Raw genomic sequence first — 57,671 nt, 5'->3', positions numbered from 1 at the left:
CAAACTGTGTATTGGCAGGAATAACATCAGTGATCTTTGTATTTGTGAGAATGACGTTCCCGGTATTGCGTACGTGAATGGTATAAGTGATCAGTTCTCCCGCTTTTACAGCGCCTCCTGTACCGGTGCCGGTGTAGCTGGCGCTTTTCCATTGTACAGAAGATTTTACGTCGTTATCAGCAATATTTACGGTAGCCTGGTTGGTTCCTGTAGGTGATGTTGGTCCGCCACCAAATGAAATTCCCGTAATATTCAGGACCACTGTTTCGGTACCTTCTACGATATTATCGTCAATTACAGCAATAGGTATTTTTATATTACTGGTACCCGGCGAAATAATGGCTTGTGTAGGTGATACCGGGCTTATTCTATAGTCTGTATTAATTATTGCTGTACCACTTATAGTATATCTTATTACGATACCCGTAGTTGAAGTAAATCCGTCAGGCCAGCCGACAGTGATACTTCCGTCATTTGTACCCCCTCCCGGTTCTGCACCATCCTTTGTAGCGACAACGCCTATTGGAATATTGACGTCATCATCTTCGATCGTCACAATAGCGCTTTTCTGCAAGGGATCGAATGAGAAGCGGATGTTTGTCACGGCCGACAGCATATTATCCTGTATTGTCAGCTCTACGTTTTCATTGACCTCTACCAGTTTATCATCGTTTACTTTCAATGGTAACTGTATACTGTTGGTGTTGGCGGGTAATATTATCGTCCCTGTCAGGTTGCTGTTATCGTAGTCGAATGTTGTACCTGCTCCCCCGCTTGCTGTTGTACCACCGGTAATAAGATACTTAACAGGAATATCTTCGTTAAATGTGAGGTTACCCGGCAATTTTATGAGATAAGCGCCATCGCTGGCATTGCCGTTGCCTAATTCCTTACCATTGTTCACTTTGGTAATACTGATCCTGTTATCGTTATCTACTAAGGTAGTTACAAGTCCTCTCTGTGGGGTAAGGTAACTGAGACCGCCCTGGTCGAGTGCTGATATCAGGGTAAATTCAATATTCTCATCACCTTCTATCAGAATATCGTCTATGGGTGTGATGATCACCTGTGCTTCATTCGTTCCGGCTGCAATGGTTGCTGTGCCGGATAATGTCTGGTAATCCACTCCGTTCACTGCAGGGTTGGCTGCCGTGGCATTGATCGTATATGTTATTGTAATATCGCTGGGGGCTGTGGCGCCGTTTTCCAGTCTGAAGGTTACAATACCATTCCCTCCTCCTTCTGTTGCGCGTGCCAGCTCCAGGATGATCACGCCATCCGCCATTCTGCTGCCCTCGGCCCGGCGGTTTATAGCTAAAAGGAGAGTACATAAGAACAGGAGTACAAACAGGTCAAACCACTTTCCGAGGGAGGGATTGTGGTGTGCAGGCGTAGGTAAAGACTTTTTGTGGTTCATAGGATAACTGTAATTAATGCTTACAATACATCGATGATATTTTCTACAACGTGAAAAACACAGGTTCAGAATGATATTCAGAAGCACCCTGAAGCGTCCCTTGCAAAGAGAGCTTCAGAGTGCTTAGTGAATAATTATGTTCCGGAAACTATCTTACCAGTATCATTTTACGGGTATATACTTTTCCATTGGCCCTGATCACGCAGATATGCATACCTGCGGGAAGATCGACGGCGTTGAGTGTTACTTTGTATGATCGTCCGGCAGAGGCCTGTTCATTGAACAGTATCCTTTCCCGGCTTCCATTCGTGCCTGCATAAAGCTCTACTGTCACTTTTCCACTTACCGGCGCTTTAAATGTGATGGTTGCCCTGTCTGTGAACGGATTTGGATATGCGTTATATTCCATTACCGTGGTTTCTTCTGCCGGCATACTTGCGCCTAGCGTAGGTGCTGTAGCTGACAGTGTAACCTGAGCTGAACTTTCGCAGCCATTGCCTCTGTCAGTGACAGTCAGTTGAATGGTTCCTGTTCCGCCGGGGTTACCGGACTGGTACATCAGTGTTGAAGATTGTTCTCCGTCGAGGATCATCCAGCTGTTATCAGATGAGTTTAATGTCCACCTGTAAGTGGCATTGTTTACTATCTGTGCGCTGATAAAATCTGCCGTGAATGGTTCTACAATTGTTGATGGAACGTTGATCACAGCTTCCGGAGGAGTTATATTTTTCTTTACTTCTGTTTGTGTGCGGACAACGCAGCCGTTATTCGGATCTGTAACTGACAGTGTATATATACCTGGTTTGTCAACAAAAACGGTAGGTGAGTTCTCGCTGAAGCCCGGCCCGGTCCAGATATAGCTTGCGTTTGCAGCATTAGAGCTTCCCGCCAGGGTCACTATTGTAGTTGCGCATGTGAGCGGACCATCGCTGGTAATCTGAACATTGGCTGGTGCTGTGATATCCTGTAAAACGGTTGTTGAGGTATTGACACTACAACCATTTGCAGTATTGGTCACTTTTAACTGGTAGGTACCTTTTTTGTCAGTATTGATCTGAGCGGTATTAGTTTTGGTACCGTCAGGATATGTCCATTCATATGCAACTGTTGACGTAGTAGAGCTGCCTTTCAACGTTACCATTGTCCTGTTACAATTCAGAGGACCGTTGTTCTCTACCTGTACATTAGCTGGTGATGTCACATTCTGTGTTACTGTCACGCTGTCTTTCTTAATACAACCATTCGGAGCAGTAGCTGTCACATAGTATTTACCGTAGGTAGTTACATTGATCGGGTTCTGACCTGCAGGTCTTCCTGTCCAGGTGAATGTTGTACCTGCTGTTGCTGAAGAGGCTTTCAGATCGAAGTTGGTTGTATTACAGGTTAATACCGGTGGTGTGGCTATGCTGAGATCAGGTGTAGTTATATCCTGGGTAACAGTCACGCTATCCTTTTTAATACAACCGTTTGCTGAAGTAGCTGTTACATAGTATTTGCCAGGAGCGCTTATGCTTATGGTGTTCTGTCCTTCTGTCCTACCCGTCCAGGTAATTGTCGTACTTCCTGTTGTTGTTGATGCTGTCAGATCAACGCTGGTGGTATTACAGGTTAATACTGCTGGTGTAGCTATGCTCAGGTTAGGTGTTGTAATGTCCTGAGATACTGTTACGCTATCCTTCTTAATACAACCGTTCGCTGAAGTAGCGGTCACATAGTATTTACCAGGTGTAGTTACGCTGATCGGGTTCTGACCTGTGGTTCTGCCTGTCCAGGCGAAGGTGGTGCCAGCAGTTGTTGAAGATGCTGTCAGGTTCACGCTGGTGGTTGCGCAGGTAAGAGTTGCAGGTGTAGCTATGCTCAGGTTAGGTGTTGTGATATCCTGAGATACTGTTACGCTATCCTGTTTGATACAACCGTTCCCTGAAGTAGCGGTTACATAGTATTTACCAGCCGCTGTTACAGTGATCGGGTTCTGACCTGCGGTTCTGCCAGTCCAGGTAAAGGTGGTGCCAGCAGTTGTTGAAGATGCTGTCAGGTTCACGCTGGTAGTTGCGCAGGTAAGTACCGCTGGTGTAGCTATGCTCAGGTTAGGCGCTGTAATATTCTGGGTTACAGTTACACTGTCGCCCTTAGTACAACCATTCGCTGAAGTAGCTGTCACATAATATTTACCCGGTGTAGTGACACTGATCGGGTTCTGACCGGCTGTCCTGCCTGTCCATGTAAACGTAGTGCCAGCAGTTGTTGAAGATGCTGTCAGGTTCACGCTGGTGGCGGCGCAAGTTAATACCGCAGGTATTGATATGCTCAGGTTAGGCGCTGTAATATTCTGGGTTACAGTTACACTGTCGCCCTTAGTACAACCATTCGCTGAAGTAGCTGTCACATAATATTTACCCGGTGTAGTGACACTGATCGGGTTCTGACCGGCTGTCCTGCCTGTCCATGTAAACGTAGTGCCAGCAGTTGTTGAAGATGCTGTCAGGTTCACGCTGGTGGCGGCGCAAGTTAATACCGCAGGTATTGATATGCTCAGGTTAGGTGTGGTAATATCCTGAGATACTGTTACGCTATCCTGTTTGATACAACCGTTCGCTGAAGTAGCTGTCACATAGTATTTACCAGGTGTAGTTACGCTGATCGGGTTCTGACCTGTGGTTCTGCCTGTCCAGGTGAAGGTGGTGCCAGCTGTTGTTGATGATGCTGTCAGGTTCACGCTGGTGGTTGCACAGGTAAGAGTTGCAGGTGTAGCTATGCTCAGGTTAGGTGTGGTAATATCCTGAGATACTGTTACGCTATCCTGTTTGATACAGCCGTTCGCTGAAGTAGCGGTTACGTAGTATTTACCAGGCGCTGTTACACTGATCGGGTTCTGACCTGCGGTTCTACCAGTCCAGGTGAAGGTGGTGCCAGCTGTTGTTGAAGACGCTGTCAGGTTCACGCTGGTAGTAGCACAGGTAAGTACCGCTGGTGTAGCTATGCTTAAGTTAGGAACGTCGACACTCTGAGTTACAGTTACACTGTCTACTTTGATACAACCGTTAGCAGAAGTAGCTGTTACATAGTATTTACCAGGTGCAGTTACACTGATCGGATTCTGACCGGCTGTCCTGCCTGTCCATGTAAACGTAGTGCCAGCAGTTGTTGAAGATGCTGTCAGGTTCACGCTGGTGGTAGCACAGGTAAGTACCGCTGGTGTTGCTATAGTTAAGTTAGGAACATTGATGTTTTGAGTTACAGTTACACTGTCTACTTTGATACAACCGTTAGCTGAAGTAGCGGTTACGTAGTATTTACCCGGTGTTGTTACATTAATCGGGTTCTGCCCAGCTGTCCTGCCTGTCCAGGTGAAGGTGGTGCCAGCTGTTGTTGAAGATGCTGTCAGGTTCACGCTGGTAGTTGCACAAGTTAACACCGCTGGTGTAGATATAGTTAAGTTCGGGATGTCGACGCTCTGAGTTACAGTTACGCTGTCAACCTTAATACAACCGTTGGCTGATGTAGCAGTTACATAGTATTTACCAGGTGCGCTTACACTGATCGGGTTCTGACCTGCTGTCCTGCCTGTCCAGGTGAAGGTTGTGCCGGCAGTTGTTGATGATGCTGTCAGGTTCACGCTGGTAGTTGCGCAGGTAAGTACCGCTGGTGTAGCTATGCTTAAGTTAGGAACGTCGACACTCTGAGTTACAGTTACACTGTCTACTTTGATACAACCGTTAGCTGAAGTAGCTGTCACATAATATTTACCCGGTGTAGTGACACTGATCGGGTTCTGCCCTGCAGTTCTGCCCGTCCAGGTGAAGGTGGTGCCAGCTGTTGTTGAAGACGCTGTCAGGTTCACGCTGGTAGTAGCACAGGTAAGTACCGCTGGTGTAGCTATGCTTAAGTTAGGAACGTCGACACTCTGAGTTACAGTTACACTGTCTACTTTGATACAACCGTTAGCTGAAGTAGCTGTTACATAGTATTTGCCAGGCGCTGTTACATTAATCGGGTTCTGGCCTGCTGTTCTACCAGTCCAGGCGAAGGTAGTGCCAGCAGTTGTTGAAGACGCTGTCAGGTTTACGCTGGTGGTAGCACAGGTAAGTACCGCTGGTGTAGCTATGTTTAAGTTAGGAACGTCGACACTCTGAGTTACAGTTACACTGTCTACTTTGATACAACCGTTAGCAGAAGTAGCTGTTACATAGTATTTACCAGGTGCAGTTACACTGATCGGATTCTGACCTGCAGTTCTACCAGTCCAGGTGAAGGTGGTGCCAGCAGTTGTTGAAGACGCTGTCAGGTTCACGCTGGTAGTTGCGCAGGTAAGAGTTGCAGGTGTAGCTATGCTCAGGTTAGGCGCTGTAATATTCTGGGTTACAGTTACACTGTCGACCTTAGTACAACCATTCGCTGAAGTAGCTGTCACATAATATTTACCCGGTGTAGTGACACTGATCGGATTCTGACCTGCAGTTCTGCCGGTCCAGGTGAAGGTGGTGCCAGCTGTTGTTGAAGATGCTGTCAGGTTCACGCTGGTAGTTGCGCAGGTAAGAGTTGCAGGTGTAGCTATGCTCAGGTTAGGTATTGTAATATCCTGAGATACTGTTACGCTATCCTGTTTGATACAGCCGTTAGCTGAGGTAGCAGTTACGTAGTATTTACCCGGTGTGGTGACACTGATCGGGTTCTGACCTGCAGTTCTGCCAGTCCAGGTGAAAGTAGTGCCAGCTGTTGTTGAAGAAGCTGTCAGGTTCACGCTGGTGGTAGCACAGGTAAGTACCGCTGGTGTAGCTATAGTTAAGTCAGGAACATTGATGTTTTGAGTTACAGTTACACTGTCTACTTTGATACAACCGTTAGCTGAAGTAGCTGTTACATAGTATTTGCCAGGCGCTGTTACATTAATCGGGTTCTGGCCTGCTGTTCTACCAGTCCAGGCGAAGGTAGTGCCAGCAGTTGTTGAAGACGCTGTCAGGTTTACGCTGGTGGTAGCACAGGTAAGTACCGCTGGTGTAGCTATGCTTAAGTTAGGAACGTCGACACTCTGAGTTACAGTTACACTGTCTACTTTGATACAACCGTTAGCAGAAGTAGCTGTTACATAGTATTTACCAGGTGCAGTTACACTGATCGGGTTCTGACCTGCAGTTCTACCAGTCCAGGTGAAGGTGGTGCCAGCAGTTGTTGAAGACGCTGTCAGGTTCACGCTGGTAGTAGCACAGGTAAGTACCGCTGGTGTTGCTATAGTTAAGTTAGGAACATTGACACTCTGAGTTACAGTTACACTGTCTACTTTGATACAACCGTTAGCTGAAGTAGCTGTTACATAGTATTTACCAGGCGCTGTTACACTGATCGGATTCTGGCCTGCTGTTCTACCAGTCCAGGTGAAGGTGGTGCCAGCAGTTGTTGAAGACGCTGTCAGGTTCACGCTGGTGGCATTACAAGTTAATACCGCTGGTATTGATATGCTCAGGTTAGGTATGGCAATATCCTGAGATACTGTTACACTATCAACTTTAATACAACCATTGGTAGAAGTAGCTGTTACATAGTATTTACCAGGCGCTGTTACACTGATCGGGTTTTGGCCTGCTGTTCTACCGGTCCAGGTGAAGGTAGTGCCAGCGGTTGTTGAGGATGCTGTCAGGTTCACGCTGATGGCGGCGCAAGTAAGAGTTGAAGGTGTTGCTATAGTTAAGTTAGGAACATTGATGTTTTGAGTTACAGTTACACTGTCTACTTTGATACAACCGTTAGCTGAAGTAGCTGTTACATAATATTTGCCAGGCGCTGTTACATTAATCGGGTTCTGGCCTGCTGTTCTACCAGTCCAGGTGAAGGTAGTGCCAGCGGTTGTTGAGGATGCTGTCAGGTTCACGCTGGTGGCATTACAAGTTAATACCGCTGGTATTGATATGCTCAGGTTAGGTATGGCAATATCCTGAGATACTGTTACACTATCAACTTTAATACAACCATTGGTAGAAGTAGCTGTTACATAGTATTTACCAGGCGCTGTTACACTGATCGGGTTTTGGCCTGCTGTTCTACCGGTCCAGGTGAAGGTAGTGCCAGCGGTTGTTGAGGATGCTGTCAGGTTCACGCTGGTGGCGGCGCAAGTAAGAGTTAAAGGTGTAGCTATACTCAGGTTAGGAATTGTTACGTTCTGCGTAACTATTACACTATCTGTCTTCTGACAGCCGTTAGCTGAAGTGGCAGTTACATAGTATTTACCAGGGGCGTTCACACTTACCGGGTTCAGACCGTCTGGTCTGCTGGTCCAGGTGAAGCTGGTGCCCGGAGTTGTTGAAGAAGCTGTCAGTTCTACACTGGTAGTGGTACAGGTCAATGTTGCGGGTGCAGCTACAGTTAAATTTGGAGCTACGACATCCTGTGTAACTGTCACACTATCTCTTTTTGTACAACCGTTAGCCGAAGTAGCTGTCACATAATATTTGCCTGGCGCCGTTACACTGATCTGGTTCTGGCCTGCTGTTCTGCCGGTCCAGGTGATGGTTGTATTAGCTGTAGTTGTAGATGCTGTAAGGTTTACACTTGTTGTATTACAATTCAATACTGCAGGTGCAGCTACCGTTAGGTTAGGTACTGCAATATCCTGCTGAACAGTTACACGGCCTTCACTGACGCAACCATTCTTAGGATTTCTTACGGTTAAAATATACAGGCCTGGAATGCTCACTGAAGGGCTCTGCAAAACAGAAGTGAAATTATTTGTTCCCTCCCAGCTATAAGTAACACCATCAACCGCGGAAACTCCGGTAATAACAACTGACGGAGCCGCACAGGTTATGGGACCGCTTGCACTTACAGATACACCCGGGGCAGCCTTATCTTCGATGACAGTTACAGTAGCATTGGCAATACATCCTGAAGGAGCGGTAACTGTCAGGGTATAAGTACCAGGAGTTGTAGTTGCCGGATTCTGAAGGTTAGAGGAGAAATCCGAAGGACCTGTCCAGCTATACTCAACTCCAACGGCATTGGCATTACCCAACAATTGTACAGACGGTGTTTTACATCTTATTGTATCACTAACTGATGCAGTTGCGATAAGTGAATTATTACTGACATTATCTGCTCCTGTAAGCTTTACATTATCGAAGTAATATCTCTCTGTAGTATTGGAGTTACGGGCTCTGACAACCACCTGCAGGGTGTTACCATTAATGGCGGTAGAACTGAAAGAGATGAGTGCGGTACCGCTTATGCTTTCGCCGATCCCGGCAACATCATCATATATCAGCACCTCAGGTCCTCCATTTAATTTATAATAAACATTGATATAATCGTCAGATTCAAACTGGTCGTTACCAGGCGTTTCACTCCTGAGATCAGCAGATATTACTACATCTTTCTTCCCGGAAATATCAATCACTCCTGATGCCCATCTGGCCTCAACAGGTGTACTGTATGAAACTTTGAACTCATTATTCTGAACAGAGGCTGTACCTGACCCGTTACTTTCCAAGGTCCAGCTGGTAGCTCCATTATCAACGGTAGTACCATTAGCGAGGGTAAAGTCTTCCAGCCAGAATGCGGTTGGCGTTGAACCTGAGCCTCCGGTGGACTGGTTTACCGTTATGCTGTCTAGTTTGCTACAGCCATTTGCAGCAGTAGCTGTTACGTAGTATTTACCCGGTGCTGTTACGCTGATAGGGTTCTGGCCTGCAGGCTTACCGGTCCAGGTGAATGCAACATTAGCTGTATTTGAAGCGGCTGTGAGGGTTACACCTGTTGTGTTACAACTTAAGCTACCGGATGCAGTTATGCTCACATCGGGCGCTGTTATATCCTGGATAACGGTTACAGTAGCATTGGCGGTACAGCCCGTGTTATTAGTAACTGTCAGTATATAAGCGCCGCCAGCTGTTACAAGAGGGTTCTGAGCGCCGGAAGAGAAGCCGTTAGGGCCTGTCCACTTATAAGTGACTCCGCTTGTATTGGAGCTGCCTGACAGCTGTACAGATGTGATGCTGCAGCTTAATGTACCGTTAACAGATGCTGTTGCTGTCATATTACCACTTGTATTAGCGGCGCCTGTCAGTTTCACATCATCGAAATAATATCTTTCCGTAGGGTCAGAGTTGCGGGCCCTGATCACTACCTGGAGAGTGCTGCCATTAATTGCGTTTGAATTAAAGGTGGTGCTTGCTGTACCGTTAGTGGTAGTACCTATACCCGCCATGTCTTCAAACACCAGTACTTCGGCACCTCCGTTTAATTTATAATAAACCCTTATATAGTCGTCTGGTTCGAAGGCGTCGTTAGTGCTGGCTGTCTGACTTTTAAGAAATGCGGATATCACAACATCCTTCTTCCCGGAAATATCAATTACCCCTGAAGCCCATCTGGCTTCGCCAGCTCCGCTGTAAGAGACTTTAAATTCGTTGCTTTGAACGGAAGCTGTTCCTGAGCCGGTGCTGGTCAGCGACCAGCTGGTAGCGCCATTATCGGCTGTAGTACCATTGGCCAGGGTGAAATCTTCCAGCCAGAAAGTGGCTGGCGCTACTGATACAGTGGTTACCTGTGCAGTAGCGGAAGCGGTACAACCGTTAGCGGGATTTCTAACTGTAACGGTGTAGGTACCTACAGTGTTGACTGACGGATCCTTAACGGTGCTGGTAAAGCCACCGGGGCCTGTCCAGCTGTATTCTGCATCAGGTACAGAAGAGCTGGCATTCAGCGTAGCGGCAGATGAGCAACCAATTGTACCACCTGTTGCTGTGAGATCGGGGATTGCCTTGTCTTCTGTTACTGTTACGGGAACAGATACAGTACAACCGCCGCTGCTGGTAGCAGTAACAATGTACTGGCCACCGGCAGTAACTACAGGGTTCTGCAGGGTTGAAGTAAAACCGTTAGGCCCTGTCCATGAATAGGAGGTAACAGAAGTGCTGGGTGTTACTATGATCTGTGTTCCGCTGGCGCAGGTGACTGGTCCGCCGACAGCTGTTGTCAATGTCAGGGCAGAATCAACAGCTGTTACTTTCATATTATCGAAGTAATAGAATTCGTCAGTGCCGGTCACTTTTATTCTGACAACTATCTGCAGACTAACACCGCTTAAACCGGAAACAGATACGCCGGTGAGAGAAGAGCTATGATTATTAATGGTCCCTTTCTTCTCTGCAAACAGCACCTCTGGCCCGCCATTCAGTTTATAATAGAAGCGGATATAGTCGCCAATGCTACTGTCATCATTATTCATTACGGCATCGCCGGTTACAGAGCTTCTTGCTCCTGCAGAGATACTCACATTCGTTTTACCTGCAATTGAGATAACACCTGATGTCCATACGGCAGGTGTGGTGGTACCGGTGCCACTTGCTCTGAATATGTTGCTGTTCACTGAGAACAGTGCACCTGAAGGGTACTGGACTGACCAGGCAGTAGTGCCATTATCAACCGTAGTACCATTGGCCAGGGTAAAGTCTTCCAGCCAGGTATTTGCTACCGTGCCGGTTCCAGAGGTAACACTTACTGATGCAGAATTGGTACAACCGTTGGCAGGATCTTTTACGGTAACAATATAAGTACCTATAGTATTGACGGAAGGATTTTTGGAGGTGCTGCTAAAGTTGTCAGGCCCTGTCCAGCTATATTGCGCATTTGCAACTGAGGAGCTGGCATTTAAAACAACACTTGTGGCGCAACCCAGTACGCCGCCTGTTGCCTGAAGGTCGGGAACTGCCTTATTTTCTGTTACTGTTACAGGAACGGATACAGTACAGCCTCCGCTGGTAGTGGCGGTAACAACATACTGGCCGGCGGCGGTAACTACAGGGTTCTGCAAGGTTGAAGTAAATCCGTTGGGGCCGGTCCATGAATAAGATGCCACTGCAGCACTTGGTGTGACGGTGATCTGTGCACCGCTGGTACAGGTAACTGGTCCGCTGACAGCCGTAGCCAATGTTAAGGAAGGATCTACCGCTGTTACTTTAATATTATCTACATAATAAAATTCGTCTGAGCCCGTTACCTTCACTTTAATGATTATCTGCAGGGTGTTGCCACTTAAACCGGCAACAGAAACACCGGTCAGAGAGGTGCTATGATTATTGATAGTTCCTTTCTTTTCTGCAAACAATACTTCTGATCCACCGTTCAGTTTATAATAGAAGCGGATATAGTCTCCGTAGGTACCATCTTCACCATTCATCACGGCATCGCCTGTTATGGCGCTTCTTATTCCGGCAGATATATTCACATTTGTTTTACCTGAAATGGATATAGTGCCGGAGGTCCATACGGCGGGTGTAGTGGTACCGGTGCCACTTGCCCTGAAGATATTGTTGTTTACAGAGAAGAGCGAACCTGAAGGATACTGGACAGACCAGGCTGTTGTACCATTATCTGTAGTTGTTCCGTTTGCCAGGGAGAAGTCTTCTACCCAGGTATCCGTTGGTGCAGCAGTTCCGGATGTGACACTTACGGATGTTGAGTTAGTGCAACCATTAGCAGGGTTGGTGATTGTAACGGCATATGTTCCTGCTGTACTGACAACGGGGTTCTTATCACTACTGGTGAAGTTACCAGGTCCTGTCCAGCTGTAGCTTACATTAGGTACTGATGAACTGGCGCTTAATGTAACACTGCTGCCGCAAGCCAACGTTCCGCCGGTTGCAGATAAATCAGGTTTTGTTTTATTTTCTGTTACTGTAACGGTAGCAGAACCTGATCCGGATGAATTGGTGGCAACCACGGTGTAGGTACCAGCAGTACTCACAACAGGGTTCTGCGCATTAGAAGTGAAGTTGCCAGGACCTGTCCAGCTATAAGATACATTTGTTGCTGTAGAGCTGGCAGATAAAGTGGTTGAACCGTTTGTACAGGTGAGTGTACCTCCGTTGGCAGCTGTGGCTGTTACCGGTATAGTTCCGGCGCAGGGGCCTTTTTCTTTAAATACCCTATATTCTTCTATATAGTATTTAGATGTTTGAGAGCCGCCGTTATTGTAATTGTAGATCTTTACAATGATCTGTATATTATTACCATTCAGCAGCGGAGATGTAAAGTCGATGGTACCGAAGTTACCGGTACGTTGAGTGAGCAATGTTTCGGCTCCTCCATTTACTTTGTAATAGATCTTTACATACTCGGAAGTATTCATATCTCCTTCAGAGGAGATCTTGACAGCGAATTGCCAGTCAGTATATCCTGAAGTGGAGAATACTCTTGAATACCAGATACCTTCGCCGCCCAGTTCCTGTGCATGGAGCCGGTTTGATTTAACTGCGAAGTAGCCGGTACTGGCAATCTTCGATGCGTCGAGATACCAGCCGGTAGAAGAAGCATCTGCAGTGGTGCCGTCTGCAAATGGGAATCTTGCTGTAATAATTGGACATTCTGGCGTTGCCAAAACTTTGCTACCCGAAAGTAAGAGCAAAGCGATGACCAGCCGCATGACATGCGCGCACCCCTTGGTAAGTGATGTTTTCAATGGTTAGGAGTTATTTTATTTCATTGTACAGATATAGGATTGCCGTTTGCTCCGGCCACAGTCTCTCAGATAAATAATTGCAATGTTATATAATAAAAATTACACAAATGTCGTTTGCGTGTCGGGATGACATCATTTTATTGTACCGCTTAAGATCCTACCGCAAACGATTGCGATGTGTATTTGTAAGACAAACTATTGACTACTAATTCCAGTATTTAAAATTTGATGATGAGTAAGAGAGCGGTATTTTGTAAAAGAATTTGATTTATATCAAAAAAATAAACTACTCAGAAAAATGAGTAGTTATTAGTTTGTTTTAATTCTTCACCAGGCTTCTTCAGTTTTTTATCATATAAGTATATGATATCCTTTACAATTACTTTAAGTAATAAAAAAAGCTGCGGGCAATAAACCCGCAGCCTTGCTAATAAGCAGATAGATCTGTTACCTGTTTAACGTACTGTCAATCCATTTTATAAGGAGATCTTTCTGTTGAGCTGTTAATCGTGCATCCCTGTGTATTATCGTATATGATCCAAGCGGCATTTCATCTTCTTCTACTTCCTCTCTTATTCTTTTTAGTTTATTCTGTTGTCTTTTGGGAGAATAGCTGGCATACTCATTAAAATTCAGTTCTTCCTTACCCTCATCCACATGATGGGCCATCCACCAACCTACAGGCTGAATATTTGTATACCAGGGATATTGTGTGTTATTGCTGTGACAATCATAGCAGGCGACCTTCAATAGCTTCTGTACATCGGCTGGCATTGGATATACCTTCGTTATATCATTTGCAGGTTCTTCCCTGTTGTTTTCGTTCCTGGACGGGCGGATGAACTGCATCAGGACAACGATGGCCAGAAGAGAGAGTAAAATGATCCTGGATCTGCGCATGCGGAATATTATTTGATCAGTTCTTTGGTTATGCCACAAGTTGGCATTTTGCCACCGAAATACGGATTCTTTATCTCTTTCGTTTCACTTAACCAGTAGGCACCTTTATTATTGTCATACATGGGGCAGTGATCGTAATATAAGGGTTGACCGCCGCCGAATGCTTTTACCAGGGCATATATATCTTCACTCATCTGGGCAAAGTGTTCACGCTGGTGTTCAATATTACCTTCATTTTTACTGATATGTTCTGCATGTTCTTTGAGGTCTTCTTCATTTTCTGCATACACTTTCTTTTCATCTGCTGTCATGGCTGACTTATCAACCGTTGTCATTGCTTCTGCCATTGCTTTACCTGCACTGGCAACTTCTGCGGAATTATCTCCGGCCAGGCCATTCTTAATATGCAGATAGTGATCGATGACCGGTTTCAGGGAAGCAGTTACTTTCGCGTCGGCAGTTGCGAACCGGGGCTTTACTTCGGCTACAGCTTCTTCTTCTTTCGCAGTTTCTCCTGCGGTGGCAGCAGTATCCTGTGCATGTCCATCATGAGACTGGTTGCTGTTGTTACAAGCTGCAAAAATAACGGAGGTAAGCACTACAGCGCTAATGAAGATCTTTTTCATTTTCTTTTTTTTGAGTGATTAAAGTATGTTTTACTGAATGGTTTCCTTTACTTCTCCACAGGTCATCATCTGTTCTCCGAAATAAGGATTCTGTATAGCTTTATCGCTGCTCAACCAGAAGGCGCCTTTGTCGTTCATTGCCATGGGGCAAAAATCAACATATACCGCACCGCTGCTCAGCCCTGACTTCTTTACAAGGGAAATAAAGTCGTTGCTCAATGTAGCGTAAGCGGTTCTCTGTGCATCAATATCTGCTGTAGCAGTGATCTTCCCGGCAGCAGCGCCAAGGCTTTCAGCTCCTGATATTTCTTTTGCGCCTGTTTCAATGGCATTTCCTGCAAGGCGAGCTTCTTTTACATCTCCTTTTACCAATGCGCTGGTCAGGTGTACGTAATGCTGGTATATGGCGTTCAGTTTATCATCTTTCAGCTTTATGCCTGGAGCGGGAGCCGTGGCTACCTGATCCTGTTCTGTAGAGTCAGTTGTACTATTGTTGTTAACTGTATTGCCGCAGGCTGACAAAATGAGGGCCGCCATTGCGGGCATAATGAATTGTTTCATTTACTATAGGTTTAATATTGTATTTAATGCTGCATTCCTGCCATAGGATCAGCGCCTTTTTTAAGTATGTATTCAGAGTATAGCAGGTAAGCGCCTGTCACTACTACTTTATCTCCTGCTTCCAGTCCTTCTGTTATCTCTACTGAGTCGAAATTCTCCATGCCGGTGCTGACCATGCGGGGCTCAAATTTTCCACGTCCTGTTTCAACCCATACATGTGCGCCCTTGCCGTCCCTGATCACTGCATCTACCGGTAAGCTAAGCACATCTCCTTTGCTGCTTACAGGTAAGAGTATGTTTGCCTGTAGTCCCGGTTGCCAGCGGTTATTGGGATTGGGAATACTACCACGCAGCTGCATGAGCTGACTACCGCTTTGTAAAGAGGGATTAATGAACTGTATGTTCATTGTCTGCGGCTCATTTTCCCATCCTGCCACTATCACCTTTACAGATTGCCCTATGTGGATGGCGGCTGCTTCTGCAGGGTATACATCTGCTTCTACCCAGAGCTGGTCATATCCTTCCAGTCGGATTACGGCGCCGCCCTCTGCTACATACTGTCCTTCAGTGGCTGTCAGTTCTGATACTATTCCGCTGACGGTGGCGGGGTAAGTGACATAGGGACTGACCTTCTGTGATTGCAGCAGCTGGGCTATCTGTGCATTGCTCTGGTCGTATAATATCAGCTTCTGACGGGCTGCTTTTTCTATATCGAGGAAGCGGGCATCGTCGGGGAACTGTTTTACCTGTGCGGCTGCCAGCAGGTATTCCTGTTGCAGGGAGGCCAATTGTTCTGAGTATATTTTGTACAGGGGTTGGCCTTTATTTACTTTCACACCTGTTTCTTTTACGTAGAGCACTTCTATTCTACCCGGCACCCTGCTGGAGATAACTGCTGTTTTCTCAGGATCGGTTGCCAGTCTGCCGTTCAGGCGCTTGAAATTTGACAAAGCCCCTGTTCCTACCGTCATGGTAGTAATATTAGCCAGCGCTATCTGGCTTTCTCCCAGGGTCAGTGCTGCTTCTTTATTGGTTTTATCGAACGGCACCAGGTCCATACCACATATGGGGCAGGTTCCTGGTTTGTCCTGTACGATCTGCGGATGCATGGGACAGGTGTATGTTTGTTTCTTTTCTGAAGCTATTTCTTTCTTGCCTGCATCTTTACAGGCTGCCAGCAATAATGCCGGCGCCAGTGAAACAAACGCTACTGTCTTTAAAAAACTTTTCCTTTCCATTAATTATTGGTTTTAATGAAACTCTCGCTATCTACCAGGTAATATGCATTAGAAGCTACCTTCCAGTTGCTGATATTGGTATTTACCTGTATCATATCTCCTGTTTCCACGCCGGTGTTGACTTCAGCGGAAACATATACATCTTTCTCTTTTCTGAATACAACTGATTTGTTTCCCAGTTTCCAGACAGCTTTCTTAGGCAGCCACCAGCCTTCTGTATACACTACCGGTACGCTGGCTGTGAGCAGTTGTCCTACCTGAAAGCTGTTATCTGCCAGGTAGACCCTGGCCAGGGTGAAGTTTACACCATTGCGGAATACTGGCTCTATCAGGCCTATACTGCCGGATTGCATGGCATTGTCATTTCCTGTGGGGAAGAACAGCAGTTTCTGTCCCTGTCTGATCCTGGCTGCCAGCTGGGATGGGAAGGCAAATTCGGCTACCAGTGCCTGTGCCTGGTAAATGGTGAAGAGAGATTGTCCGGCGTTTACGTACTGCCCTTCTCTCAGTAATACAGGAGTAGATTCCGGCGCTGCGGGAGCTGGAGTAGCAGGCGTTGCGGATGTACCACCGCTCATTCCCCCCATTCCATCGCCGCCGCTGGCAGCAGCAGAGGGCGCTGAGGTAACGGGAGCCGCCGCTGACTTTTCCAGGATATAGCCGTCACTGTTACTGTAGACAGGGATACGATAGAGGATATTACCCGTCTTTAGTACCTGTTCTATCTGCGCCGGCTGCATACCCAGTAATTGTAACCTTTGTTTAGCACCTGCCAGCAGTTCGTTGCTGTTATGCGCTACATATAACAGTTCCCTTTGTGCTGCCGCCAGATCAGGAGAATAGACTTCCATGATGAGCTGTCCTTTCCTGACAGGCTGGTAATTATATTTGATCAGCAAGCGTTCAATACGTCCGCTTATCCGGCTGGAGATACTGGTCTGGTTACGGGTGTCGTAAGTAATAACCCCGTTCACTTCGGATGCGTAAATGCGGGTACCTGTTTCTGCCTCAATAGCAGGAATGGTAGCTATTACCTGTGCATTTACGGGCTTTGTGAGACGGGCAATACTGCTATCCATTACCAGTTCCTTATTGGCTTCTTTCAATACCAGGTCCATACCGCATATGGGGCATTGTCCCGGTTTGTTTCGCATTATCTGCGGGTGCATGGGGCAGGTGTACAGCTGTTCTGCCTGATGTTCTTTCTGGGCCGTTTTTTCCTTACAGGATGTTAACCCAGCCAGGACAACGGACAGGCCCAAGAATATGCTAACGATATAACTGTTTCTCATAATCCGCTATCATTTCATAGAGTTTTAATTTTTCATCCAGTACGTTTGACTGCATCATGGTAAGCGCTTCCCAGGAGTCTATCACATTGGAAAGCGCTAGTTTGTTTTCCTGGTAGTTCAGGAAATTAGCATCCAGCGTTTGCCGTAAGGCAGGAATGATCTTTTCTTCCATTGCTTCAATCCGTTTCTGCATGGATTGTATTTCGTATTGCATACCATACAGCATGCCCTGTGTTTCCTGGAGCATGGCGGCTCTTTCTTTTTCCATGGCCTGCATGTTGTACTGCATGGCTTTGATGCCGGACTTGTACATTTTTGAGGACCATGGTGCAATTGGCACACTTACCATTCCCATTACGCTGAAAGCTTTGGGCATCATTTCACCCAGGGGGCTCATATGCTCAAACCGGATCCTGAAATCGGGTTTCTTTTCGCTTTTCATACTTTCAATATTCAGCTGCATGGACCGGATGCCTGCATCCATTTTCGCCACATCTTTCCTTGCAACAGCGAGAGAAGCGGTATCGTAGGATGATGCCATCTGAAAGCCCGGCTTGTAGGTGGTATCTATCTCAAATTGCTGGTTGCCGGGGGCATTCATCAGGCTGTTGAGCCAGGAGCGGGCTTTAGCTATGGTGCCCTCCTGCATCCGGATCATGTTGCGGTTATCTTCTATCTTTGCGTTTGCCTTATATACGCTGCTCAGCTGCGACTGATTGTAAGGGTAACGCACTTCCTCTATCTTCTTCATTGTAACCATGATCTTCTCATTTTCCTGCAACACGGATATACGCTGCCTGGCAATCAGCCAGCTGTAGTACAATCGTCTTGCCTGGGTTTTCAGATCGTTCAGGGTAATATCCCTGGTAGCCATTTCCACATCTCCCTGTGAGCCGATATACTTTTTCTTTGCGTTCAGTTTTGCGGGGTTGGGAATATCCTGTTCTACCTGGAACATAAGGCTACCCTTGTCCCTGTCTTCCATAACCTTCTGTCCGGGGTAGGGCGTCATAAAAGTCCCTACGCCTACCATAGGCGCCATCCAGGCAGTGGAAGCGTCTGCGCTGTATTTATAGCTTTCTGCTTTCAGGCTGTAGGACTGTAACAGGATGTTGTTCCTGTCCACCCGTTGGAGGATACTATCCAACGGCAGTACAGGCATCTGTTGGGCCAGGAGCTGTACAGGCGCCCACAGCATGATGAGTAATATATATTTAGTGATGTACTTCATGGATCTCCAGTTTTCCGTACTTACGTAGTTCATATTCTTTTGTCAATAAAAAGATCAGCGGTGTTACCAGCAAAATATGCGTAGAGGAGGTGAGTACGCCGCCTATCATTGGCAATACTATTGGCTTCATCACGTCTGTACCTACACCGCTGGCCCAAAGCACAGGCACTAACCCGAAAAGGGATACGCAGACGGTCATCAGTTTAGGTCTTAAACGTTTGGCGGCTCCATGTATCACGGCCTTGCGCAAATCTTCTTTTGTAATGGTAGCTGAGGAATTACCTTTTTCTTTTACCAGTTGCTGCATGGCGTCGTTCAGGTAGATCACCATCACGATCCCTGTTTCCACTGCAATGCCGAACAGGGCTATAAAGCCTACGGCTACGGCGACAGAGAGGTTCACTCCCCAGAAGTAGATCATGTATGCGCCGCCAATCAGTGCAAAGGGCACGGTGATAAGGCTGAGGAAGGCTTCCCTGATGGAATTGAAGGCGAAATAGAGGGAGAAGAAAATGATGATGAGCACCACCGGAGCTATCCATGTGAGGGTTTGTTGTCCGCGGATAAGATTTTCATACTGACCGCTCCATTCCAGGTAGTAGCCTTGCGGCAGGATATCTTTCGCCTTGCTCATTTTACTGATGGCTTCACTTACGGTGCCTCCGAGATCTCTGCCGCGTACATTGAACAACACTGCTCCGCGCAGCATAGCATTTTCAGAAGTGATCATGGGCGGGCCATCAACAAACTTCACGTCAGCCACAGAAGATAGGGGGATCTCTCCGAAAGAGGCTGACATAACAGGGATACGCCTGATCTGTTCTACGCTGTTGCGGTAATCCTGTGCCAGTCTTACGCTGATGGAGAAGCGTTGTCTTCCTTCTATGGTATTGCCTATAGGTGCGCCGCCCAATGCTGTTTCTACGGTCTGGTTGACATCGTCTACATTCAGTCCGTACCGTGCCAGGTCCTGCCGGCGGACTTCGATATCGAGGTATTTGCCGCCGGTAACGGGTTCCACATAAAGGTCGGCTATGCCGGGAGTGCCTTCCAGTGCTTTCTTTACACGTTCTGATACGGTAGCTATTGTGTCCAGGTCCTGGCCGTATACTTTCACACCAACGTCTGTACGAACGCCAGTAGCCAGCATGTTGATGCGGTTAATGATGGGTTGTGTCCATCCGTTCACTACACCGGGTATCTGCAGTTTTGCATCCAGTTCGTTGATGATGTCTTTTTTTGTCTTACCGTTTCTCCACTGTGCTTTGGGCTTTAACATGATAATGGTCTCTATCATACTGATAGGAGAATTATCTGTAGCGGTACTAGCCCTGCCGGCTTTACCCAGCACTTTATCAACTTCAGGGACAGATCTAATGATCTTATCCTGTACCTGCAGGATGCGTTTTGCTTCTGCGTTGGAGACATCCGGCAATGTTACCGGCATGAACAGTATGCTCTGTTCATCCAGGGGCGGCATAAATTCACTACCCAGGCTTTTCAGCAGAGGGATGGTGATGACCAGGGCTATTACATTAACAGCGATGGTTGTTTTACGCCATTTCAAAACGCCTTTAATTATAGGTTCATATATTTTTTCCAATACCCTGTTTACCGGGTTATCGTTATCCGGTCTGAACTTCCCTTTCATAAAGAAGGAGATGAGCACGGGCGCCAGGGTGATGACAAGGAAGGCATCCACGATCATGATGAATGTCTTGGTATACGCCAGGGGATGGAACAGCTTTCCTTCCTGTCCTGTCAGCATAAACACCGGCAGGAAGGAGGTGATGATAATGATAGTAGCAAAGAACACCCCACGGGATACCTGTTTGCTGGATTGTTCTATCACTTTCAGCCGTTCTTCCTCTGTGATCCAATCGGGTTGTTTCCTGAATATATTTTTCAACCAGTTCATAGTTTAGCTCCTTTTTGCTGTTCCTGCCATTGGGCGTACCTTTCGGCAAGATGTTTATATGCGTTTTCGCTCATGATGATACCGTTGTCTACGATCACACCTATGGCCAGTGCTATACCTGTAAGCGACATAATATTGGAAGAGATACCGAAGGCATTCAGCAGGATAAAGCTGGCCGCCAATGTAACCGGTATCTGGATGATGATGCTGAGCGCACTGCGCCAGTGAAAGAGGAAGATGATCACGACTACAGATACTACTATCATTTCCTCTATCAGTGTTCGTTTGATGGAATCAACGGATTCTTTGATCAGCTCTCCCCTGTCATATACAATATCGAATTTCACGCCTTTCGGAAAGCCTTTCGCGACCTCTTTCATTTTCGCTTTCACTTTATCGATCACTGCTGCTGCATTCTCTCCGTAGCGCATTACTACTATACCACCTACACGTTCTCCTTCACCGTCCTGGTCGAATATGCCCAGCCGGGTCTCTCCTGTCATCTGAACGGAGGCTACGTCTGCCACGCGGACGGGGATGCTGTTCTGTGTTTTTACGGGAATACTTTCTATTTCTGCTACAGACTTTAAATAACCGGATGTTTTGATGATATAGCCGATGTCGCTCATTTCAAACTTCCTGCCGCCGGATTCATTGTTATTGGCGCGTACGGCGTTGATCACTTCGGCAACGGAAAGCCGGTAATAGAGCAGTTTATTGGGATCGACGGTGACCTGGTATTGTTTCTGAAATCCGCCGAAGGAGGCTATCTCGCTTACTCCTTCTACATTCTGCAGGGCGAATTTCACGTACCAGTCCTGTAAGGCGCGTTGTTCTCCGAGGTCCATTTCCGGGGCATCGAGTGTGTACCAGAGTATATGTCCAACACCTGTTCCGTCGGGTCCCAGCTGAGGCGTAACGCCTGATGGCAGGGTCCTGGATACGGTGCTTAATCTTTCCAATACTCTTTCTCTTGCCCAGTAGATATCTACATTATCGTTGAAGATGATATAGATGAAGCTCATACCGAACATGGAAGTGCCGCGTACGTACTTGATCTTTGGCAGTCCCTGCAGGTTGGTGACCAGCGGGTAAGTAATCTGGTCTTCTATCAGTTGCGGGCCACGGCCCATCCATTCTGTAAATACTATCACCTGGTTCTCTGACAGGTCCGGAATAGCGTCGATAGGATTTTTCCTTACAGAGAAAAAGCCCCAGGCAAACAATGCTATTGCCATCACCAGTACAATGAACCGGTTACGCAATGACCATTCTATAATACGATGTACCATATCTTTTCTTTTCTGTGCGTAGGGTAACCTGGCCGCCTATAGCGGCCAGGCTATTAATTAATGATGCGTGTGAGCCGGAGCTGTTGCTGCTGCGCCTTTACGGTCGTACTGGCAGCAACCGGGCAGCTGATCGTATGCTGAATCTGCTGCATTGTTCTTCTCAGTATCGTGGCCTGCGGCTGCAATTTTCTGCTGAATAGCGGTGCCGGAGGTCTTTGCAGGATCGTAAGACACGGTCATTACCTTTGTTTTTACGTTCCAGTCTGCTTTAGTGACACCATCAACAGAAGCGGCTTTATCTATCCTCTTTTTACACATGTTACAGTTGCCGTATACCTTGAAGGTCTCGGTCTTTGCAGTTTGTGCGAATACTTTGGATACACCGAAAGAAGAGATCAGTACGATCAGAAGAGATAAGATCTTTTTCATGTTTATAGCAGTTTAATTGGTCTAATAGTGAGATGGGTATGAGAACAGGTCAGCATCAATGCATGGCATTGGCTTAGTTCTTAGCCGTAAATAATAGTGAAAATGGCCGGGCGTACCAGTTTATGGAGCAATTAATTATATACGCCGGGGAAATGGGGTAAAATCAGATGCGGAAGGTACAGTTCAGTATATGGGTATGCACTTTGCTACTTCGAGGCGGTGCATTACTGACAGGATATTCTTCAACCAGGGTTACAGGATGTATCTCTGTGAAGGTAAAGTAAGAAACGGGAGTAGTAATAGCGGGCAGTTGCATGAAATGAACGGTGTTCTCAGCAGCTTTCTGGTCTTTTTCCAGCTTTACTGTTTTATGTTCATCCTTACAACATTTTTTGCAGGCTTTTACTTTGCTCATGTCACCACACTTAGGACATTTCTCGGCATCATCATGCCACAGGTTCACGTTTACCAGCTTACCCATGCAATAGTGCATGTGGAAGGTAGCGCCGGTGGACGATCCCATGTAAAGAATAGCTAATATTAGTGTGATGATCTTTTTCATTCCGGAACAAAAATAGCGGTAATTCCTGAATTATTAGTTATATAATTCCGGGTGACTTTTATATTTAATTGGTTAGCAAGATAAGTTAATGTTTGATTATCAATAAAATAAGCATATCACTATTACTTTTCTGCCGGAAAGTCCTTCATCTGCCTGGCGAATCCTTTCGATAATTTCCCGCTGTTATTGGTTGCCCATATTGCCATGGCATAAAGAACAGGTCTCATTTCTTTCCCGGACTTTGAGAGCTCATAGGTTACATAAGGAGGTACTACGGGTTTTGATCTTCTTATCAGCAATCCGTCATTTTCCAGTTGTTTTAAATGCTGGATCAGCACTTTTTCGGTGATAGCCGGTATTGATTTCTTCAGTTCACTGTAACGTTTTGTTCCTGATAACAGGTTGAACAGGATAATAGGTTTCCAGTATCCGCCAATCTTTTCCATTACAAATGTTACCGGGCAATTCACAAAGGCCTGGGTCTTATTTTCCTGGATAGTGGACGCTTCTTTTACAACTGTCATGATATGCATACTTTAGGGTAAGTACTTCTACAAAAGTAAGATTGATTTTAGTTTTGTGTTACAAATTTAAATACACAAATATGAAGATCACAGTAACAGGTTCTTTAGGAAACATCAGCAGGGCGCTTATACCACAATTAACAGCCAATGGTCATGAAGTAAAAGTTATCAGCTCTGATCCTGGTAAGGCTGTTGAGATTGAAAAGTTGAAGGCGATCCCTTTGATTGGTTCTGTAGAAGATATTGACTTTGTAGAAAGCGCATTCAGTGAAAGCGATGCTGTTTACCTTATGATACCACCAAATTTCAGTACGCCGGATTATAAGGCGTTCACCATCAATGTGGGTAAAAACTATGCAGCAGTCGTAAAGCAAACAGGTATTGAGCGGGTAGTCAACTTAAGCAGTTCCGGTTCTGCGCTGGCAGGAAAGGCGCCGCTGACACATTACCAGAATATGGAGGTATGGCTGGATGAGCTGGCAGGTTTGCATGTAACGCATCTGAGGCCGGGAGGATTTTACTCTAACTTTTACGGAGCTATAGGGATGATAAAGCATCAGGGCATTATCGGGAACAATTTCGGGGATGATGTTGAGATGATAATGTCTCACCCTGCTGATATAGCAGATGCTGCTTTTGAGGCGTTCAATAGTCCGCTGAAAGGGAAGCAGATACGCTATATAGTGAGCGATCGTAAAAGTGGAAAAGAAGTGGCTGAAATATTGGGTGCTGCTGTTGGCAAGCCGGAATTAAAATGGATACAGTTTCCGGATGAGCAGTTATTGAATGCGTTGATCCAGAATGGTTTTTCCCAGGATGCGGCACAACATTATATTGTGGATATGGGAATTGCTATCAGGGAAGGTATACTGGGTAATCATTATAAACAGAATACGCATGATGTGTATGGGAAGAGAGGGTTTGCGGAATTTGCAACAGAGTTTGCACAGGTGTATCAATTCAGCAATTAAATGATAAGAGCCACCAGTTTCTTGTCTGGCTGGTGGCTTCAACTTATTTTACTTTCAGTAGTTTGGCATTGATTGCAACGATAATAGTGCTCAGGCTCATCAGCACGGCTCCCATTGCGGGGCTCAGTGTAAACCCGGGATAAAGTATTCCTGCAGCGAGGGGGATGGCGACAACGTTATAGCCTACAGCCCAGATTAAATTCTGGATCATTTTACGGTAAGTGGCTTTCCCGAAGGCGATCATCTGAACAACATCTTTGGGGTCGCTGTTTACCAGTATAATGTCAGCTGTTTCTGCGGCAACATCGGTACCGGAGCCAACTGCAATTCCAACATCTGCTGTGGCTAATGCGGGAGCGTCATTTACACCGTCGCCCGTCATGGCTACCACTTCACCTTTATCCTGGAACTCTTTCACTTTGTTTTGTTTCTCATGAGGCAATACATTGGCCAGGTAGCCGTCCATATTGAGCTTCTTCGCTACTGCTGCCGCTACCTGTTCGTTATCTCCTGTGAGCAGGAATGATCTTATACCCATCGCTTTCAGATCTGCAATGGCTTCGGCTGCAGTATCCCGGATACTATCTGCCAAAGTGATGATACCAACGGGAACATTATCCACCAGCAAAAAATTCACGGTATCTGTTGACTGGTCTACTTCAGCTGGAATGGCAGGCATTGTTTTGTTTTCCTGTCTGAAATAGTTTGGCCCTGCAGCTATTACCTGTTTCCCGTTCACTACTCCTGTAACACCGATTCCCTGCATATACCGGAAATCGGTGGAAGTCCACAGAGGCAGGGACTTCTCCTTCAGCTTTCTCATAACGCCGTGTGCGATATGGTGTTCAGAGTTCTGCTGAACAGCTGCTGCATATTGTAAGATCTCGCTGGCAGTATACTGATCTGCCAGTGGAATAACTTTCTGTACCTCATGGGACCCTTTGGTAAGCGTACCTGTTTTATCGAAGATAATGGTAGTGAGTTTGCGTGCATTCTCAAAGGCTGTTCGGTTGCGGATAAGCAGTCCATGTACTGCAGATAAGGTAGTAGATATTGCTACTACGAGGGGGATGGCGACTCCCAGCGCATGAGGACAGGATGTGACCATTACTGTCACCATTCTTTCCAGGGCGAAAGACAATTCCTTGCCGGCTGTCAGCCAGACAATAAAGGTGATGATACCGACGCTGATGGAGACAATGGTCAGCCATTTAGCTACTTTATTTGCCAGGTTCTGCGTATTGGATTTGGCGCCCTGTGCGGACTGCACCATCGTTATCACTTTATTCAGGTAGCTGTCATTACCTGCGCCTGTTACCCGTACCTTCAGTGCACCGTCCCCGTTCACAGCGCCAGCAATCACTTTTGTATCTTTTCCCTTCTTTACAGGCACACTTTCCCCGGTCAGCATGCTTTCGTTAACATTGGAGCTGCCTTCCAGGACAAGGCCATCAGCAGGGATCTTCTCCCCCGGCCTGATAAGGACCACATCGTTGTTTTTCAGCTCCTGTAAGGGGATATCAGATACCTGTCCGTTCCTTTCCACATGCACTACTGCCGGCAGCAAGGCTACCAGCGATTCCAGCGCGCGGGAAGCTGCCATCTGGGATTTCATTTCCAGCCAGTGGCCCAGTAACATAATATCTATCAAAGTTGCCAGTTCCCAGAAGAAATCCATTCCCTGCAAACCAAACACCACCGCCACACTATAAATATATGCGGTGGTGATAGCTACGGCTACCAGCGTCATCATACCCGGATCTTTCCACTTCAACTCCCGTATTAATCCTACCAGGAAGGGCCAGCCACCGTAGAAGAAGATGAAGCTGCTCGTCAAAAGAAGGGCGTATTGATGGCCGGGAAAGGTAAATTCGAATCCTATCCATTGCTGGATCATATGCGACAATAAGAGTACAGGTATGGTAACTGCCAGGCAGATCCAGAAGCGCTGTAAAAAACCTTCTGTGTGATGACCGGCATGTTCATCATGCCCGCCTGTGCTGTCATGTTCTTTGTGGTGGTGACCACTTCCGTTCATTGCAGCATGGTTATGCCCGGCCGGCATATTTTCAGCTGTATGATGGGCGCTGTGTCCGTGATGTTCATGGTTATGCGGGTCTTTCATTCTTTACTTTTTTTAGGGTACCAGGATATCTTCTCTTTCCGTTATAACAGAAGCATTATCTTAGGATAATGCTTCTGCTTCATAGCCGGCCTTTTTAACGGCCTGCCGTATTTCCTCTTTACTTGCCTTATCTGTTGCAACTGTCAATAACTTGTCAGGGCTTTGCAGGTCTACTTCCCAGTTATCTTTCCCTGCTACTTCATTTAATACCGGTGTAACGGTAGCTATACAACCTGAGCATTTGATATTTGTTTTAAACTGTACTGTTTCCATTGCTAATTTTTTTAAGCGTTAAATGATGATATAAAATTACAGCGAAAGCAAGTTGTGGTTGTTATACAATTGTCTGTAACTTTTATATAATTATCCATCAATTTCCACGGTTACGTCGCTTGTCAGAGGGTAGCTCTGGCAGAGCAGGATCAGCCCGGCGTCCAGGTCGGTTTTCCTCAAGGCATAATTGGCGACCATGTTTACTTTTCCGGAGGTTAACCTTGCTGTGCATACGCCACAGGTACCTGTTTTACAGGAATAAGGAAGGGGTATTTTTTCTTCCAGGGCAGCGGCGAGGATAGATTTTCCGGGATGTACGTCCAGCAGGTTGGATTGTTCATAGAAATGCAGCAATACTTCCTGCATGTTGGCGGGGAGTGAAACAGGCTCTGCCCCTGGTTCGGGAGCAAACCATTCCATGTTAATATTTTCTTCCGGTACCTGTTGGGCTGTAAGCATTTCCCTGTGCATGTTCATCAGTGCGGATGGTCCGCAGATGAAATAATGTGCGACTGCGGGATTATCTCCGATTGCCGATTGAATGAGCTTCCTGGCGACCAGTTTGTTTATTCTGCCTTTGACAGTTGATACCGGCAGATCGTTTCCCGGTTGTGAAATGGCATAATGGATACGGACTCTTTCATGGTGTTTGGCTGCCCAATCTTCCATCTGCTGCCTGTAGATGATCTCTTCTTTTGTACGGCTGGAATAAATGAGTGTAACTACCGTGTTCTCTGATTGACTGATCAGTGAGCGGGCGATAGAAAACAGGGGTACAATTCCACTCCCTCCTGCCAGCAATACAACATCCTGTGCGGTGTAAACGTGCGGTTCAGGCGTAAATGAGCCGAAGGGCCCTGCTATCTGCCATTTATCAACCTGTTCTGCCTGGTCAACAATATAGGTGCTCATGAGTCCTCCTTCCACCTTTTTAACGGTGACGGAAGGGTTTGTATCATTGGGCAGAGAGCTTAGAGAATAAGAGCGTGTAACGGGCTCTCCATCTAACAGTAAAGTGATATTGATAAATTGGCCTGGTTTGTATATAAAGGGCTGGTTGCCGGTATCGAATTTAACAGTAACAACGTGATCTGTTTCGCGGACAATGGCCGCTGTACTCCATATCTGTGCATTCATGATTGTGCAAAGCTATACCGGGAGTACAGAAGGAATGTTACATTATTACCTGTAAAATGTATATAATTTTAAGCTGAGGGCTCTTCTTCCCGGGCAAGGGCGATCTTGGATTTCCGGATATTTCTGAAGTAAGAGGAATTTAATCCTGTAGTTGACTTAAACTGCCGGGATAAATGGGCAGCGCTGCTGAATCCAAGCTTATCAGCTATATCTGCAAGTGATTGGTCTGTGTAGACCAGTAATTCCTTTGCCTTTTCTACCCGGTATTCTATAATGTACTTTTCAAGAGTTACATGTTCCGATTCTGAGAAAGTATTGCTGATCGTATTATAATCTCTGTCGAGAGCGTCGGCTACTACATCAGAGAAACGGAATCCTTCAGGGAAATCGTAATTTCCGGAATAGACCTGTCCTACTAATATCCTGACATCCCGTACAAGTTTTGTCTTTTTGTCCTCCAGCAGGGTGAACCCCAGTGGTTTCAGCTTTTCACTGAGCGCTGCCGTATCCGGCGCTGATAAAGCAGATACAGTGGTCACTTCTCCCAGGCTTATATTCACAATGGGAATATTGAGCTGGTGAAAGGCCTCTTTGACAGTGAGGATACATCTGTCACAAACCATTCCTTTTATAGCAACTTTATAGTTGTTCAGCATAGTTTCCAAAGTTCTACTAAGTTGCGGGAAATATTATTATATAATTCCGTTTAAAGTTTATATAATTATAAACAGCAGGCTTTCCGGGGAAAGCCTACTGTTCTTATCCTATTTTCATGTCAGTTCCCTGCTGGTTTCAGTATCGCAGCATCTACTACCGGGTTTACTTCCACCTTATTAATGGAATAGGTAGCTGCAGGTGTAACTATGGTTTTAGCAATTGTAAATCCTTCCGGGAGTTTTTCAAAGCCGCTATAGTCTGACTGCATCTCTGTTTCTGATCCCTGTGTTGTTTTCATGCATACTGTACGTACAATGTACCAGGTAGAGGGATCGAAATAGAATGTCTTCGAGTAACCGGTTTTAAAGGTGAGTTTTACTGCGGGGTATTGCCTGCCATCAATGGTAGCTGCTTCTGCCGTGGCAGCCGTGGCACCTTTTGCTTTGTAATCAAGGAAGTTATCAATGGGCTCCAGTTCATCTTCCCATTGCTGCAGTTCTGTGCTGGTCATGGCAACCGGTTCGCTCTGGCCCATAAACGGCATATAGTTCCAGCCGCTGTCTGTTCTTGCAATAAAGTAGCCATCAGTACCCATTACAGATATTACCTGTTTAAACCCTCTGCCCTGTACAATTGTTTTGGTATAGGGAATATCAAAACCCTGGGCATTCAGTGTTCCTTCAATCTTCAGTGCCGTTACTTTTTTAAGAGTCTCTGTTCCGCCGATAGCATCCAGGTGTTTACTAATAATGTCTTCTACCTGTGCGTTGGCTGTTGCTGCGAATAATGTAGTTGCAGTTAACATTGAAAAGAATATTCTTTGCATAGTCTGGTTTATTTTCTGTTAGATAATTGCTGAATTTTTTCCTGTGGCAATAATACAGGGTGCACCTTCTCTCCTGTCAGTTCTTTGGGTAGCTGAAAGACTGCTGTTTGTCTGATATCATCGCTGGCTGCCCCTACCTTAACTGTATAACTACCTTCTTCTGCCATCCAGGCCTGACGACTTGTGTCGAAAGAGCTGATGTCTTTCAGGTGTAGCGTAAACCTGATTGTCTCAGACCTGCCGGGTTGAAGCAGTGCTGTTTTTGCAAATGCCTTGAGTTCGATAGCCGGTTTATCTATTTTCTTTGCCGGTGCTGCCAGGTACAACTGCACCACTTCTCTTCCGGTAGTTGTCCCGGTATTCGTTATTGTAAGCGTGACCTGCAGACTATCTTTGAATCCTGATGAACTGAGCGATAGCTTTTCATACCGGAAGGACGTATAGGAAAGTCCATGGCCAAATGCGTAAGCGGGCTTTACGCCGAAGGTGTGATAGTAACGATATCCTACGTAAATGTCTTCTTCGTAAATCACTTTCCTGGGATTATCTGCCGGCATACCAGGAAAGTTCCGGGAAGCGGGGCTATCTTCATACTTCAACGGGAAGGTAGTGGCCAGCTTGCCGGATGGGGTAGTTTTACCGCTGAGCACATCAGCAATCGCATTACCTGCTTCCTGTCCCGGCTGCCATGCAAGCAATATAGCATCTGCCATGTCACGCCAGTCTGCAGTGCCAATAACTCCTCCAATGTTAAGAATGACGATCACCGGCTTGCCTTTTGCATGAAAGGCAGCTGATATGTTCTTTAGTAAAGTAGTTTCCTGTTCGTCCAGATAAAAATCTCCTTCCTTTTTCCTGTCAGCGCCCTCTCCGGCATTCCGGCCAATTGTTATGATAGCAGCCTGGTTGTTATCAGCACTGGTCGTGATCTGTTCCAGCGACAGTCCCGGTTCTGCCAGCATCTTAACGGGGCCAAGTATAAGCCTGGGTTTAGGTTTGCCTGCCTTTTGCCTGTCGATCCATTCCAGGTACATTTTCTTCAAACCTTCATCTACAGTATATCCTGCCTGTAACAAGCCTTGTGGAAGAGAAACGGTATAGGCTGCGTTAGTGGCGCCACTGCCTGTGCCCCCAATGATGGGATCATAGGAGGCGTTCCCGAATAAAGCTACCTGCTTTACTTTTAGGGGCAATATTTTCCTTTCATTTTTTAGCAGTACCATACTTTCTGCAGCAGCTGCCCTTTCCAGGGCAGCGTGCGCAGCAAGATCAGGTTTATTGGAATAGGAATAGGACATAAAAGAAGGCAGTTGCCGGATAACGGTGAGGATACGGCGTACATTCCGGTCCAATATTCCGATGTCTAATGTTCCACTGTTAACGGCGTCTATGATCTTCTGTACCTGCTGAGGGGTACCCGGCATCAGCAGGTCGTTGCCCGCTTTCATTTGCGCGACCGGGTCTTTACCACCGAACCAATCTGTCATAACGATCCCGGTGAACTTCCATTCATCTCTCAGGATGGTGGTGAGCAGTTCAAGATTTTCTGAAGTATAATGTCCGTTCAGTTTGTTATAGGAACTCATGATGGTTAATGGACCCGATTGTTTTACGGCTATTTCAAAGCCTTTCAGGTATATTTCCCGGAGCGCTCTTTCACTCATTACTACATCTACGTTATTCCGGTTAGTTTCCTGATTGTTAGCTGCAAAATGTTTTACGGAAACGCCGGTCCCATTTAATTGCAGGCCCCTGATCATGGCGGCTGCCATATTGCCTGATATCAGCGGATCTTCTGAGTAATATTCGAAATTCCTGCCGCATAGGGGGTCCCGTTGGATATTCATTCCGGGAGCCAGGATAATATCGATACCGTATTCTTTCACTTCGTTTCCGAATGCTATTCCAACTTTCCTGAGTAAAGCCGTATCCCATGAAGAGGCCAGCAAGGTGCTTACGGGCCATGCTGTAGCATACCAGGACCGGGTACTATCTTTTCTGCGAAAAGGTTCCATCCTTATACCTCCCGGCCCATCTGCCATTACGGTGCCGGGAATGCCCAGCCTGGCAATGGAAAATGTATTACCTGCAGCTCCGGGGACCCGGCCGTCAGCATCTCCTATCACGGGGCCATTTCCACCAAAGCGCATACCTGTTCCTGTTACCAACCGGGCTTTCTCTTCCAGGCTCATACCGGCAACTATCTCTTCTATGCCTACGCCGTCTTTTAAACCGGGCGCTGTTCGTTGCTGTGCTGATGCCGTTATGCCCGTCAACAGGGTTAATACCAGGTATAATACCTTCTTATTTATGGTCATTGTAATTCCTTTATTGTTACGGGCCCCTTAAGTCCGGAAGCCATTATTGTTTTTTCTTTTCCGGTGAATTGTGCATAATGGGGGTTCTTCTTCACCGCTTCTCCTATGAATCCGTTTCGGCGGGTTGTGGTGACACGAACGATGATCTTATTATCTCCGGGTTTCACCAGGTCGGTAATATCCAGCCGGTAAGGAGCAAAAAGACGTTTGCCTGCATTTTTCCCGTTAATGGTAACATTGGCAGTGTACCATACTGTTCCGAGGTCTACCATGTAATGCCGGCCTTTTGTTATCTGGTCCAGGCGGAATGTAGCCGTATAAATACCTTCATCTGAGCAATACTTCAATTGTTCATTATCCCGCCAGTCTATCAGCGGGCTGTTTTCCAGCTTTACGTTGCCTGCCTGCAGAGCCCAGCGGTCTATGGTCAGGATATCTTTTGTATCATTACGTTTCGCTGCAATGCTTCCGGGTACTACCCTATTTTTTGAGGCATACAGGAATACAGAACCATAGGGCGGCAGTGTATAACTTACCGTAGTGCCGGTAGCGTTAGTAATTGTTCCATCTTCTGCGTTTAGCCAGTAAGCGCCGGTAAAGTCTTTATCTACGTTCAGGCGGATGGTTTGCCACTGGTCTGTTTTGTTCCAGAGAAATCTGAGCAGGCTACCGTCTGCCATCCGGCGGGCGATCTGCCTGGAGAAACGAGTAGTGTCTGCAAACTTTATTTTCTGTAAAATAGCAGCCGCCGGTATTCCGTTGCTGATATCCATGCTGTTCTTCTGTATGGATGCTTCTTTAATCAGTTGTGCTGTCAGCCGGTCATTTTTTTCATAGTCAAGGAAGGAAGGTTGTTTCTGTGGCAGCGGACCTGTTATCCAAAGCGGAAGGCCTTGTTTGCTCATGGTATTGATATGTCTGGCTGAGGCCATCTGTATATAAGGCAGATCTGTCAGCAGTAAGGCCTGGTATTCATTGCCAGCAATCCGCAGCCTGTTTTCTGAGAAAGTGGCTTGTTGCAGCGCATCGTCGTTCACAAACTCCCAGGAAATACCTTTGGCTTCCAGTTCGTTCACTGTTTTCCATAATTGTTTGTACCAGGTATTGATGGGGGTAGGTGGAGCCGTAAATATTCCGAATCCTTTCATGTCAGGCTCTATTCCTTCAATGTACCCACGATTCAATATTTCTTCAGGGTTGATTGCGATCTGGTCTTCGGTGAAGTCAATGAACGGAACGTAGATCAGCACATCTGTTTCAGGTTTACCTGCGCGCAGGGCGTACTGGCAACGGGCGAGGTATTCATTTACTGTTTTTATGTCGTTGAAGAAGGGGTCTGATTCGTTCATGCCTGTTGAAAAATTGATAAAGGGCAGATAGGGAGACGACCAGGTATTCCATCCTTCTTTTCCATATTCCCCGTTATTGTACCTGTAAGGTGTGCCATGATAAATGAGCTGGTTAATACCGCAGGCGAATGATTTATCTGCCCAGATCTTAATTTTCTGCGGAGTGGTCATTTCTGCCCTGAGGATGGACACAAATGATTCCTGGGTGATAACCGGCCGGTTGTACAGGTGTGCGCCTGAGCTCACCAGTTTCAGATATCCTTCTGAACCTTCTGCGTAAAGCTGTTCTGCTTCAGGTATATCGGCAGCGCCGGCGCAACCTATAAGATCGTTCGGAAAACCGTAGGCCTGGGTGCGGTGCAGGAGTCCGCGGGCTTCCATCCAGCGGTTGCTGGTGCGGATAAAATTATTGCTGAACACTTTATTCACTGTACGGTCATAATCATATATGAGCCGCCATTCCTCCTGTCCGTGGAATACGAAGGGTGGTTTTGCGCCGGGGTATGCGGAAGCGAGATAAGTGGGATGATCATATCCCTTCTGGAAGGCGGCTGAGAGCCAGGGGGCGATATCGTATCCATTCAGCTGTCTGAACACATCGAGGAAATCCGGTGAAATTATACGGTCGGTATGGAATTCGTAGCTGTCGTTGAATATGGCACGCAGTGGTTTGCCGTAGTACGCAGGCAGGCCTGTACGGGCGCCCAGCAGATAATTGTAGGCTTTATTAACTACGGCTGTGTCAAGGTGATCTATTACGTAATTCACTTTGGAGGATGCTATCAGTGAAGGTTTTTCGCCTGTGGGAATAACCCAGGATGTAACGATGCGCCATTCTCCGCCGGCAGGCGCCTGCCAGTGAAGGCTTACTCCGTTCACTTTATTTGTAAGATCTACCAGGGTTGTGGGATCGAGCTCAGTTTGTTTACCGGATCGTTTTACGACCCTGGCTGCGATTACACTGTATATCTTTGCCCATTTATCTTCCACGGGGTTCTTCTGCATGGCCATGGCCATCATGCCTTGTGGTTTCATGGCATTGTTGCCTGGTCTGGGTAATCTACCATCAAACAGTTGTCCGCCTGTAAGGCCGGTGTCGGACACTGATAATGTTTTCATGCTTTCTGCCGGGTCAAAGAAGGCGCCTCCGAGGGGCCATCCGCTGCCGCCGTTCATATCGACCGTTATGCCGCTTTTCTGTGCCTGTTGCATAATGGCTTTCATGTGTTGATAAAATGAGGGCGTATCCCAGCTGTAAATGCGTTCTGCCTGTTCTTTCGGAGCCTTTATGTTCAGTCCCTGTGTTAACGGCTGTACTTCGACGCCGGCAAAGCCATGGTCTGCCAGCATTCTTACTTCACGTTGCAGTTCTTCGCTGGTAATGTCGTTGCCGGGCAGCCACCAGCGGGTAAACGGGCCAAATGTACGGGGGGCAGTACGGAACGTAGCAGGGTTAAAGTCATAATAGGGGAACCAGTTTGTATAAGGATTATTCTCTCCCGGAACGGTGTCGTGGTCAATCCCGTTGAATGCCGTTATAGCAGACAGGGCAACCACTGCTGCCATGGCTGAAAGAGCTCCGTAGTACTTTCTTTTCATAGTAGTTACTTTATATGTCATCAGAACCTGAATGTAGCTGTTAAATAATAGGACCTGGCCGGAATACTGATAGTCGAATAAGGAGTGTTATTCTTTACTGCTGTCTCATACATCTCTTTGGTGAAGCCTTGCCTGTCTATGGCAGTCAGTAAAGTACCCGGGCGCGACCAGCTCATTACCCCGTACTTGTTCAGGATATTATTGACGTTAAAGCTTAACTGCAGATGGCTGCTGATATCATATCCTGTAGCAAAGTTGAACTGGCTGAAGGAAGGCAAGAGGAAAGCGTTGGCGACATTTGCCTGACGTTTGCCCATGAATGACCAGTTCAGCTGCGCATAGAACCTGCCGGTATTATATGAAGGTGTAATATTGATCATACTTCTTGCAGCATTATCCGTTTCATTGCCTGAATAGCTTACCAGTGTATCATCTGCCACCCCGGGATTACGTGCCAGCCATACGGTATAGTCAGTTGCCCTTGAGCGTTGCAATGTTAATACAGCCCGGACTTTAAAATGTTCATTGATCGTATACTCTGCCTCTGTCTCCACGCCTAATGTCCTGATCCTGGCATAAGTAGCGGGTGCGTTGTAAGAGGTCTGGTCAACGTTCTGGAAGACCTGTACATTTGCCACATTACTTAGTACGCTGTAGAAGGGCGTTACGAAGAGATTCAGATGACTGGTCTTTACCTTTACACCCATCTCCAGCTGCTGTACTCTCTGTTCCTGCGGACGGAGGGTTTTATTGGTGAATTCAGTATTGGCGGCAAAATACATGTCGAGATCGGGCGCTTTATTTCCCAGTGAGTACCTGCCATATACTGCTACAAGGTCACCTATCTTATAATTCCATCCGGCCGAGAAGGAGAATGTATTAATGGTTTTATTGAATGGTAGTATTGCTCCCAGTGAGCCGTAACTATTGTCATACATGGTAAGCGGGTCGCGGTCCAGTCCCCCGGTAGTATCCTGCACGGTTACAGCGGGTGTATTATGTCCTTTTATTTTCACTGATTCGTATCGCATTCCCCAGTCAAGGTTAAAGGCATTACTTAACTGCCAGTTATGACCCAAAAAAACAGCGGCCTGAGTTTGTGTGGCTTCATTGAGATTTACCGTCCCACCCATAGTAGTGCCATTTCCATTGGTAACATGATAGATGGCGCCATCAGGGGCAGTTAAGGTAACATTTACAAGTTCGGGACGATCCTGTATGGTCCCGAACCCTGCTCCGGCGGAGCCGTCCCTCCTGTTCACTCTGGAGTAGCCGTAAAAACCGCCTATGGTGAAGCTCATGCGTTTCAGTTTTTTGGTGAGTGAAAACTGGTTGAGCAATTCCTTTACATGATTGGTTTTATACAGCAATGGTTCCAGGAAAAGGGAATTGGGAGATACGTCCTTGCCGGGCAGTTCACTGTGATTGACATTAAAATCATACCCGGAATAGGATGTTACAGACATCAGTTCCTTACTGGAAGTAGTTGAGCGAAAAGAGTAAGTACCCGGACGCCCCAGCATGCCGAGAATGGCGTACGTCATCAGATCATCAAATGCCAGTGGATACACGACGCCTGTAGTATTCCAGGAAGATGATTTGGCCGAATATCTTATCGCATTATTCAGTGTCCAACCTGAACCTAAACGTTGTTCCCAGGTAGCACCCACAGATTTGTCAATGGAATGGATAAGATTATCCGAGCTGTAGATATCTGTCCCATTTACGCCACCATTTACAGGGAATAATTGTTTTACTGCCGGGATCAACACGGAGGAACGTTCTGAAAACCCGGGAGCAGGCTTTGGATCGGAGAAGCTTACTGTAGGAGTGAACTCAAACCAGCCGTTATGATCATCCAGATATTTGGCATATATCTTCAATGAGCCTGTATTGTAACGCCTGACTACATTGCCCCGGAACTGTCCGCCTTTATTCATAGGGTATCCGGGATACCTGTTACCCTGGTCATACCGGTAGAACCCGCCCCAATCATAGAACCAATTATGTCCCAGAGGGCCACCGACATTTACATCTGCGCGGTAAAAACTGTTCTTTCCGTTTCCCTGCAATCCATACTTTGTCCTTACTTCACCTTCTGTTTTAGTTCCTCCTTCTTTCATTACATAATTAAAGATACCACCAGGGGCATTGGCGCCAAGAATAGAGGCTGTGCCACCGCGAACGGCTTCTAACCGGCCGAGGGTAGCATCCACCCTGGTGAAATAGTCAGGTCCATAGTTATTGTATGTAGTATTGGTGACAGGCAGACCGTCCTCCTGCATAGATACATAATAATATCCGCTGGCGCCGTCGTTGGAGCCTACTGATACGCCACGGGAGTACACTGTATTCCTGACTTCTCCCAGTGATGAATTGACATAGATACCAGGTACGTTCTTCAGAATATCTGCAGCGCTGACAGGCGCCAGTTTACTAAGCTGTTGTGATGACAGGGTTGTGATAGCTACGGAGGCTTCCATCCTTTTCCGTTTGTCGAATACGCCTGTAACGATCACTTCATCCATCTGGTCCGCCTTTTCTTCTAATTGTACATTGATTGTCCCTGGCTGGCGGGTGGGGTCGATATGAATTTCTTTAGTACTATAGCCTGTATAGGAAATAACAAGAATTACCGGTTCATTACCGGGTAACTGCAATTGAAAGCTACCGGATTCATTCGTCTTAGCGCCACGGTTGGTGCCTTTGACCTGTACGGTGGCATAATTCAACGGATGGCCATTCTTATCGGCCACTTTCCCGGACAGGGTACTCCCCTGGGCGAATGTGTAACAGTTAAAGTAAAACAAGTAGAACAGGGATAAAATAGACGCATGACAGATCCTGTAGACTGATCTTCTTTTCATAACCGGAATTTTGTGTTTTGTGGAACTCTTATTAAATAAAGTATACTTTCATTGCTCCGCCTCCTGGCTTATACTCTATTCTAAAGATAGAACAACAGACAACACGTACTATCATAGAGTGTCCTATTTTTAATTAGTCATTATAACTAATTTAATTATTATAATCTGTATCTTACTACTATGCAATTAATAATAACTAAATTGAAAGGTAAAAAAATTTTCGATTCAAGGTTCAATTTGGTCGATATGACACATTGAATGAATTAATGCTACTTTTAAAAAACGATTAATTGAGTATATTTAAGACCTGAACCAAATGCATAACCTATGCAATCAGAAAAGGAAATTGAAGACTTTATACTGAACGGGCATAAGCAATACCTGAACAATCTGTCTGTGGATTGTGTGATTTTCGGGTTTCATGATCAGCAGCTTAAGGTGCTGCTGGTCAGAATAACAGGCAGGAAGGACTGGGTACTGCCAGGGGGGCATGTGAATATAAAGGAGACTGTAGATCAGGCGGCGATAAGGGTACTTCAGCAGCGTACGGGTATTGATAATATCTTCCTGCAGCAGTTCCAGGTGTTCAGTGAACCTGACCGCAGCCGGATTGACTGGTTATATAAAGTATTAAAAAAATATTATCCTGTTGTAAAAAAAGACAACTGGCTTTTACAACGATTTGTGAGCGTTGGGTACTATGCCCTGGTTGAATATACAAAAGTCACGCCCCTGCTTGATATGATGTCGGATGCCTCTGAATGGTGGGGGCTTGATGAACTGCCTCCTATGCTTATGGACCACAGGACTATCGTAAACGAGGCATTACAAGCACTACAGGCAGGTTTAAACAGCAAGCCTATTGGGTACAACCTGCTGCCCAGGAAATTCACTATGCCTGAATTGCAAAGCCTTTATGAAACCATTCTCGGAAAGAAACTGGACAGAAGCAACTTTTCCCGGAAAATGCTGGCTTATGAGATACTGAAAACAAATGGCGATACAAGGAAGGGTGCGGCGCGTAAAGCTCCGTTCCTTTATTCATTTGATCTTATCAAATACCGGAAGGCATTGAAAGAGGGGTTGAATACAGGATGGTAGTTATAAATTATTTAAATGAAAAAAATACCGGTAAGACATATCAGTGAACCAGCATTGTCCGGAAGCTTCAGCATACGTGACATCCAGGCACTGCTGGCGGGCGAAGATATGATACAGCCTCTTCACAGGCATGATTTCTTTTATGTGCTGGTTATAGAAAAAGGGAGCGGGAAGCATGAGATAGATTTCACACCATATACTATCTCTGACAATACTATTTTCTTTATGCGGCCAGGTCAGGTACATCAGCTTACATTAAACGCCGGTTGTACAGGGTATATGATGTTGTATAACACTAATTTCTTTACCGGTAAAGCAGTCAATATAAATCTTTATCAGCCTGGGGCAGAGCGGTTCAGGAAATTATCTTCCGTATTAACTTATATTTTCCGGGAGTGTGCAGAAAAGCAGGAAGGATATGAAGAGGTTATCAAAGCCAACCTCAGTATTTTTCTTATTGAGCTTGGCCGCCAGCATAGTGAAATTCAACCGAAACATGTTACTCCCTATATACAGGAGCAACTGGATAAATTCCTGGCGCTATTAGATACTCATATTGCCGGATATAAGCAGGTGTCTGATTATGCCGGTATGCTGAATCTCTCCCTCTACCAGCTTAACTCCATTACCAGGACGGCATTGGGTAAGACATCTTCAGAGCTGCTTAATGAGCGGATTATCCTGGAAGCTAAAAGATATTTGCTGGCAACGTCTGAACAGGTAAAGGAAATTGCCTATCACCTGGGGTATGAGGATGTTTCTTACTTCACAAGGTTCTTTAAAAAGCATACCGGTTATACTCCGGTAGCGTTCAGGGACGATTTCAGATAAGTCCTGTTAAACTACATTTTTGTCCTATTCTGAAGGCTGTCTGCCAGGCTACCTTTGCAAGTAAACAAACAGACTATGAATCAGAAATGGGATGAAAGATATAAAGGCAATGAATTTGCCTATGGTAAAGAACCTAACCTGTTCTTCAAAGAATGGCTCCCTAAGTTTGAGCATGGGGCTATATTGATGCCGGCAGATGGAGAGGGGCGGAACGGCGTATTTGCGGCGCAGCTTGGATGGCAGGTAACCTCGTTTGACTTTAGTGCAGAAGGGCGTTCAAAGGCGCAGCAACTGGCAGGAGAACAGCATGTTGCCCTTGAGTATATTGTCGGAGACTTTGAGCAGCTTCACTTTGAGAAAAATGTTTTTGATGCTATAGGTTTTATATATGCTCATTTTCCGGCCGAAAAGAAGTCGATATTTCACAGGAAATTAGATGATACCCTGAAGCCAGGGGGCATTATTATCCTGGAAGTATTCAGTAAAGGACATCTCCATTTTAAAGAGCTTGATCCTAAAGTGGGTGGGCCTGAAGAGATTGATATGCTGTATTCTAAAGCCGAAATAACTGCTGACTTTGCCAATTATGAAATACTTCTGCTGGAGGAAGAAGAGGTTCTGCTAAATGAAGGAAAGTTCCATAATGGGAAAGGCAGTGTTATCAGGTTTGTGGGGAAGAAAAGGACTACTTAGCCCAATTTCTTTTTAAAAAACTCTATTGTTCTTTGCCAGGCCAGTTCTGCCGCTGCCTTGTCATAACGGGGAGTTGTATCGTTATGAAATCCGTGATTTACTCCCGGATAGATGTAAGCTGCATATTCTTTGTGGTTCGCTTTCAAGGCGTTCTCGTAGGCAGGCCATCCTTCATTCACGCGGGTGTCCAGCTCTGCGTATTGCAAGAGCAGCGGCGCTTTGATTTTTGGAACGTCTTCTTTTGCCGGTTGGCCACCGTAAAATGGTACGGCTGCGGCAAGATCCGGTATGCGGACGGCCATCATATTGGCAATCCATCCACCGAAACAGAATCCTACTACTCCTATTTTACCGTTACAGTCTTTATGGTTCTTCAGGTATTCAAAAGCTGCGATGAAATCTTCCAGCATTTCGTTCCTGTCTCTTTTACTCTGCATCTCCCTGCCCTGGTCATCATTTCCCGGATAACCGCCTAATGGGGTTAAAGCATCAGGAGCAATTGAGATAAACCCTGCCAGCGCTGCCCTCCTGGCAACATCTTCGATGTAGGGGTTTAAGCCACGGTTTTCGTGTACTACCACGATACCACCCAGTTTCTTTTTTGCATCAGCCGATTTGGATAGTAGGGCTTTGATCTTTCCGCCACCTTTTTCGGAATTGTAATAAATATATCCGGATTGGAGACGGGGATCGTCTGCCTTTACCTGGATGGAATTCTGGTAATCGGGCATGAGGAAACTCATCAGTGAGGTAACTGTGAGCCCACCTACAGCATAAATGGAAAGCTTTTCAATGAAATCACGCCTGTTTACCCGGTTATGGGCATAGTCATCATACAGGTCAAATACTTCCTGTCTGATATCTTCTTTTTTGATTTCGTTTCCGTTCATATGGATAGTGTTAGGTAAGATGAAAATAAGAAAAACCGGGGATATATATTCAGGCTTTCAGTGATCTTGCCTGTTTCCATATGTAAATATTCTCGAAATAACGGATGCTGATAGTGAGGAGGACATTTACAACAGCCAGGCCACAAAGCACCTCTAAAAAAACGTCTGTTCCAAATTTACGGATCATAAAGCCTCCGGCAAAAGGCGTCAGCGCCTGTGCTATTAATTGAGGACGGGCAAGTCGCCCCATAACGTTTGCATATACCTGCGGGCCAAAGACGTGCAATGGCAGTGTCCCGCGCAGGATGGTCCGGATACCGTTTCCCAGACCATAAAAGATCACTCCCAGGAAAGCTACCTGTTGGCTGCACAGCAGCAGGATGAATCCCAATAATACGCCGGCGGCAGAGAATACAGCCGTGGTGAGCGGGGACCTTCCCGGCAGCAGCATATCCATTAATCTTGCCCCTACCTGGCTGGGCCCCAGCAATGCTCCCAGACTGACGGCGAGGGGCAGGGAGATGTTGTTGTTTACCAGAATATCTATCAGGTGCACGGACATGCCAGTCATCAGTACAGCGCCAAGAGTAAAGCTGGTCATTACCAGGTAATAGATGCCTGGATGTACCGGTTCTGAAGGTATTTCCATCTTAGCTGTGCTACCCGCCGCTTTTGCTTCTTCTTTAAGAGAAGAGCGGAATGCCAGCCGGTAAAGAGGATAAATAAAGACCACTAACGCTGCCGCATAAATGAGGCAGGTGGTACGCCAGCTGAAGTATTGCAATAATAAAGTTATGGCCGGCCATATAATGGTAGTGCAAAAGCCCGAGATGAGCGTGATATGGGTAATAACCTTACCGGCCCCGGAGCCGTAGCGCTTTCCCAGTGTGGGAAAAAGAGCATCGTATAGTCCCATTGCCATACCTACTCCTATTACGCTCCAGCCGAAAATGAAAAGAAGGATATGCCTGGCAATAGCTATCAGCACCAATCCAAGCGCCATTACCAAGCCGCTGTACAGCAATGTATTATTGGTCTCCTTCTCTCCTATCCTTTTACCTATGGTGGGAGCCAGCATCCCGGAGATGAGGAGGGCGAGAGATAAAGAACCGTACACCAGTTCATGTGACCAGCCAGTGTCTTCTATAATGGGTTTTGTGAGCACTGCCAGCAGGAAGAACGAACCACCCCATTGCAGGATCTGCGCTATACCGAGTAAGATGCTGTTCCGGAATGTGGGTGCATTGATAGTCTTCATGAAAAAAGCCGTTTTTTGACGTTGCCGGTGCAAAGCTCCTAACAAAGCTTAAATTTGTAAAACGCTATTTTTCTATTATATCGATCGATAAAACCGATTTAAAATATGGAACTTCGTCAGCTACGATATTTTCTGAAAGCCAAGGAACTGCTCAACTTCACAGAAGCGGCACATAGCCTGTACATCAGTCAGAGCACGCTTTCGCAGCAGATCAAGCACCTGGAAGATGAACTGGGCGTTCCTCTTTTTGACAGGATAGGTAAACGGATAGTGCTTACAGAGGCGGGGCGGTTGTTTGCGGATTATGCCATGCAAAGTGTGCATCAGGCAGATAATGGTTTGCAGATACTACAGGACCTGAACAATATGGATACAGGCGAGATCAGAATTGGTCTGACGTATGGGCTCAAACCTATTTTTACGCCGGCGTTGATCCGCTTCATGACAAAGTATCCTAAAATGAAACTACAGGTAGTTTTAGGTACCTCGCAGGAGTTACTGGAACGGCTGACCAACTTTGAATTTGATTTCCTCCTGAGCTTTCTCATCTCAGAGAAGGAGAAGCATTTTAACTACCAGCTGCTTTTTCAATCGCCCATGGCATTGGTGATGGCAAAGAAATCGCCTCTCTCTGCGAAAAAGAAGATCACCATGGAAGAGATCAGCGAACTGCCGTTGGCATTGCCGGCAAAAGGTTACAGTACGAGAGAGTTCATTACAGAGGTATTCAGGGAAAGAGGGCTTTCGCCGGAGATATCTCTTGAGATCAATGATATTCCAACGCTTCTGGATGTTGTTAAAACAGGGAATTGGTATAGTATTCTCTCCCAGTTCTCTATCAGCAAAAAGGATGAAGTGGCAAGTGTACCTATCCAGGGGGTAAACACACAAAGGAGGGCTATGATCATTTCTTTGAAAGGGTCTTATGAGAAGAAGTCAGTAAAGGCGTTCTATGAGTTCATTAAAGCAGCTTCTGAGAATCTTTCGTAGTTCGGGCTGAGTTTCCGGGGATCGCGTTACCAGGGCAGGGAGACCAGAGAAGAGATATGGTTCCAATATGAGAGAGTATTGATGGTACTACTATCAATGCTTTAATACAGGAGGAAACGTGGACTTGATACGGGGGGTACTTTGAGATGTGCTATATCAGGGAAATCTATGGGGAAAGGGTATAATTGTATATAATGGCTAATAGGAAAACCGCTGCAGGGGGCTACTGCAAGTAGATAGGAAGGAAGAAGAGTTCAAAGGGGGATTATTTACAAGTATATCTATCAGGCCGGAATGGTTTATTCCCGTAAAATAATGGATGGTTGTGAATGAGTGTAGTGAGTGTATGACATATTCCGGGGTTGCGGGTATGTTTGTTTATGAATGACTTCCAGCGTTTGCGGGGGCTGTACAGCCACAATATCGGCAGCGAGATACCGGGTATTGCGGGAAGGGATATTATCCTGTAGTCCTCTTATTTGCAATGCTACCACCAGGGTGCCGTTACCCGGTACGTCCAAAGAGAATACCGCACCATTAAAAGATTCCCTGAGATCCAGGAGGAGTATATCGCTTTCTGCCGCTACTACCTGCTGTGTTTCGAAGTTGATGCGGGTTGCTATCACCTTTACTTCCAGGGAGGTGATGTTTTTGAATACAGGTAATGTTTGTGCAGGAATATGCAGTATGCCATCTGCAGAAAACTGAGGCGGCAGGAGAAAAAACCGGTCGATCCCGGTATGCTTATTGAACCGGAAACCGGTCAGGCCCTTTATGTTATTTCCCGCCGAGGGAATGAGGGCTTTGGTTAACCGGTTACCATGGGTTTTGTCGGCACGAACATCCAGCTCACCATAGAAAGCGTGACGGATGAGGGCTCCCCTACTGCTAGCCATGCCAAAGCGCCGGGCGGCACGACGGGTAGCGACGGTTTGCCGGACGATTTCCGGCATGCCACGCAGATAGAATTTCCCATTGCGCCTATAGCCGATCAGGTTGCCGAGCTTGCCGGTGAATGGAAGTATTGAATTTTGCTTCGCCATATAAAATGATACTTGTAATACATGAAGATAGTATTATCTGCTGATGCTATTTAACAGTAAGACTGAAGAGTTTCTAAGGGCAGCAAAAAAAAACGGGAAAGTATTCAGAGGGAGAGTATGAGGCGTTTGATAACAGCTAATGCCAGTCGAAGTGGGTTTGGAGAATTTCGAAAAATGGCAGTGTTTCTACACTGTGGCATCAGGTTTATTCAGCAGTTAATTAAATAAAATACAATGCGTTGCGATTCATTTAGAGCGATCAAGTGTTTTATGAATTGACCATACTCCCCTTTTTAATAGTAGGTTTTTGTAATGCAGATTAGTCGTATTATCGTCTTTGTAATAGATCCGCCCGTTAGTATCATCCAGATTAAAGGGGGCTATGAAGCAATAATATACGTACCTTGCTACGGAATAGATTTTCTTGTCAGAGCCTTTATCCAGCGTCACAAGGGCGCTACCAGCTACATTACGGCCATCAGGTCCCAGCCTGAAATCGAAGCCAAGCATCTTTATTTTTTCCAACACCCATTTTTTCTGCTTGCCCTCCGATATTCTCCGTAAACTTTTTACCCGGCCCATGTTGGATATTTCATACAGCCCTGCATGCCCTGGAAATGGTTTCCAGCGCTCTCCTTTCATGTTTGTTAAAGACAGGTTCAGGAAGGCTGGTACGTCTGTTCCTTTTGCTATCTTAATACCCAGCTTTTTTGCCAATTCTTTATTGACAGCTGGTCGCTCCGGATATCCTGTTTCTATGCTATCCAATTTTAATTTTCTTTTATGCGTTCCGGTACGCCAGAAATATCCTTTGTAACAAATATATTGCTGGCCTGCAACAGCGGCAATGGACCTGTTACTAAAGCCCGTTTGCTTGCCTGCATCATAATAACTGGGATACCAGGCAATGGGCTGCCCATCGCTGTCATACTGTGTTACCGGTTTACTCAGTATGCTTAAGTGGCTCTTGTGACGATTGCTGCGGAATGATTCAAACAATATTTCACTGTTTGTGGTAATAAACAGGTTACTATAATGCGTGTTACGGCCGTCTTTATCCTTAAAAGAAACCAATTGAGAACGGCCTTTCACTCCAATGGGAGCAACAAAACAGTGATATACCAATCTACTTACAGCAAAATAGTGTTTTACTCCATCTATGGTCAACGTAGCAACCAGGGAATAGATAGGTACCCCAAGAGTCTTATTATCTGTTTCATTAGCCTTTAATCTTAAAATACGTTCTGGTTTGTAGATCTCCTTCCACCTGCCCATTATTATACGCCCAAGAGACTTTACCCGCCCATGGTTGGAAACAGCATACAACCCTTCAAAATCCGGGATAGGCATCCAGCGTTCGCCACGAAGATCTTTAAGATTAAGATCCTGATATGGATATTTTTTTTCAGAGCTTCTCATAAATGTCCGTACAGAGTATTCTGTGTTTATAAATGTTTTATGTTGCTGTGTATTGTTTATCTCATGGCTGATTGGCCGAAATAAGTTGATTGGAATTAAATTACAGAAAATAGATGAAAAGGGCTATAATATCTGTAATTTCATTAATGAAATAAAGTATTTTATGCTGACAGACAAAAAAAGAAGCGCCCGTTATGAGCGCCTCCTTTAATTATGATAAGCCAGAGACCAGCTCTTTTTATGTTTTTACTTTTGATCCAGTAGATAGAAATATTCGTCATCGTTCAGATAGTATTTTCGCATTTCAAATACCGGGCTTGTATATACTCTGTACGAAACAGAATCTGGCATATGAAATACAACGTCTTTAGGATATCGCTCAACTGTTGGGAAAATATCTTCATGGTATACGATCCGGTTTTCCTGGTCAAGGAATACTAAACGTCTGCCTACATCATCATAGAAAGGATATGGCTGATCTAGTTCTTTCTCAATTTCCTTCAAAGAAAAGTCTGGAGTAAAATAATAAAATTTTTTCCATTTGAACGGAGTTGATTGCGAAATATCGATTACGCATTTTTCTACTTCACATTCACGTTTAATCTGTGATCGGATGTTGCCTTCAATCTTCCCATTGTTGGAAGTGCATGAGCTCCAAAGAAAAAGAAAGGCTAAAGGAAAAAATAACTGTCTATTACAAATCATATTAAATGTTTACTTGAGTTCTCTATTTATTTCCTGTAGAATTTTTTGTAACAGATACCAATATTTACATCTGACGATTTTCAAAGCCGCTAGAAATTGATTTTATTCTTTGCCATTAATTATGTCTTCATTTAGCATTCCTGTTAGGATTTTATCGCTGAACAGAAGTAATGTTTCATTACAAAATGAACGAAATGGCATTTATCTTTTTACTAAGATCGTCTTACTTTTGTTTTGATCATAAAAGACAACTTTCTCCATCCAGTTGCTGCAAAGAAAAGTAGAAGATTTTGAGCAAGCACTGTTGACAGGAAAGTATTCATGCAATGTATTGCGTGGGCTTCTTGTTCGTCGTGCTTCCCCCATCTTCTACGGGCTCTTTGGCGACGACAAGAGGTTCCACGCTTTTTTGTTTCTCAATTATCAATTTGTTAACTCAAAATCTCAAAAACATATTATGCAAACACCGACCGAGATTGTTCGCCAGTATCTTGAATGCTTTGAAGATACTGATGAAGTAAAAGAGACCTTACAGGAGATCATCGATCTCGCACTATCCAGCGATGAAGCCGATGACTGGACCGCAGATGAACGTGCAAACAGGATATCTTTCTGCAAACAGACAGGCAAATTTATTCACGCAGTTAAGCAACTTTATAAAAACCAGAATTATGATAAAGCAAGTGAAACATTTAAGCAGGGTACCAGCATACAGGAGAATCTTAGACATGGAATACCCGGGCAGAAGAGAATGGGAATATATGCAGACATGCGGAACTGATAAAACGCCATTTACTAATGTTAAGCCTGATATTGAGAAGAAAAAGAAGTTGCATGAGGTATTGGTGTAAATAAAGGTCATACCCCCGGGTTATTAAAGTAGTGCTATACGGGGGGATGGATTTAAAATGTAAGCATCAGTATGGTAACGCGGTGTTTGATAGTGTTCTTTTTATAATTGGGGCCATAAACCAGCGTCCATCTTCTAAAAAGGATGCCCTGAAAACATGTTCTTAGTAACAGGCTGTTTTATTTACGCAATCGTTCCCGGACTTCTTTCTGTTGTTTATCAGCCAAATGTGTAATTTCCTATCACAAATTCCACCTGGTCAGATGGTTTAGCCGCCTGCGGCGGCCAAACTGAGACAATAAAGGTTAGACGTAAAATTCGCGTTATGACTATAAATTCCATGGATGAAAAGCTATTACTGCAACAGATCGCTGAAGGCAGCGAGAAGGCCTTTGCAGTGCTTGTAGAACAAAAGTGGAATAATATCTACTGGCAGGCTATTACCTATGTTAAGTCATCCAGCCAGGCACAGGACATTGTGCAGGATGTTTTTCTGAAGGTCTGGCAGAAAAGGAAAGATCTTCCGCAGGTAGAACGATTTGATTCATACCTGTTCATCATGGCTCGTAATCATATTATCAGTGCTTTAAGGAAAAAAACCGTGCTTCCTCTTAGTGATGATGCACTGGAGGTTGAGGAGAAGAATTATCTTCCGGATAGAGCGTTATCGCAGAAGACACTGGCTGAGCTGATTGCCAGGGCTGTGGATCTGTTGCCTCAGCAGCAGAGGACTGCTTATTTGTTGAGCCGTGATCAGGGGTTGTCTCATGAGGAAATAGCTAGTAATATGAAGGTGTCTAAAGAGGCTGTTAAGAAGCATATTTGCAGGGCGCTTAATTTTTTGCGGAGTTATATCAGTGTTCATTCGGAGATAACTACTATATTGTCAATGTTTTATATAATAATGAGTTAATCGATTTTTTGAGGGAGGGAGTTTGGCCAGCGGCCGGCTAAAATTTCTTAATTGATATACCTGCGATAAGCGACTAAAATTCAAGCTGATACATCGCCAATCTGCTTGAGGTAAAAGAAAATTTCAAACCTACTGTCCCCTTTTACTTCTCTCATGCGTCTTCAATAATATGCAGAAGAACTCTTTTCAGGAATTACTGGATAAATACCTGACCGGCCGGATGACGGAAGCGGAATGGGAGCTCTTCCGCAGTATGCTGAATCAACCGGAATACAGGGAACAACTGGAAGCCCTTATCGATACCGAACTGGAGGAACATACATTTGAAGGGGAGCAAGACAATAGTATACTGGCCAGTATACAGGAGCGTTTGCAGGATAATATTAAAAAGAGACCAGGCACTATATTCAGTTTTATAAAAAAAATGGCTGTAGCGTGCACACTTATGGTGGCGATAGCCGGAACTGCTTACTGGTGGTTTTCATTAAAGCCTGTGCCTGAAAAGGAAGTAACTGTCAGCAGTAATACTGCTATTACACCGGGAGGGAATAAAGCCATATTACAATTAGGCAACGGCGCAAAGATTATACTTGACAACGCAAAAGAAGGTACGCTGGCGCAACAGGGACAGGCAAAGATCGTTAAACAGGGGAATGGACAACTATCCTATAACGTAACAGGTAATACACCCGATGCAACTGTCTACAACACAATAAGCACTCCAAGGGGCGGCCAATACCAGCTTACATTGTCTGACGGCACTAAAGTCTGGCTGAATGCCTCTTCCAGCTTAAGATACCCTGCAGCCTTTTCCGGGAAGGAAAGGCATGTGCAGTTAACCGGCGAAGGGTATTTCGAAGTGGCCAAAAACGCATCTATGCCGTTTCATGTTCAGGCAGGTAATGTTGATGTAGAAGTATTAGGTACTCATTTCAACATCAACAGCTATACAGATGAACCAAGTATCCGTACCACACTGCTTGAAGGAAGTGTGAAAGTTACTGACGGCAGGCAGGCCAGCATGCTGAAGCCCGGACAGGAGGCTTCTGTTAAACCTGAGGGCGGGATAAAGGTGCAGAGCGATGTAGACACAGAAGAAGTGATAGCCTGGAAGAACGGTATATTCCAGTTCAAAGCTGCAGATATTGAAACTGTTTTACGACAGGCAGCAAGATGGTATGATATTCAGTTTGAGTATAAAGGAGGTATTTCAGCACGTTTCTCGGGACAGATATCCAGGAGCGCCAATGCCGAGCAGCTGCTGAAAATACTGGAATTAACGGGTAAAGTACAATTTGAAATCCACGGGAAAAACATTGTAGTAAAGCAGTGACAGAATAACACTACTATTTTCTTCAACCAAAAGACGGACAAAATTATGCTATCGATTGTCTTTGGAAAAGCATCGTTTAAGAGACGCTTTTCCCTTACGACCATTGTATTACTAACTATTGCCTATCTCCATGCCAGCGCCAAAGTATCCGCCCAGGGAATTACTCTGAATGAAAAGAATGTACCGGTTGAAAAAGTATTCCGGGAAATTACCCGTCAGACGGGACTTGCGTTTTTCTATGTAGAGGGATTACTGGCTAATGCAAACAAAGTAACAGTAGTCATTAATAACGCCACGCTGGACCAGGCGCTTACGCTTTGCTTCTCGCAATTACCATTTACCTATTCTGTTGTAGACAAGACCATTGTAGTAAAGGAAAAAGTTCCCGGCAATAGTCCAGTGGCTACTAAGGCAGATCCTGTCCAGGTAACGGGGAAAATAACCGGTGCTGATAGAACGGGGCTGCCCGGCGCGACCATAGTAGAAAAAGGTACTAAGAATAAAGCGCTGAGCAGGGAAGACGGCAGTTTCAGCCTGAATGTTTCCAGGCCGGACGCTATACTGGTCGTTTCGTATATTGGCTTCCGTTCCAAGGAGGTTGTTCTTTCCGGTACATCCATCAATATTGTATTGCAGGAGGAGAACAAGAGTATGAATGAAGTTGTGGTGATAGGTTACCAGAGCGTACAGCGAAAAGACCTGACCGGTACTGTTTCCTCTGTCTCCGGTGCGCAGCTGGAGAAAATACCGGTAGCCAGTGCTGCAGAGGCGCTGACCGGCCGTTTGCCCGGGGTACAGGTGACCACGGTGGACGGGCAGCCGGGAGCTGAGATAGTTATTCGTGTTCGTGGGGGCGGATCTATTACTGGCAGCAATGATCCTTTGTTCATTGTAGACGGGTTCAGGGTGAGCAATATCAACGACATTGCTCCGTCTGATATAGCCAGTATAGATATCCTGAAAGATGCGGCTACTGCTGCTATTTACGGCGCCGCCGGCGCCAATGGCGTTGTTATTGTCACTACCAAAAGTGCTAAGGGCGGTAAAAGCATTGTAACGTATAATGGATTTGTGCAGGCCAGGCAGTTGCCCAGAAAACTGGATGTCCTCTCCCCTTACGAGTTTGTACTGGCGCAATATGAATACGCACGGCTGAGAAGCCAGGGCGATGTAGATAATTTCACTAAATACTTTGGCGCATTTGATGACCTGGAATTGTATAAATACCAAAAGGGTACAGACTGGCAGAAAAAACTGTACGGCAATCCGGCGTGGTCTCAACAGCATAATATCAGCTTAACAGGCGGTAATGAAAAGACAAAGTTTGCACTGAACTATACTTACAATAAAGAAGCGGGGCTGATTCCCAGTAACAGCTATACCCGTAACTACCTCAACTTTAAACTGAGTCACGAGGTTTCCAAATCCCTTAAACTGGACCTTGCCATACGTTATACGCATCCCATCACCAATGGCGCCGGTTCTGCCGGAGGCGCCAGTTTTCGTATAGGGGATGGTATTACTACCCGCCCGGTAAATGGGATTGCGGATATGATCATTATTGATCCAGGGAACAGTGAGGATTATGAGCAGTTCCTGCGGAATCTTATCAATCCGCTAAAGCTATCTGAACAGGATTACCGAAGGGCGGTAAACCGTGTTTTTAACGTCAATTCAGGCGTTTCATGGTCTCTGGCAAAGAATATCACTTACCGTTCTGAATACAGCCTGGGAATGAGCTTTGCAGAGAACAGAAGGTATTATGGTCCGCTAACGGGTACTGCCCGGAATGAAGGTGGTAACCTGCCTTTGGGAGAGATCACACAAACGAGGTTGCAGGATTACCGGTGGACCAATACCCTCAGCTACCAGCTGGACAAAGGGACAGGGCATAACCTGAACTTCCTGGTTGGGCAGGAAATACTGGCCAGAGGGAAGGGATTTGAAGAGTATAACAGGGCTAAGTATTTCAATGCAGATATTACTCCGGAGAAGCTGTTTGCCACAATGAACCTTGGCACACCGGACATTCATACAACCACGGAGATAGCGCCTGAAAAGACGGCGTCGTTCTTTGGCCGCGTTATCTACCAGTATAATGAAAAATATATCTTCAACGTCACCGCCCGCTATGATGGCTCTACACAGTTTGCTCCCGGCAAGCAATGGGGTATGTTCCCGGCTGCGTCCCTGGCATGGAGAGTATCTTCAGAGGAGTTTATGAACAACGTGAAGTTTGTTTCCGATCTGAAGCTCAGAGCCAGCTATGGAGCTGTGGGCAATAACAACATTAAGTCAGACCAGTGGAGGGTTTTATTTGCTTCCAGCAGTACCCGTCCTTATGGGGCAGGCGATGTGCCTAATCCATATTACACTTATGCCAGCACACAGCTTACAAATCCTGATGTTAAGTGGGAAACCACCATTACAAGGGATGTGGGCCTGGATTTCGATCTTTTTAATAATAAGTTGTCCGGGACACTGGACTTTTATCATAACACCACTAAAGATCTGCTGGTGCAATCTGCCATTCCGCAAACAACAGGTTTTTCCACGCAACAGCGTAATATAGGGCAAACCTCTAACAGGGGCGTTGAACTGGCATTAAGCGCTGACATTATCAATAAAAAGGACTTCCAGTTAAGCGTCAACTTCAACGTAGGTATTAATCGTGCCAGAATAGATAAGCTGGACGGAGTAGACGAAAGATCGTTCAACTCCAACTGGGCGGGTACTGATCTGAAAAATATTGATGACTACCGGTTGATAGTTGGCAGGACCATTGGCCTCATGTATGGATATGTAACTGAAGGTATGTATGGCGTTGATGATTTCAGCGGTTATGACCCGGTATCAAGAAAGTATATAGCGAAAGAAGGAGTACCACAGCAGGACCTTGGCGGTATCAGCTTACGGCCGGGTGTACTGAAACTGAAAGACCTGGACGGTAATGGCGCTATAGATGCGGAAGACCGTACTATCATCGGCAGTGCTCTACCTAAGGCCACCGGCGGGTTCGGTATCAATACAACGTATAAGGGATTTGATCTGGCAGCTTTCTTTAACTGGGTATATGGGAATAAGATATACAATACAGGTAAGATATCGTTCAACATGCTTTACAGGACAAGCTATGGCAATATACTGAATACATCTAACTATGCCAGCCGCTTCCATTATATTGATGCAGGTGGGAAGCTGGTAACAGACCTGCAGGAGCTGGCAGCGTTGAATCCTGATCCGAAGATATGGACACCATTTTCAATGGGTGGCGCAGCTCCCTATTTCCATTCATGGGCTGTGGAAGATGGTTCATTCCTGCGGCTGAACACTTTGTCATTAGGATATTCCCTGCCTAAGAAACTGATCTCTAAAGCGGCCCTGTCCAAATTCAGAATATATGCTACGGTGTACAATGCTTTTGTCCGGACAAAATACAGTGGTTATGATCCGGAAGTAAGTACTACGAGGAACAACGGCTATAATCAGCTGGTGCCGGGCGTAGATTACTCTGCGTTCCCGAAAAGCCGCTCTTACACTATGGGCGTTAATGTAGCATTTTAGCAAGACCAACAATCAACAGCAATGAAACATCCTTTATATTTTCCTATCGTTATGTGTTTCCTGCTTTTTATTTCCTGCAGGAAGTTCCTTACTTCAGATTCAGCGTCCCGTTTTCCGGAGGAATATGTTTTCGGTTCAGAGTCCGATGCAAAGAAGAGTGTTAACATGGTGTATGCCCTGTTTAACCAGGACGCTTTTACTTCACGTGTTTCTACCCTGTTTGCAGGTAATACAGATGTGGAGGTGGGAAGTGCGGTAGCGGCTTCGCCGGATGGCGGGAGACGCGATCTATGGTCGTTCGAGGCCACTTCTTCCAACAATGACCTGCTTACTGTCTGGAACAATGCATACAGCGCCATCAATAAAGCTAATGAATGTGAATTTGGGTTAACGACTATTTCACTGGAAAAAGATCCGGCCAATCTTACTTATCTCAACCTGCTGGGAGAGGTAAAAGCGTTGCGGGCGTATTGGTACATGTTGCTGGTGCACCATTGGGGAGATGTGCCTTTCAGTAAAAAGCCCTCCCGTGCGGGTGATAATTTCTACCTGCCCAAGACCAGCAGAGATAGTATTCTCAGCTTCCTGATAGACGACCTGATAAGCATTGAGCCGAAAATGCAATGGGCGGACCAGCTGGACTATGGTATAGAGCGCATTAACCGGGAGTTTGTGATTGGCCTGATTGCACGGTTGTCTTTAATGCGTGGAGGATACTGGCTTTATCCTGATATGACCATGAAGCGGAAGGACGACTATCAGCAGTATTATGAAATAGCTAACAAGTATTGTAAAAAGCTGGTGGAATTGAAGCCAAGGGAGCTGACAGACTTTGCCACTGTATTTATGAATGAGAACAAATATCTTAAGCCGGTGAACAATGATGTATTATACGAGGTGGCTTATCCGCCCGGATATGGTGATGTAGGCTGGTGCATGGGGGTAAGTGTCACTAACGGTACAAGTTACCATTCATTTGGCGCTACTACCATTTCAATGGCCTTTACTCCTTCGTACTATTACTCGTTTGATACTACCGACCTGCGGTTAGCGGCCACCTGTTCTATTGTCTCTTACAATGATACACTGGCGCAGGTTGCATCAGGGCCGACATCTATCGCCATTAACAAATGGAACCGGATGCTGGTACCTACGCCTTTAGGTCCTTCTTCCTCCAAAGGCACCAGTATTAACTGGCCGTTGATGCGATATGCGGATGTATTACTAATGCTGGCAGAAAGTGAGAATGAATTGAATGGCCCTACCGGTATTGCTAAGGATGCTTTACGCAAGGTGCGTCAACGAGCCTTCCCTCCTTCACTGTGGGCCGAGAAAGTAGATGCTTATCTTGCCTATGCTGCGGGAGATAAGACCTCTTTCTTCAATGCTATTGTCAATGAGCGTGCCTGGGAACTGGGTGGGGAGATGATACGGAAGTTTGACCTGGTGCGCTGGAACTTATATGGAAAGAAAATTGCTGAAACGAAGCAGATCCTCAACCAGATGGGACAGGATGCAGTAGCCGGTGTTGGCACATACAGCAAGTTGCCGGACTACCTGTATGCAAAGAGGAACAGTGACAAGACGCTCACTTTCCTGAACAGGTTTTATAAGGTAACCGGTACTGTGCCGGAGGAATATAATGTAAAGGTAAACTGGCTGCGCAATCTCTGGAATACAACTACCAACGGGCCAGCCAATTATGTTCTCTGGCAATGGAGGGGATATACTGACGACGGAGGAAATGCGCCGGTACGTTATGTACTGCCTTTGCACAGTTCTGTTATATCCAACAGCCTGGGTACGTTGAAAAATGATTATGGTTACTGATCCCAATATTTTGTCCACTTATGAAAAAGATACTGATCCTACTTGCAATAGCTTATACTGCCTGTAAAAAGGACGCGAATATAGATACCCCGAGGTTGTTCAGGCCTGTGAGGTCCGGAGAGCTGGCGGCAGATTCCAACACCATTGTTGCTTCCTGGCAGAAGATTACCGGGGCGGTTTCATACCAGCTACAGGTTAGCCGTGATACATTCCGGACTACAGACCTTTCCCTGCCCTTAGACACCAACATAGCAGTGGTGAAAAAACTGCTGTTCAACCAGCTGTACCAACTGAGGGTGAGAGCTGTGGCAGCAGATACGGTACAGAATTCCAAATGGTCTGACCTGGGTGCAGTTAAAACGTCATCGTCTATATTAAAAGTACCGGGCATAGATGACCTTACTTATAATTCAGTGCGTATACGGTGGGCTACCAAGGGAGCAGCGGTTAGTTCTATAAAAATTGTTAAATCGGCCGATGGTTCATTAGTGTCAGAAACGCCGCTTGCTGCGGAAGACCTGGTGAATGAATATAAGGTGATCGGCGGGTTGGAGGCTTCTACCGGCTATACGGCATTCCTGTACAGCGGTGAGGAAGAAAGAGGCTATGCTGATTTCACTACCAAAGTGCCGTTTTCTGGTATAGTAGTTGATCTGACCAGCTTTGTTGGACGGCCCGGCATTTTAGCTGATACCCTGCCATTTATACCTTCCGGAAGTACTGTATTATTGAAGAGAGGAGAAACCTATAATATCTCTTCTACCATCAGCTTTAATAAATCGCTCATATTCATGAGCGCCCCGGACCTGGCCAATACCACACAGGCAAAGATCTTCTTTACCAGCAATTTTAATTTTGAGGCAGGCGCAACGATCGATTCGCTTGAGTTTAATGACGTGTATATGATGGGAGATAACTATGGAAGCCGCTATGTATTTAACAACAGTAACAGCGCCAATGTAGGTAAATTAAAGTTCATGAACAGCCGGATAGAGATCTTCCGGGGAATGACGCGTTTGCAGGCTGGTACTACTACCGTGAATGACTTTATTATCAGCAATTGTATCATTGATAGTATTGGTAATTATTTTGTACTGAATATTGGATCCAGCAGCAAGGTCAATAAGATCTCTATCAGTAACAGTACTCTTTATAAAGTGGAAGGTGTGGTTTCCAGTGCGCAAAGCTCTGTTGCTGTGCTTGTAACGGATTGTACTTTTAATGAAGCGCCATTGGGCAACAGCAAGAATTATTATATAGATTATGGCTCCAATAGTATTACAGATGGCATTACTGTGACCAACTGCATTTTCGGTATTGGTAAGTACAGTGCAGGAGCAATTACCGTTAAAGGCTTCAGGGCAGTCAGTGGAATAATAAACGTCGGTAATAATTACCGTACTTCCGATCATCTATCTGCCGGCAATGATTTCCCTAATATTACTCCCTATACCCGTCCTGTGTCACAACTCTGGCAGGACGCCGCTGCCGGCAATTTTAAGATTGCCGACAATGCATTTCCCGGCAGGAACAGTACGGGAGATCCGAGGTGGAGATAGTTTCCCTGATTATAAGATATTACCTAACACTAACGAATATATGTCATACAAAAAGAGCAATCTGTCTGCCGGTTATCTGCTAATGATGCTGGCATTACTTCTGCCGGTGGCCGTGCATGCCCAGCTACCCGCTTTTCCCGGTGCTGAAGGCGCAGGCATGTACACAACAGGTGGCAGGGGCACATCGACAGCGCCTACTACTGTTTTTGAAGTAACGAACCTGCTGGATGATGGTCAGCCGGGCAGCCTGCGTTATGCCCTAACGGCTTCCGCCACCTACCGCACCGTTGTATTCAGGGTATCGGGCACTATCCATCTCAATTCGAGATTAAGTATAAGGGCCAATACCACTATTGCGGGGCAAACAGCCCCTGGTGATGGGATATGTGTGGCTGATTATCCTGTATCTGTCAGCGGTGATAATGTTATAGTGCGGTATATGCGTTTCCGTTTGGGGGACAAGAACCAGAAGAAGGTGGATGCAAATGGCAATCCCGTAGATGGCAGTGGTGGTGATGATGCTTTTGGGGGGCTGGGCGCCAGCAATGTCATCATTGATCATATTACTGCCAGCTGGAGCAGTGATGAGGCATTGACCATTTACCGGGGCGATAATCTTACTATTCAATGGTCTATAGTGTCAGAGCCATTGAACTATTCCTACCATTTTGAAACGGGCGATACAGACTATGAGCATCATGGCTATGGTGGTATATGGGGCGCCAAGAGGGGCAGCATGCACCATAACCTGATTGCGCATTGCCGTAACCGTAATCCCCGTTTTGCAGGTATCAGCACTTATACTCCCAACACTATTGGTGTTGAGAATGTGGACTTCCGGAATAATGTTATTTACAACTGGGGGATCAACACTGTTTATGGCGGTGAGGGAGGTAACTACAATGTAGTGAACAATTACTATAAATACGGTCCTAATACGGGAAGCGGTGTCAGGTATCGCATCTGTAATCCCAGCAGCAGTGCCAGTGTACCTGTTGGTAAATGGTATGTGAGCGGGAACTATGTGGATGGTTCTCCGGCCAATACGGCTGATAACCGGGCTGGCGTCAGCACGGCAGATCCTGCGGCGGCGATGGCCACTACCCCATTCAACCTTGGCTACCCTTTGAA

The 57,671-nt window shown here is 45.8% G+C and carries 37 protein-coding genes (2 of these 37 cut by a window edge); 12 read left to right on the top strand and 25 right to left on the bottom strand.

Annotated elements, in window-relative coordinates; translation table 11 throughout:
* The 13 genes from GO493_RS06595 to GO493_RS06535 all read right to left on the bottom strand — a co-directional run.
* Positions 1-1,417: the 5' portion of a DUF7507 domain-containing protein gene (locus tag GO493_RS06595; protein ID WP_157305345.1), read on the bottom strand. It extends 5,858 nt beyond the left edge of the window; only the first 1,417 of its 7,275 coding nucleotides appear in the window; its start codon is at positions 1,415-1,417; the stop codon falls past the left edge of the window.
* 148 nt (positions 1,418-1,565) lie between these two features.
* Positions 1,566-12,785 carry a T9SS type A sorting domain-containing protein gene (locus tag GO493_RS06590; protein ID WP_157305344.1) on the bottom strand — a complete coding sequence of 3,740 codons (11,220 nt, stop codon included), beginning with the start codon at positions 12,783-12,785 and terminating at the stop codon, positions 1,566-1,568.
* 528 nt (positions 12,786-13,313) lie between these two features.
* Positions 13,314-13,766, bottom strand: coding sequence for a heme-binding domain-containing protein (locus tag GO493_RS06585; protein ID WP_157305343.1), 453 nt, complete (start codon positions 13,764-13,766; stop codon positions 13,314-13,316).
* An 8-nt stretch (positions 13,767-13,774) separates the two neighbouring features.
* Positions 13,775-14,392 carry a DUF3347 domain-containing protein gene (locus GO493_RS06580; protein WP_157305342.1) on the bottom strand — a complete coding sequence of 206 codons (618 nt, stop codon included), beginning with the start codon at positions 14,390-14,392 and terminating at the stop codon, positions 13,775-13,777.
* Positions 14,393-14,422: 30 nt separating this feature from the next.
* A complete protein-coding gene (locus tag GO493_RS06575) occupies positions 14,423-14,953 on the bottom strand; it encodes a DUF3347 domain-containing protein (RefSeq protein WP_157305341.1) in 531 nt (176 codons plus the stop codon).
* Between the two features lie 23 nt (positions 14,954-14,976).
* Positions 14,977-16,191, bottom strand: coding sequence for an efflux RND transporter periplasmic adaptor subunit (locus tag GO493_RS06570; protein WP_157305340.1), 1,215 nt, complete (start codon positions 16,189-16,191; stop codon positions 14,977-14,979).
* The gene (locus tag GO493_RS06565; protein WP_157305339.1) at positions 16,191-17,483 is read right to left on the bottom strand and encodes an efflux RND transporter periplasmic adaptor subunit; all 1,293 of its coding nucleotides are present in this window, start codon (positions 17,481-17,483) and stop codon (positions 16,191-16,193) included. Before GO493_RS06565 ends, GO493_RS06570 begins: the two co-directional genes overlap by 1 nt.
* Positions 17,461-18,714: a TolC family protein gene (locus tag GO493_RS06560; protein ID WP_157305338.1), complete on the bottom strand. Its 1,254-nt coding sequence runs from the start codon at positions 18,712-18,714 to the stop codon at positions 17,461-17,463. Before GO493_RS06560 ends, GO493_RS06565 begins: the two co-directional genes overlap by 23 nt.
* Positions 18,698-20,632, bottom strand: coding sequence for an efflux RND transporter permease subunit (locus GO493_RS31200; RefSeq protein WP_157305337.1), 1,935 nt, complete (start codon positions 20,630-20,632; stop codon positions 18,698-18,700). The genes GO493_RS06560 and GO493_RS31200 overlap by 17 nt, the downstream gene beginning before the upstream one ends.
* Positions 20,629-21,924, bottom strand: coding sequence for an efflux RND transporter permease subunit (locus GO493_RS31195; RefSeq protein ID WP_157305336.1), 1,296 nt, complete (start codon positions 21,922-21,924; stop codon positions 20,629-20,631). The genes GO493_RS31200 and GO493_RS31195 overlap by 4 nt, the downstream gene beginning before the upstream one ends.
* A gap of 57 nt (positions 21,925-21,981) precedes the next feature.
* A complete protein-coding gene (locus GO493_RS06545) occupies positions 21,982-22,353 on the bottom strand; it encodes a heavy-metal-associated domain-containing protein (protein ID WP_157305335.1) in 372 nt (123 codons plus the stop codon).
* A gap of 163 nt (positions 22,354-22,516) precedes the next feature.
* Complete coding sequence (locus GO493_RS06540; RefSeq protein ID WP_157305334.1) at positions 22,517-22,915, bottom strand: HYC_CC_PP family protein; 399 nt, start codon at positions 22,913-22,915, stop codon at positions 22,517-22,519.
* 122 nt (positions 22,916-23,037) lie between these two features.
* Complete coding sequence (locus tag GO493_RS06535) at positions 23,038-23,439, bottom strand: winged helix-turn-helix transcriptional regulator (RefSeq protein WP_157305333.1); 402 nt, start codon at positions 23,437-23,439, stop codon at positions 23,038-23,040.
* An 80-nt stretch (positions 23,440-23,519) separates the two neighbouring features.
* Between GO493_RS06535 and GO493_RS06530 the strand changes: the two genes are divergently transcribed.
* Entirely contained in the window at positions 23,520-24,410 is an 891-nt protein-coding gene (locus GO493_RS06530) for an NmrA family NAD(P)-binding protein (protein WP_157305332.1), read from the top strand.
* A 43-nt stretch (positions 24,411-24,453) separates the two neighbouring features.
* On the opposite strand, the gene GO493_RS06525 is transcribed toward GO493_RS06530, so the two are convergent.
* The 8 genes from GO493_RS06525 to GO493_RS06490 form a co-directional block, all read right to left on the bottom strand.
* Entirely contained in the window at positions 24,454-26,535 is a 2,082-nt protein-coding gene (locus tag GO493_RS06525; protein WP_157305331.1) for a heavy metal translocating P-type ATPase, read from the bottom strand.
* 60 nt (positions 26,536-26,595) lie between these two features.
* Complete coding sequence (locus tag GO493_RS06520) at positions 26,596-26,808, bottom strand: heavy-metal-associated domain-containing protein (RefSeq protein ID WP_157305330.1); 213 nt, start codon at positions 26,806-26,808, stop codon at positions 26,596-26,598.
* Positions 26,809-26,898: 90 nt separating this feature from the next.
* Positions 26,899-27,945, bottom strand: coding sequence for an iron-sulfur cluster-binding domain-containing protein (locus GO493_RS06515; RefSeq protein WP_157305329.1), 1,047 nt, complete (start codon positions 27,943-27,945; stop codon positions 26,899-26,901).
* 68 nt (positions 27,946-28,013) lie between these two features.
* Entirely contained in the window at positions 28,014-28,601 is a 588-nt protein-coding gene (locus tag GO493_RS06510; RefSeq protein ID WP_157305328.1) for a helix-turn-helix domain-containing protein, read from the bottom strand.
* Positions 28,602-28,720: 119 nt separating this feature from the next.
* The gene (locus tag GO493_RS06505; protein WP_157305327.1) at positions 28,721-29,428 is read right to left on the bottom strand and encodes a hypothetical protein; all 708 of its coding nucleotides are present in this window, start codon (positions 29,426-29,428) and stop codon (positions 28,721-28,723) included.
* Between the two features lie 8 nt (positions 29,429-29,436).
* Entirely contained in the window at positions 29,437-31,746 is a 2,310-nt protein-coding gene (locus GO493_RS06500) for a beta-glucosidase family protein (protein WP_157305326.1), read from the bottom strand.
* On the bottom strand, positions 31,743-34,694 hold the full coding sequence (locus GO493_RS06495; RefSeq protein WP_157305325.1) for a glycosyl hydrolase: 2,952 nt from the start codon (positions 34,692-34,694) through the stop codon (positions 31,743-31,745). Before GO493_RS06495 ends, GO493_RS06500 begins: the two co-directional genes overlap by 4 nt.
* A 20-nt stretch (positions 34,695-34,714) precedes the next feature.
* Positions 34,715-37,561, bottom strand: coding sequence for a TonB-dependent receptor (locus tag GO493_RS06490; RefSeq protein WP_157305324.1), 2,847 nt, complete (start codon positions 37,559-37,561; stop codon positions 34,715-34,717).
* Between the two features lie 327 nt (positions 37,562-37,888).
* Here GO493_RS06490 and GO493_RS06485 point away from each other — a divergent pair, with 327 nt between their 5' ends.
* The 3 genes from GO493_RS06485 to GO493_RS06475 all read left to right on the top strand — a co-directional run bounded on the left by GO493_RS06485 (position 37,889) and on the right by GO493_RS06475 (position 40,186).
* A complete protein-coding gene (locus tag GO493_RS06485) occupies positions 37,889-38,662 on the top strand; it encodes an NUDIX hydrolase (protein WP_157305323.1) in 774 nt (257 codons plus the stop codon).
* Between the two features lie 15 nt (positions 38,663-38,677).
* The gene (locus tag GO493_RS06480) at positions 38,678-39,493 is read left to right on the top strand and encodes a helix-turn-helix domain-containing protein (protein ID WP_157305322.1); all 816 of its coding nucleotides are present in this window, start codon (positions 38,678-38,680) and stop codon (positions 39,491-39,493) included.
* 75 nt (positions 39,494-39,568) lie between these two features.
* Positions 39,569-40,186: a class I SAM-dependent methyltransferase gene (locus GO493_RS06475; RefSeq protein ID WP_157305321.1), complete on the top strand. Its 618-nt coding sequence runs from the start codon at positions 39,569-39,571 to the stop codon at positions 40,184-40,186.
* Here the strand turns inward: GO493_RS06475 and GO493_RS06470 are convergent.
* A complete protein-coding gene (locus GO493_RS06470; RefSeq protein ID WP_157305320.1) occupies positions 40,183-41,076 on the bottom strand; it encodes a dienelactone hydrolase family protein in 894 nt (297 codons plus the stop codon). The genes GO493_RS06475 and GO493_RS06470 overlap by 4 nt on opposite strands.
* A gap of 49 nt (positions 41,077-41,125) precedes the next feature.
* Positions 41,126-42,334: an MFS transporter gene (locus GO493_RS06465; RefSeq protein ID WP_157305319.1), complete on the bottom strand. Its 1,209-nt coding sequence runs from the start codon at positions 42,332-42,334 to the stop codon at positions 41,126-41,128.
* A 105-nt stretch (positions 42,335-42,439) separates the two neighbouring features.
* Between GO493_RS06465 and GO493_RS06460 the strand changes: the two genes are divergently transcribed.
* Positions 42,440-43,324 (top strand): LysR substrate-binding domain-containing protein, encoded by an 885-nt coding sequence (locus tag GO493_RS06460; protein WP_157305318.1) that lies wholly within the window; start codon positions 42,440-42,442, stop codon positions 43,322-43,324.
* A gap of 299 nt (positions 43,325-43,623) precedes the next feature.
* On the opposite strand, the gene GO493_RS06455 is transcribed toward GO493_RS06460, so the two are convergent.
* Positions 43,624-44,367, bottom strand: coding sequence for a hypothetical protein (locus GO493_RS06455; RefSeq protein WP_157305317.1), 744 nt, complete (start codon positions 44,365-44,367; stop codon positions 43,624-43,626).
* Between the two features lie 246 nt (positions 44,368-44,613).
* A complete protein-coding gene (locus GO493_RS06450; RefSeq protein ID WP_157305316.1) occupies positions 44,614-45,786 on the bottom strand; it encodes an NUMOD4 domain-containing protein in 1,173 nt (390 codons plus the stop codon).
* 1,162 nt (positions 45,787-46,948) lie between these two features.
* Here GO493_RS06450 and GO493_RS06445 point away from each other — a divergent pair.
* The 7 genes from GO493_RS06445 to GO493_RS06415 form a co-directional block, all read left to right on the top strand.
* Positions 46,949-47,272, top strand: a complete 324-nt coding sequence (locus GO493_RS06445) for a hypothetical protein (RefSeq protein WP_157305315.1) — start codon at positions 46,949-46,951, stop codon at positions 47,270-47,272.
* A gap of 394 nt (positions 47,273-47,666) precedes the next feature.
* A complete protein-coding gene (locus GO493_RS06440) occupies positions 47,667-48,254 on the top strand; it encodes an RNA polymerase sigma factor (RefSeq protein ID WP_157305314.1) in 588 nt (195 codons plus the stop codon).
* Between the two features lie 169 nt (positions 48,255-48,423).
* Entirely contained in the window at positions 48,424-49,587 is a 1,164-nt protein-coding gene (locus GO493_RS06435) for a FecR family protein (protein ID WP_157305313.1), read from the top strand.
* A 45-nt stretch (positions 49,588-49,632) separates the two neighbouring features.
* The gene (locus GO493_RS06430) at positions 49,633-53,151 is read left to right on the top strand and encodes a TonB-dependent receptor (protein ID WP_157305312.1); all 3,519 of its coding nucleotides are present in this window, start codon (positions 49,633-49,635) and stop codon (positions 53,149-53,151) included.
* Positions 53,152-53,172: 21 nt separating this feature from the next.
* Positions 53,173-54,981 carry a RagB/SusD family nutrient uptake outer membrane protein gene (locus GO493_RS06425; RefSeq protein WP_157305311.1) on the top strand — a complete coding sequence of 603 codons (1,809 nt, stop codon included), beginning with the start codon at positions 53,173-53,175 and terminating at the stop codon, positions 54,979-54,981.
* A gap of 20 nt (positions 54,982-55,001) precedes the next feature.
* On the top strand, positions 55,002-56,540 hold the full coding sequence (locus tag GO493_RS06420; RefSeq protein ID WP_157305310.1) for a DUF5123 domain-containing protein: 1,539 nt from the start codon (positions 55,002-55,004) through the stop codon (positions 56,538-56,540).
* Positions 56,541-56,580: 40 nt separating this feature from the next.
* A protein-coding gene (locus tag GO493_RS06415; protein WP_157305309.1) for a pectinesterase family protein crosses the window boundary here: on the top strand, positions 56,581-57,671 show its 5' portion. The gene runs 4,459 nt beyond the window's last position; only the first 1,091 of its 5,550 coding nucleotides appear in the window; the start codon lies at positions 56,581-56,583; its stop codon lies off the right edge, out of view.

Source organism: Chitinophaga tropicalis (assembly GCF_009758205.1).
Classification (GTDB): domain Bacteria; phylum Bacteroidota; class Bacteroidia; order Chitinophagales; family Chitinophagaceae; genus Chitinophaga; species Chitinophaga tropicalis.
The sequence above is the reverse complement of the archived record's forward strand: the minus strand, read 5'-3'. Positions and strand labels throughout refer to the sequence as shown.

Bases quoted from the DNA above. Each gene is read 5' to 3' on its own strand.
- GO493_RS06475 (WP_157305321.1), top strand. From the start codon at position 39,569: ATGAATCAGAAATGGGATGAAAGATATAAAGGCAATGAATTTGCCTAT.
- GO493_RS06585 (WP_157305343.1), bottom strand. From the start codon at position 13,766: ATGCGCAGATCCAGGATCATTTTACTCTCTCTTCTGGCCATCGTTGTC.
- GO493_RS06440 (WP_157305314.1), top strand. From the start codon at position 47,667: ATGACTATAAATTCCATGGATGAAAAGCTATTACTGCAACAGATCGCT.
- GO493_RS06560 (WP_157305338.1), bottom strand. From the start codon at position 18,714: ATGAAGTACATCACTAAATATATATTACTCATCATGCTGTGGGCGCCT.
- GO493_RS31200 (WP_157305337.1), bottom strand. From the start codon at position 20,632: ATGAACTGGTTGAAAAATATATTCAGGAAACAACCCGATTGGATCACA.
- GO493_RS06570 (WP_157305340.1), bottom strand. From the start codon at position 16,191: ATGGAAAGGAAAAGTTTTTTAAAGACAGTAGCGTTTGTTTCACTGGCG.
- GO493_RS06455 (WP_157305317.1), bottom strand. From the start codon at position 44,367: ATGGCGAAGCAAAATTCAATACTTCCATTCACCGGCAAGCTCGGCAAC.
- GO493_RS06470 (WP_157305320.1), bottom strand. From the start codon at position 41,076: ATGAACGGAAACGAAATCAAAAAAGAAGATATCAGACAGGAAGTATTT.
- GO493_RS06425 (WP_157305311.1), top strand. From the start codon at position 53,173: ATGAAACATCCTTTATATTTTCCTATCGTTATGTGTTTCCTGCTTTTT.
- GO493_RS06500 (WP_157305326.1), bottom strand. From the start codon at position 31,746: ATGACCATAAATAAGAAGGTATTATACCTGGTATTAACCCTGTTGACG.
- GO493_RS06495 (WP_157305325.1), bottom strand. From the start codon at position 34,694: ATGAAAAGAAAGTACTACGGAGCTCTTTCAGCCATGGCAGCAGTGGTT.
- GO493_RS06520 (WP_157305330.1), bottom strand. From the start codon at position 26,808: ATGGAAACAGTACAGTTTAAAACAAATATCAAATGCTCAGGTTGTATA.
- GO493_RS06565 (WP_157305339.1), bottom strand. From the start codon at position 17,483: ATGAGAAACAGTTATATCGTTAGCATATTCTTGGGCCTGTCCGTTGTC.
- GO493_RS06515 (WP_157305329.1), bottom strand. From the start codon at position 27,945: ATGAATGCACAGATATGGAGTACAGCGGCCATTGTCCGCGAAACAGAT.
- GO493_RS06485 (WP_157305323.1), top strand. From the start codon at position 37,889: ATGCAATCAGAAAAGGAAATTGAAGACTTTATACTGAACGGGCATAAG.
- GO493_RS06545 (WP_157305335.1), bottom strand. From the start codon at position 22,353: ATGAAAAAGATCTTATCTCTTCTGATCGTACTGATCTCTTCTTTCGGT.
- GO493_RS06490 (WP_157305324.1), bottom strand. From the start codon at position 37,561: ATGAAAAGAAGATCAGTCTACAGGATCTGTCATGCGTCTATTTTATCC.
- GO493_RS06420 (WP_157305310.1), top strand. From the start codon at position 55,002: ATGAAAAAGATACTGATCCTACTTGCAATAGCTTATACTGCCTGTAAA.
- GO493_RS06575 (WP_157305341.1), bottom strand. From the start codon at position 14,953: ATGAAACAATTCATTATGCCCGCAATGGCGGCCCTCATTTTGTCAGCC.
- GO493_RS06465 (WP_157305319.1), bottom strand. From the start codon at position 42,334: ATGAAGACTATCAATGCACCCACATTCCGGAACAGCATCTTACTCGGT.
- GO493_RS06505 (WP_157305327.1), bottom strand. From the start codon at position 29,428: ATGCAAAGAATATTCTTTTCAATGTTAACTGCAACTACATTATTCGCA.
- GO493_RS06535 (WP_157305333.1), bottom strand. From the start codon at position 23,439: ATGACAGTTGTAAAAGAAGCGTCCACTATCCAGGAAAATAAGACCCAG.
- GO493_RS06580 (WP_157305342.1), bottom strand. From the start codon at position 14,392: ATGAAAAAGATCTTCATTAGCGCTGTAGTGCTTACCTCCGTTATTTTT.
- GO493_RS06435 (WP_157305313.1), top strand. From the start codon at position 48,424: ATGCAGAAGAACTCTTTTCAGGAATTACTGGATAAATACCTGACCGGC.
- GO493_RS06460 (WP_157305318.1), top strand. From the start codon at position 42,440: ATGGAACTTCGTCAGCTACGATATTTTCTGAAAGCCAAGGAACTGCTC.
- GO493_RS06430 (WP_157305312.1), top strand. From the start codon at position 49,633: ATGCTATCGATTGTCTTTGGAAAAGCATCGTTTAAGAGACGCTTTTCC.
- GO493_RS06525 (WP_157305331.1), bottom strand. From the start codon at position 26,535: ATGAAAGACCCGCATAACCATGAACATCACGGACACAGCGCCCATCAT.
- GO493_RS06530 (WP_157305332.1), top strand. From the start codon at position 23,520: ATGAAGATCACAGTAACAGGTTCTTTAGGAAACATCAGCAGGGCGCTT.
- GO493_RS31195 (WP_157305336.1), bottom strand. From the start codon at position 21,924: ATGGTACATCGTATTATAGAATGGTCATTGCGTAACCGGTTCATTGTA.
- GO493_RS06480 (WP_157305322.1), top strand. From the start codon at position 38,678: ATGAAAAAAATACCGGTAAGACATATCAGTGAACCAGCATTGTCCGGA.
- GO493_RS06450 (WP_157305316.1), bottom strand. From the start codon at position 45,786: ATGAGAAGCTCTGAAAAAAAATATCCATATCAGGATCTTAATCTTAAA.
- GO493_RS06540 (WP_157305334.1), bottom strand. From the start codon at position 22,915: ATGAAAAAGATCATCACACTAATATTAGCTATTCTTTACATGGGATCG.
- GO493_RS06445 (WP_157305315.1), top strand. From the start codon at position 46,949: ATGCAAACACCGACCGAGATTGTTCGCCAGTATCTTGAATGCTTTGAA.
- GO493_RS06510 (WP_157305328.1), bottom strand. From the start codon at position 28,601: ATGCTGAACAACTATAAAGTTGCTATAAAAGGAATGGTTTGTGACAGA.